The 41,441-nt window shown below is 55.1% G+C and carries 52 protein-coding genes; 27 read left to right on the forward strand and 25 right to left on the reverse strand.

The annotated features are described in order from the left end of the window. Window positions 1-63: 63 nt before the first annotated feature. Genes K5K89_RS28320 through K5K89_RS28330 form a run of 3 tightly spaced genes read left to right on the forward strand, consistent with a single transcriptional unit; the run spans window position 64 to window position 2,426 of the window. Entirely contained in the window at window positions 64-636 is a 573-nt protein-coding gene (locus tag K5K89_RS28320; protein WP_222541775.1) for a helix-turn-helix domain-containing protein, read from the forward strand. A 1-nt stretch (window position 637) separates the two neighbouring features. Continuing rightward, window positions 638-1,147, forward strand: a complete 510-nt coding sequence (locus K5K89_RS28325) for a hypothetical protein (protein ID WP_222541776.1) — start codon at window positions 638-640, stop codon at window positions 1,145-1,147. Between the two features lie 10 nt (window positions 1,148-1,157). Continuing rightward, window positions 1,158-2,426: a DUF1173 family protein gene (locus tag K5K89_RS28330; RefSeq protein WP_222541777.1), complete on the forward strand. Its 1,269-nt coding sequence runs from the start codon at window positions 1,158-1,160 to the stop codon at window positions 2,424-2,426. 631 nt (window positions 2,427-3,057) lie between these two features. Here K5K89_RS28330 and K5K89_RS28335 read toward each other — a convergent pair. From K5K89_RS28335 to K5K89_RS28350, 4 genes are all read right to left on the reverse strand, one after another. Beyond that, window positions 3,058-4,341, reverse strand: coding sequence for a Y-family DNA polymerase (locus K5K89_RS28335; protein ID WP_222541778.1), 1,284 nt, complete (start codon window positions 4,339-4,341; stop codon window positions 3,058-3,060). Continuing rightward, a complete protein-coding gene (locus K5K89_RS28340; RefSeq protein WP_222541779.1) occupies window positions 4,331-4,759 on the reverse strand; it encodes a LexA family protein in 429 nt (142 codons plus the stop codon). Before K5K89_RS28340 ends, K5K89_RS28335 begins: the two co-directional genes overlap by 11 nt. Before the next feature lie 590 nt (window positions 4,760-5,349). Continuing rightward, on the reverse strand, window positions 5,350-5,646 hold the full coding sequence (locus K5K89_RS28345; RefSeq protein ID WP_011475354.1) for an addiction module antidote protein: 297 nt from the start codon (window positions 5,644-5,646) through the stop codon (window positions 5,350-5,352). Then, window positions 5,643-5,945 (reverse strand): type II toxin-antitoxin system RelE/ParE family toxin, encoded by a 303-nt coding sequence (locus tag K5K89_RS28350; RefSeq protein WP_011475355.1) that lies wholly within the window; start codon window positions 5,943-5,945, stop codon window positions 5,643-5,645. The genes K5K89_RS28345 and K5K89_RS28350 overlap by 4 nt, the downstream gene beginning before the upstream one ends. Window positions 5,946-6,154: 209 nt before the next feature. Here K5K89_RS28350 and K5K89_RS28355 point away from each other — a divergent pair, with 209 nt between their 5' ends. The 15 genes from K5K89_RS28355 (at window position 6,155) to K5K89_RS28425 (ending at window position 14,486) form a co-directional block, all read left to right on the forward strand. After that, the gene (locus tag K5K89_RS28355; RefSeq protein WP_219022106.1) at window positions 6,155-6,373 is read left to right on the forward strand and encodes a hypothetical protein; all 219 of its coding nucleotides are present in this window, start codon (window positions 6,155-6,157) and stop codon (window positions 6,371-6,373) included. 63 nt (window positions 6,374-6,436) lie between these two features. Continuing rightward, window positions 6,437-6,598, forward strand: coding sequence for a hypothetical protein (locus tag K5K89_RS28360; protein ID WP_169882213.1), 162 nt, complete (start codon window positions 6,437-6,439; stop codon window positions 6,596-6,598). Window positions 6,599-6,792: 194 nt separating this feature from the next. Then, complete coding sequence (locus K5K89_RS28365) at window positions 6,793-7,089, forward strand: hypothetical protein (RefSeq protein ID WP_222541780.1); 297 nt, start codon at window positions 6,793-6,795, stop codon at window positions 7,087-7,089. 5 nt (window positions 7,090-7,094) lie between these two features. Then, the gene (locus K5K89_RS28370; RefSeq protein WP_222541781.1) at window positions 7,095-7,388 is read left to right on the forward strand and encodes a hypothetical protein; all 294 of its coding nucleotides are present in this window, start codon (window positions 7,095-7,097) and stop codon (window positions 7,386-7,388) included. Between the two features lie 121 nt (window positions 7,389-7,509). Beyond that, a complete protein-coding gene (locus K5K89_RS28375; RefSeq protein WP_110973482.1) occupies window positions 7,510-7,752 on the forward strand; it encodes a hypothetical protein in 243 nt (80 codons plus the stop codon). Window positions 7,753-7,803: 51 nt separating this feature from the next. Continuing rightward, window positions 7,804-9,486: a DNA cytosine methyltransferase gene (locus K5K89_RS28380; RefSeq protein ID WP_222541782.1), complete on the forward strand. Its 1,683-nt coding sequence runs from the start codon at window positions 7,804-7,806 to the stop codon at window positions 9,484-9,486. A gap of 81 nt (window positions 9,487-9,567) precedes the next feature. Beyond that, on the forward strand, window positions 9,568-9,786 hold the full coding sequence (locus K5K89_RS28385) for a hypothetical protein (protein WP_110973480.1): 219 nt from the start codon (window positions 9,568-9,570) through the stop codon (window positions 9,784-9,786). A gap of 11 nt (window positions 9,787-9,797) precedes the next feature. Further along, window positions 9,798-10,217: a hypothetical protein gene (locus tag K5K89_RS28390; RefSeq protein ID WP_222541783.1), complete on the forward strand. Its 420-nt coding sequence runs from the start codon at window positions 9,798-9,800 to the stop codon at window positions 10,215-10,217. Window positions 10,218-10,856: 639 nt separating this feature from the next. After that, on the forward strand, window positions 10,857-11,285 hold the full coding sequence (locus tag K5K89_RS28395) for a hypothetical protein (protein WP_222541784.1): 429 nt from the start codon (window positions 10,857-10,859) through the stop codon (window positions 11,283-11,285). A 50-nt stretch (window positions 11,286-11,335) separates the two neighbouring features. Then, complete coding sequence (locus K5K89_RS28400; protein ID WP_257603926.1) at window positions 11,336-11,845, forward strand: single-stranded DNA-binding protein; 510 nt, start codon at window positions 11,336-11,338, stop codon at window positions 11,843-11,845. 194 nt (window positions 11,846-12,039) lie between these two features. After that, a complete protein-coding gene (locus K5K89_RS28405; RefSeq protein WP_219022099.1) occupies window positions 12,040-12,867 on the forward strand; it encodes a DUF932 domain-containing protein in 828 nt (275 codons plus the stop codon). Window positions 12,868-12,921: 54 nt separating this feature from the next. After that, window positions 12,922-13,344 carry a hypothetical protein gene (locus tag K5K89_RS28410; protein ID WP_222541785.1) on the forward strand — a complete coding sequence of 141 codons (423 nt, stop codon included), beginning with the start codon at window positions 12,922-12,924 and terminating at the stop codon, window positions 13,342-13,344. A 23-nt stretch (window positions 13,345-13,367) separates the two neighbouring features. Then, window positions 13,368-13,697 (forward strand): TrfB-related DNA-binding protein, encoded by a 330-nt coding sequence (locus tag K5K89_RS28415; RefSeq protein WP_222541786.1) that lies wholly within the window; start codon window positions 13,368-13,370, stop codon window positions 13,695-13,697. Beyond that, entirely contained in the window at window positions 13,690-13,962 is a 273-nt protein-coding gene (locus tag K5K89_RS28420) for a hypothetical protein (protein ID WP_222541787.1), read from the forward strand. The genes K5K89_RS28415 and K5K89_RS28420 overlap by 8 nt, the downstream gene beginning before the upstream one ends. 254 nt (window positions 13,963-14,216) lie before the next feature. Continuing rightward, window positions 14,217-14,486: an antirestriction protein ArdR gene (locus K5K89_RS28425; RefSeq protein WP_219022095.1), complete on the forward strand. Its 270-nt coding sequence runs from the start codon at window positions 14,217-14,219 to the stop codon at window positions 14,484-14,486. Window positions 14,487-15,220: 734 nt separating this feature from the next. Here the strand turns inward: K5K89_RS28425 and K5K89_RS28430 are convergent. From K5K89_RS28430 to K5K89_RS28445, 4 genes are all read right to left on the reverse strand, one after another. Next, window positions 15,221-16,024 carry a SprT-like domain-containing protein gene (locus tag K5K89_RS28430; RefSeq protein ID WP_219022094.1) on the reverse strand — a complete coding sequence of 268 codons (804 nt, stop codon included), beginning with the start codon at window positions 16,022-16,024 and terminating at the stop codon, window positions 15,221-15,223. 138 nt (window positions 16,025-16,162) lie between these two features. After that, a complete protein-coding gene (locus tag K5K89_RS28435) occupies window positions 16,163-16,549 on the reverse strand; it encodes a hypothetical protein (RefSeq protein ID WP_019694541.1) in 387 nt (128 codons plus the stop codon). 3 nt (window positions 16,550-16,552) lie between these two features. Next, the gene (gene stbB / locus K5K89_RS28440; protein ID WP_011475366.1) at window positions 16,553-17,272 is read right to left on the reverse strand and encodes a StbB family protein; all 720 of its coding nucleotides are present in this window, start codon (window positions 17,270-17,272) and stop codon (window positions 16,553-16,555) included. After that, window positions 17,269-17,724, reverse strand: coding sequence for a hypothetical protein (locus K5K89_RS28445; RefSeq protein WP_222541788.1), 456 nt, complete (start codon window positions 17,722-17,724; stop codon window positions 17,269-17,271). The genes stbB and K5K89_RS28445 overlap by 4 nt, the downstream gene beginning before the upstream one ends. Window positions 17,725-18,152: 428 nt before the next feature. On the opposite strand from K5K89_RS28445, the gene K5K89_RS28450 reads away from it, so the two are divergent. The 4 genes from K5K89_RS28450 (at window position 18,153) to K5K89_RS28465 (ending at window position 23,866) form a co-directional block, all read left to right on the forward strand. Continuing rightward, window positions 18,153-18,545 carry a hypothetical protein gene (locus K5K89_RS28450; RefSeq protein WP_261401117.1) on the forward strand — a complete coding sequence of 131 codons (393 nt, stop codon included), beginning with the start codon at window positions 18,153-18,155 and terminating at the stop codon, window positions 18,543-18,545. Next, complete coding sequence (locus K5K89_RS28455) at window positions 18,538-20,094, forward strand: type IV secretion system DNA-binding domain-containing protein (protein WP_169882229.1); 1,557 nt, start codon at window positions 18,538-18,540, stop codon at window positions 20,092-20,094. The genes K5K89_RS28450 and K5K89_RS28455 overlap by 8 nt, the downstream gene beginning before the upstream one ends. A 10-nt stretch (window positions 20,095-20,104) precedes the next feature. Further along, window positions 20,105-23,041 carry a MobF family relaxase gene (gene mobF / locus K5K89_RS28460; protein ID WP_222541789.1) on the forward strand — a complete coding sequence of 979 codons (2,937 nt, stop codon included), beginning with the start codon at window positions 20,105-20,107 and terminating at the stop codon, window positions 23,039-23,041. Between the two features lie 75 nt (window positions 23,042-23,116). Beyond that, complete coding sequence (locus K5K89_RS28465; RefSeq protein WP_261401115.1) at window positions 23,117-23,866, forward strand: hypothetical protein; 750 nt, start codon at window positions 23,117-23,119, stop codon at window positions 23,864-23,866. Between the two features lie 322 nt (window positions 23,867-24,188). On the opposite strand, the gene K5K89_RS28470 is transcribed toward K5K89_RS28465, so the two are convergent. The 17 genes from K5K89_RS28470 to K5K89_RS29110 are packed head-to-tail and all read right to left on the reverse strand — an operon-like array spanning window position 24,189 to window position 36,926. Continuing rightward, a complete protein-coding gene (locus K5K89_RS28470; RefSeq protein ID WP_222541765.1) occupies window positions 24,189-24,839 on the reverse strand; it encodes a hypothetical protein in 651 nt (216 codons plus the stop codon). A gap of 47 nt (window positions 24,840-24,886) precedes the next feature. Continuing rightward, complete coding sequence (locus K5K89_RS28475) at window positions 24,887-25,369, reverse strand: hypothetical protein (RefSeq protein ID WP_222541766.1); 483 nt, start codon at window positions 25,367-25,369, stop codon at window positions 24,887-24,889. A 14-nt stretch (window positions 25,370-25,383) separates the two neighbouring features. Beyond that, window positions 25,384-25,989, reverse strand: a complete 606-nt coding sequence (locus K5K89_RS28480; RefSeq protein ID WP_222541767.1) for a phospholipase D family protein — start codon at window positions 25,987-25,989, stop codon at window positions 25,384-25,386. After that, window positions 25,979-26,308 carry a TrbM/KikA/MpfK family conjugal transfer protein gene (locus tag K5K89_RS28485; protein ID WP_219022087.1) on the reverse strand — a complete coding sequence of 110 codons (330 nt, stop codon included), beginning with the start codon at window positions 26,306-26,308 and terminating at the stop codon, window positions 25,979-25,981. The genes K5K89_RS28480 and K5K89_RS28485 overlap by 11 nt, the downstream gene beginning before the upstream one ends. Window positions 26,309-26,337: 29 nt before the next feature. Continuing rightward, window positions 26,338-27,240, reverse strand: a complete 903-nt coding sequence (locus K5K89_RS28490) for a lytic transglycosylase domain-containing protein (RefSeq protein WP_222541768.1) — start codon at window positions 27,238-27,240, stop codon at window positions 26,338-26,340. Continuing rightward, window positions 27,224-28,252, reverse strand: coding sequence for a P-type DNA transfer ATPase VirB11 (gene virB11, locus K5K89_RS28495; protein WP_219022085.1), 1,029 nt, complete (start codon window positions 28,250-28,252; stop codon window positions 27,224-27,226). Before virB11 ends, K5K89_RS28490 begins: the two co-directional genes overlap by 17 nt. Before the next feature lie 9 nt (window positions 28,253-28,261). After that, the gene (locus tag K5K89_RS28500) at window positions 28,262-29,545 is read right to left on the reverse strand and encodes a TrbI/VirB10 family protein (RefSeq protein WP_222541769.1); all 1,284 of its coding nucleotides are present in this window, start codon (window positions 29,543-29,545) and stop codon (window positions 28,262-28,264) included. A gap of 2 nt (window positions 29,546-29,547) precedes the next feature. Then, the gene (locus K5K89_RS28505) at window positions 29,548-30,339 is read right to left on the reverse strand and encodes a TrbG/VirB9 family P-type conjugative transfer protein (RefSeq protein ID WP_219022083.1); all 792 of its coding nucleotides are present in this window, start codon (window positions 30,337-30,339) and stop codon (window positions 29,548-29,550) included. 25 nt (window positions 30,340-30,364) lie between these two features. Continuing rightward, the gene (locus K5K89_RS28510; protein ID WP_219022082.1) at window positions 30,365-31,030 is read right to left on the reverse strand and encodes a type IV secretion system protein; all 666 of its coding nucleotides are present in this window, start codon (window positions 31,028-31,030) and stop codon (window positions 30,365-30,367) included. 3 nt (window positions 31,031-31,033) lie between these two features. Further along, window positions 31,034-31,897 (reverse strand): type IV secretion system protein, encoded by an 864-nt coding sequence (locus K5K89_RS28515; RefSeq protein ID WP_222541770.1) that lies wholly within the window; start codon window positions 31,895-31,897, stop codon window positions 31,034-31,036. Continuing rightward, complete coding sequence (locus tag K5K89_RS28520; protein WP_219022080.1) at window positions 31,885-32,289, reverse strand: hypothetical protein; 405 nt, start codon at window positions 32,287-32,289, stop codon at window positions 31,885-31,887. The genes K5K89_RS28515 and K5K89_RS28520 overlap by 13 nt, the downstream gene beginning before the upstream one ends. After that, on the reverse strand, window positions 32,282-32,494 hold the full coding sequence (locus K5K89_RS28525) for a hypothetical protein (protein ID WP_219022079.1): 213 nt from the start codon (window positions 32,492-32,494) through the stop codon (window positions 32,282-32,284). The genes K5K89_RS28520 and K5K89_RS28525 overlap by 8 nt, the downstream gene beginning before the upstream one ends. A 27-nt stretch (window positions 32,495-32,521) precedes the next feature. Further along, window positions 32,522-33,205, reverse strand: coding sequence for a type IV secretion system protein (locus tag K5K89_RS28530; protein ID WP_222541771.1), 684 nt, complete (start codon window positions 33,203-33,205; stop codon window positions 32,522-32,524). After that, the gene (locus tag K5K89_RS28535) at window positions 33,205-35,889 is read right to left on the reverse strand and encodes a type VI secretion protein (protein WP_257603924.1); all 2,685 of its coding nucleotides are present in this window, start codon (window positions 35,887-35,889) and stop codon (window positions 33,205-33,207) included. The genes K5K89_RS28530 and K5K89_RS28535 overlap by 1 nt, the downstream gene beginning before the upstream one ends. Continuing rightward, entirely contained in the window at window positions 35,876-36,169 is a 294-nt protein-coding gene (locus K5K89_RS28540) for a VirB3 family type IV secretion system protein (RefSeq protein ID WP_110973314.1), read from the reverse strand. The genes K5K89_RS28535 and K5K89_RS28540 overlap by 14 nt, the downstream gene beginning before the upstream one ends. 3 nt (window positions 36,170-36,172) lie before the next feature. Further along, window positions 36,173-36,634: a TrbC/VirB2 family protein gene (locus tag K5K89_RS28545; RefSeq protein WP_219022077.1), complete on the reverse strand. Its 462-nt coding sequence runs from the start codon at window positions 36,632-36,634 to the stop codon at window positions 36,173-36,175. Window positions 36,635-36,650: 16 nt separating this feature from the next. After that, the gene (locus tag K5K89_RS29110; RefSeq protein ID WP_110973316.1) at window positions 36,651-36,926 is read right to left on the reverse strand and encodes a MobD protein; all 276 of its coding nucleotides are present in this window, start codon (window positions 36,924-36,926) and stop codon (window positions 36,651-36,653) included. 646 nt (window positions 36,927-37,572) lie between these two features. On the opposite strand from K5K89_RS29110, the gene K5K89_RS28550 reads away from it, so the two are divergent. From K5K89_RS28550 to K5K89_RS28570, 5 genes are all read left to right on the forward strand, one after another. After that, entirely contained in the window at window positions 37,573-38,346 is a 774-nt protein-coding gene (locus K5K89_RS28550) for a ParA family protein (RefSeq protein ID WP_261401116.1), read from the forward strand. A 10-nt stretch (window positions 38,347-38,356) separates the two neighbouring features. Beyond that, window positions 38,357-39,274 (forward strand): ParB/RepB/Spo0J family partition protein, encoded by a 918-nt coding sequence (locus K5K89_RS28555; RefSeq protein WP_222541772.1) that lies wholly within the window; start codon window positions 38,357-38,359, stop codon window positions 39,272-39,274. Further along, window positions 39,271-39,621, forward strand: a complete 351-nt coding sequence (locus tag K5K89_RS28560; protein WP_222541773.1) for a TrfB-related DNA-binding protein — start codon at window positions 39,271-39,273, stop codon at window positions 39,619-39,621. Before K5K89_RS28555 ends, K5K89_RS28560 begins: the two co-directional genes overlap by 4 nt. Continuing rightward, window positions 39,618-40,118, forward strand: a complete 501-nt coding sequence (locus K5K89_RS28565) for a hypothetical protein (RefSeq protein ID WP_222541774.1) — start codon at window positions 39,618-39,620, stop codon at window positions 40,116-40,118. The genes K5K89_RS28560 and K5K89_RS28565 overlap by 4 nt, the downstream gene beginning before the upstream one ends. Before the next feature lie 283 nt (window positions 40,119-40,401). Next, window positions 40,402-41,031 carry a recombinase family protein gene (locus tag K5K89_RS28570; protein WP_219022072.1) on the forward strand — a complete coding sequence of 210 codons (630 nt, stop codon included), beginning with the start codon at window positions 40,402-40,404 and terminating at the stop codon, window positions 41,029-41,031. Window positions 41,032-41,441 lie beyond the last annotated feature (410 nt).

Raw genomic sequence — 41,441 nt, forward strand, 5'->3', positions numbered from 1 at the left:
TTGTTCGATATCTTCCAAATTTGCACGATATCTAACACGCTAACACAGCTTGCCGGAGGCACGATGATTGATGACGAAGGGGAAGTCCGCGCACTGGTCCAACCGACACAACGCGGCACATGGGTTCAGACCGAACGAGCTGGGCACGAAGCATGGGCGGCTCTCATCGCTCAAGCGCCGAGGGCCGGGCAATTGATGCACATCATTGTTCAGCATATGGATAAGTCCGGTGCATTGATCGTCAGCCAGTCGACTTTGGCCAAGATGATGGACACGTCCATTGCGACCACGAAGCGGGCGATCAGCGTCCTGGCCAAGCACAACTGGATTCAGACCATCAGTGTAGGTGGCCAACGCGGCGGAACACTTGCCTATGTGGTGAATAGCCGGATCGCATGGGCAGACAAGCGCGAAAATCTGCAGTACGCCCGCTTCAATGCGCGAGTGCTTATATCGTCAGAGGACCAGGCAGATCTTGGCAGCGACAATCTCAAGCAACTGCCGACCATGAACGATGGGGAAATCCAATTGCCATCCGGCCCAGGTATGGCACCACCGGCGCAGAACTCATTAGACGGTGTAGATCTGCCTGATATGCCTTCGATTCCGCACAGCAGCGAAAAGAAGGAACCCTGAAATGACGAAACCCGCAGCACGGCAATGCTTGCGGGTTTCTAGGTTTTTTGCGAAGGAGCAAAAATCCACGCGCCAATCATACACCGTGGCCGTGGGTATTTACAGAGCGCGCCGATCTGGCGTCAGCAACCACACGGAGATCCAACCAATGTCTTCAAGCTATGTACGGGCTCAGATCCGGCACGTGGAAGAAGTTGTACAAAGCGACGGGCCTGATGACTATTTCACAGGCCCTGACCATGACGTCTATGAGGTTCTGGTCGAACACGGCCCAGCGGCCGCATTTCTGGATTGGTTTCAGCAGGAAGATCCCTACGACCTTTGCCGGATCGGCGACACCGCGCAGTTTATCGATTTGGGAAGCGCCAAATCCCCGCACGATGGTGCTGTCATTGACTTCACATTCGACGAGTTTTTCCCTCGCTGGCTGGAAGCTGTCGCGGACGTGGCTAAAGCGCATTTAGCGCGCATGGCCAGCACCGCTATCGACGCGCTCCACGACGATCCGTAGGAGTCATCTTATGTCTGATCAACGATACGCCGTGACCATCGTTCACGGCGATTCAGTCAAGCACTACAGCGAACAGTTCCAGACTCAGGCCAGCTTTGCAGCACCATGGAAAGCGGTGCTGCAGAAAGCGCACAAGCAAGCCACTGTCAGTTGTCAGTGTCCAGGCACCGGTTGTCGTTTGCTTGCTGTACGGCATATGTCGGACAGCGATTCATTCCACCTCTCACGTTATCCCCGCACCGGCGCCGAACACGCCTTGGATTGCATCTACTACTCGCCAGATCCTGATAAGTCTGGTCTTGGTTCGTACAGTAAAGGCGTTGTTGAGGAAACGTCCGAGGGGGATCTTAAGATCAAGCTCACGCTCTCGCTGCGCAAGAAAGAGCCTGCAGACACTGGGCAGCCTCCCGAAGCCACCGGCAGCAGCTCGGCCAGCAGCAAAGCGACCAAACCAGCAATGACCCTGCTCGGCCTGTTGCATCTGCTCTGGAACGAAGCCGGGCTCAACACTTGGTCGCCTGGTATGGCTGGAAAGCGCGGGTTGGGCCTCGTACATAGCAGATTGCAAGACGCTGCAGATCGAATGCTTGCGTCCAGAATGCGGATCGGCGATGCGCTTGTCATTGCGGCTGGCTCGAAGGGTTTTCAATCCGAGGCCAACGAGCGGAAGGTCAAGAGCGCAATCAAGAACAACCGTCGCTTATTGGTGATCGCACCGCTTGCAGCTCATACCGAGGACCGGGAAAAAACCGCAGCTCGCTACCTGACCATAACCGGCTTCAATGGCGTACCTCGCATGTTCCTCGATGACGAGATCTGGTCGACCGTTGCTCGGCGATTCAAGCGTGAGCTGTCGGCCTGGAGGCAAGGACGGCGGGTTATAGCGATTGTTCAGACCGATCAACCCACGGAACCGGGTAAAGCACAGGCGCTCAATGTCGCGTTGATGGTGGTCAGTGACGAGTGGATCCCGGTGGAATCCTCGTATGAAGCTGTGATCGAGGCCAGGTTGCGGGAGGAATCGCGCAGGTTCGTCAAACCCTTACGATTCGACTCAAGCGAGGACCAGGTATTCCCGGACTTCTGGCTGATGGACGCGAGTGCCGGCACTGAGTATCCGATGGAGGTTTATGGCCGTGCTGATCCCAAGTATCTGGCGCGAAAAGAGGTAAAGGCTGATTACTACCGGGCGCACTACGGGTCCAGGTGGTGGGCTTGGGACGCAAGCTCAGACCCACAAGGCAAAGCAATTCCACCGTTCCCATCGGTTCGGACGTGATACTCATTTCTCGCACGCGAGAATTCTGGTGTGCTTAAACGAAAAAACCGCCCTAGCGAGCTAGGGCGGCTGTTCGTCACCAGACTATCCCTTACAGCAGATCGTCGTGATGATCACGAATGAACTCCCAAGCGGATTTGAGCATGCTCAAAGTACGCAAGGTTGCCCAAACGTGGCTCAAAATATTTAGCGTGCGCTTCATATTTCATGGCCTCCGTGTTGGCTGGCCATCCTTCCAACGCCTGTGCTGGCACTCAGCGTTTTAGGTACGAGTGACTGTATCTAGTGGAAGTACGACCGAGGGTTGGCCCTCCCATAACATCCACCAGCACGGCTTTCTCAGGGCCGTGTAGGGAGGGGTGGTACAGCGAAATCTTTACGTCCAGCCCCTTCCACTTGATACTAATCGCACGTAAGCGCGGGCATCATACCGCATCTTTTCAGCTTTGGAATGGCATCATGCCAGCGTGATCGACAGTGACGTAGGATGAGACGTAGTGATTGACATATATGTCAACTCTTTCTACTATCGTCCTCAGTGACTGTATCTAGTGGAACCGCTGGCCAGGTCTCTCAACCAGACCAGCAAAAAAGACCGCCCCTCTCAGGCGGTTTTTTTTTTGCCTGCGATTCAGCACTTCACTGTCCACATCTGATCCCAACTGGTCATGTAGCTAGGGCTCAGCAGTGCCCTACGCATGCCCCAGTCCGGCGACAGCGGCATGGCTGCAGTGCGTAAGCAGTCATGCCCCCAACGCTTGTTGATCTTGTCCATAACGTTCATCAGGGCATCAGTGCGAGCCGGTTGGCTGGTCGCGAACAGATCCTGCGTGTACTCCCCCCGCTTCCTCAAATCCATCAGCATTACCTCTGCCTTGCTGTAGGCAAAGCCCGGTCTGTAGATGCCTTCCAACGCACGCAGCGCGTGCCTTGTCAGCACCCGCACATCATCGGTTGGATAATCAGGAATGATTGTGGCCGCATTGGCGTACTTGGGGCCGTCACCATGAAATGATGTCTGAATGCCAATGCGCAGCCCACCACATAACGAGCGCTGCTTGCGAAGCTTCTCAGCGGCCTTGTGAATGTAGGTAGCCAGCGCTTGGCCAAGTCCCTCGATGGTGTGGACACGCTGACCAAACATCTTGCTTGAGCAAATGGTTTGCTTGTCCGGTGGACATTGTTCCAGCTCAATGCAGGACTCGCCACGCAACTCCCTGATCGTTCGTTCCAGGACGACTGAATATTTGCGGCCCATCGTCCGAGGCTCCGCATGGGAAAGCTGCCAAGCGGTAGTGATTCCCTCGATGGCCAGGTTATCGCGCATACGTCTGCCAATACCCCAAACTTCCTCGACCGGCATACGGCGCAATAACCACTCGACAGCCTCTGGCCGTCGCAGATCGACTACGCCTCCGGTCTTGTCTCGCCAAATCTTTGATGCGTGTTGCGCGGCTTTGGCCAGCGTTTTTGTGTGACCGATCCCCACACCAACCGGCAGCGCTACCCACTGCAGCACACGGGCCTGAATTGCTCGGCCCACGTCGACCAATGGCTCGCGCTGGTCTTCTAGTCGTATGAAGGATTCGTCAATCGAATACTGCTCCACGGAACTGACCAAAGACGCTGTAGCCATGGCCATTCTGTGCGACAACTCGCCATAAAGCGTGTAGTTGCTGCTGAACACGGCAACACCGTTCTGCTCCAAGAATTTGCGAATCTTGAAATAGGGTTCGCCCATTTTTATACCCAAAGCCTTGGCCTCGTTTGTGCGCGCAACAATCGCACCGTCGCTGTTCGAAAGGACAACGACAGGCCGCTGCCTCAGCTCAGGCCGAAAAATTCGTTCGCAGCTGCAGTAGAACGAGTTTGCGTCGACCAGGCCGAAGACAGGACGCCGCTTTTCAAAGCTCATGAGGCGACAAACTCCAGGTCACAACGCCGAATACTTCCACTGTGCTGTATTCGTCGGGGGTGACGGACTTGTATGCCGGGTTTGCTGATTCGAGTGTCCAGCCAGCAGCTGACTTGGCGAGGCGCTTTACCAACGGTTGGTTGTCGACATACGCCATCACAATGTGTCCGGAACACGCCGTCACTGTTCGGTCGATGATCAACCGCGTTCCGGTGAAAATTCCAGCGTCGCGCATGCTCTCGCCTTCGACTTTCACGATCCAGATATGCGGCGCTCGAATGTTCAACAGTTCGTCGAGCGATATGGGCGGTTCGTAATAATCAGCCGCTGGGCTGGGAAATCCACCGGCAGCGGAGCAGGACAACAATTGAAGCGGGATGCCAGATCCCAAGAGTGGCTGGATTGCTACGACTTTCATAAATCACCGGAATACTGTTTGCATGTACAGTAATCCAGCCTTTACGCGACAGCCAGCGGGAAGTGATGGAAGGAACGGCAACCTGCAGGCGTGCCCCCTTCGGGGGGCGGCTCTCGTAAACCAAGCCCTGGCCAAAAGCGCGCCAGGTCTTGGCCCTTCGGGCTTCGATCCTCACGTCTCCGGCCTGCGGCCTGCGCGCTCCGCTTGCCGGTCCTTCCGCATCACCAGGTAGGCTCATCAGCATCGGTAGGTAGCGGATCGCCCCAATGGCCTATCCGCCGCCCGGCCTTGCCTGCAAGGGGCTTTCGCGGCATATCCTTGTCGCTTCGCGCCTGCGGTATTCCACGACCCCTTGCACGCGGCCCGGCTCTGGATAGTCCGGGCTTACCGCGACCTACCGACGCTGACGAGCAGACCCACCACCGGCAGCGCGCTCCAGTCCCCAAAGGCTTGATGCAGCCTGCGGCTGCTGCTTTGAAAAGCGTTTATTTCCCGCTCCCAAACCTCGGCATCCAAGCAGCACCGGCAGAGCGGCGTTGGCAAGGGGTTCGAAAAAAACCCGCACAATGGCGGGCCTGATTTGCGGACGTTTAGCCGTGGGCTACGTCGACGTGCTGTTTTGCCGTCATGTCCAGGCCAACCGCACGCATCACGCCGATCATGGTTTTCAGCGTTGGGTTGCCGTTTTTCAGTTGGTAGAGGTGTGCGCGTGTGACGCCAGCCTCTTTTGCAATCGCGGTCATACCTTTGGCGCGAGCTACCACGCTCAGCGCCTGCGCGATAAATGAGGCATCACCAGATTCGAAAGCATCAGCCATAAAGATGGCGATAGATTCCGCGTCAGTGAGTAATTCCGCTGGATCGTATTCGTAAATTGGTTCTTTCATTCGTCTTCACTCCACTGGCTTGCCAGAGTTTTTGCGGTTTCTATATCCCGCGCCTGACTGCTTTTATCCCCACCGCAGAGCAATAGGACCAGCTGATCGCCGCGCTGCTGGAAATACACCCGGTAGCCGGGGCCATGATGAATACGCAACTCACTGACGCCTTGACCGACTGGCTGCACGTCACCAAGCAAGCCGTGGGCTACGCGCAACACCCGCGCCGCGATAATCAGTTTGGCCTTCTTGTCACGCAGTTTGCGTTCCCAAGTCATGTAAGTGGCGGTTTGGATAATCGTTTTCATGTGTATAAGTGTATTATATATATGACACATGGTCAAGCTGATTGGTACATTCTCGCATGCGAGAAAGTAAATAAATAGTCCTATCGAATGATACTAACAGTTGACTCAATTTCTGTTTGTTGAGATAATTTCTCCGTCGAAGCAATCCCGCTTCGGCAGCTTGGAACCAGCGGCGGCAACCGCCCAAGCGAATTGCGAAGGAGAATGAAATGGCTGTTCATCGTGTTATTTGGGAAATGGACGTTGATGTTACTGGCGGCCCCAGAGAGGCAGTGGAAGCGGTTGCGAAACGCTATTTCGCTAAGCATGTCGCGAATGGTGAGCCAGGTAGCGCATGCGTGTTCACTGTCATCGATCCGAAGGGTAAGCGCGCGTTGGTCGACCTGGCACCGAGTCTCAGTGATCTCGAAGGCGACGACACTGAGTAATCAACATTCAGCGCGCCCGGTGCAGGTAAGCACCGGGCAACCCCGACAGATGAGGTGATAACGATGACCCTGGACGAAGCTCTCGAAGAAGACAACGTGGTAAGCCGCGACGAAGCAAAAGCCGAGTGCGAGAAACATTCCCTCGCCTTCGCGGATCTTGTAGACGAGCTGGGCGATCACTCGGAGTACAAGTCCCGAGACGTAATGCATTGGCTGGGTTACTGATCCATGACCACTACCAAACCGGCTGGGCTCACTGAAATTTCGTTGACCCTCGCAATCGAGACTCGGGACGCGCTTCGCGCCCAAGGCGTCAAATGCCAGTTGCGCTTTGTGAGCGGCGATCTTTGGCACGTGCTGTTGGCAGGCACGGACTACTAATTCGGGAAGCCCGGTTCGCCGGGCATTCGGGTGTAAACATGATTCAGACACCACGCCAAGAACGCATGTTGTTCGGCGATGAGGCGGACGCTCACGCATTCTGGAAGGACAAAGAGTGGAAGACCTTCGCGGTTGATTTAATCGCGCACACCGGCAGGAAACAGAAGGTCATCCACACGATGTACGTTCGTGCGCGCACAGGCGCAGATGCTGCACAATGTGCGAAAGATAATGACTGGACTCGCAAACCTAAGCCGCGCTACGTCGCTCGCCTTGCTGGCCCACGCGAGCTGGGCTGCACTCCATCACCTAAATCGATCAATGTTCAAGGATGATTACCATGAAAACCAATCCAAACACCCCGACACCAAAACCGATCCGCGAAAATAAATCTGATGGCATGTTCATAGCGTCAATGGTTGGGTGCGGGGCGCTCTTTTTCATCTTTTTGGGCGGTATCGGCTCCGTGGTTAATGAATATGTACTTGCCAGCGAACAGGAATGGCTGGGTACTGCAACTGCTCTTGCATTGGCAATCGGCATTGCTGGGGGGTTCCTCAGCTCGTTCATTGTTGCCGACTACCTGTCCAACAAAGAAGATAAAGAAAAATCAATTTCTAGTAAAAACGGATGATACTAATAGTTGACCCTGAATCGCTCTTTTGAGATAATGAATTTGTCGAGGCAATACCGCCTCGGCAGCTTGGGACAAAGCGGCGGCAACCGCTCCAAGTCACTCGAAGGAGATTCAAACAATGACTACCGAAACCCACCTGTTTTATTTCAGCGATGCGAAAACCCTTCGCGAGTACAGCGGTTTTACCGTTGAGCCTTCCCACCAAGCCCGTCCTGGGCAAATTCCTTCCACCGTCACCCTCTACATGGTTGTTGCGCAGCGCTCCGGCATTGGCCAGCGCGAAGTTCTCGCAGAGTTCCCGTTGGAATTGCACGCCGAAATCTTCCGCGACATGGCCGAAGCGACTGCCTCAGCCATCTGACCTCAGCAAGCCCGGACCTCACGGTCCGGGCACCAGTGACGGAATGCGATCATGCCTATCAGGTACGTACTCAAGCACTTTCATTTCTGCTGCGGTCTTGGCGGCGGCGCAAAGGGTTTCAACAAGAACAAAGAGGTAGTCGGCAAGCTGCAGGCCGAATGGCGTTGCGTCGGTGGTGTCGACGTGGACGCCGGAGCGCTCAAGGATTTTGAGCGCTTGGCCGGTGTACCAGGTACTCAGATGGATCTGTTCACCCGCGAGCAGTACATCGCGTTTCACGGTAAGCAACCGCCTGCGGATTGGCGGGAGGCTACGCCGGATGACATTCGCCGCGCCGCTGGCAACCAAGATCCTGACGTTGTGTTCATCAGCAGCCCATGCAAAGGCGCGTCGGGCTTATTGTCCGAAGCATTGAGCCTCACCCCCAAATATCAGGCACTCAACGAGCTGACGCTGCGTTGTGTGTGGCTTATGTGCGAAGCGTGGCAACACAACCCAGTCAGCTTGATCGTGTTCGAAAACGTACCGCGTCTGGCCAGCCGTGGCCGACACTTGCTTGACCAGATCGGGCAGATTCTTGAGTTCTTCGGCTACGCCGTATCGGAGACGACCCACGACTGCGGCGAACTGGGCGGACTGGCCCAATCTCGCAAACGGTTCTTGCTGGTCGCCCGCCACGTCGAGAAGGTTCCACCGTTCCTGTACGAGCCGGAAAAGAAGTCGCTGCAATCCGTTGGTGCCGTCCTCGGCCGCATGCCGATGCCAGGTGACATCGAGCGCGCAGGCCCAATGCACCGCGTGCCGTCACTGCAATGGAAAACGTGGGTGCGACTCGCCCTTGTCGAAGCGGGCAAGGATTGGCGCAGCCTCGATCAACTGGCGATCCATGACGGCTATCTGCGGGACTTTGTAATCGTGCCAGAGGCGTTCTCAGGCTACTTGGGTGTAAACGCCTGGAATAAAGCCGTAGGCACCGTGGCGGGCCAATCAGGACCTACCAACGGGGCATTCTCTGTCGCAGATCCGCGCAGCCCCATAGACGCGCCTCAATATCATCAATATGGCGTGCGCAAGTGGGAGGACACCAGCGGCGCAATCATTGGGGTCAAGTCACCAGGTCAAGGCACGTTCAGCGTTGCGGATCCGCGTGGCGCAGCTGGTGGCCACGGCAAGTACAACGTTACCCGTTGGGACGGATCAGCCCGAACAGTGATTGCGGGCAGCACAACAGGGCAGGGGGCCTTTGCGGTACAGGATCCCCGCTCCGGCCTGCGCCGCGTAAAAGGTGATGCGTACCTCACTGGCGGACATTACGGCGTCGTCCCGTGGGACAGCACTGCAGGCGCTGTCTCCGCCAGTGCGCGATTGGACAATGGCCGTTGGAGTGTCGCTGATCCTCGAATGCCGGCAGCGAATGAACGCCTGACGTGTGTGATCAGAAGCCTTGACGGCACCTGGCACCGGCCTTTCACCACACTGGAAATGGCTGCACTGCAAAGCCTCGTTGATCCCGAGGAAATGCTAGAGCTGGACGGGTTGAGCGATCAGGCATGGCGGGAACGAATCGGTAACGCGGTTCCGCCGAATGCCGCCGAGGCGATTGCCGGTGTGATGGCTCAAACCATTTTGCTGGCCAAGCAAGGCGAAACCTTTTTGCTCAGCCACATGCCCGTATGGGTCCGGCCCGTGGCCGTTGGCCTGTCGTTGGCCAACCACCTCGATAACGCAGCATAAATCTGCGCCCCTGACGGGGCGCATCCCTCCCGGATCAAGCGGCGGCAACCGCCCCGGGATTTCAGCGAAGGAGATCCACAAATGCACTTTCGTGACCTCACTCAAAGCAAAGCCGAACGTTCTTGCCATGCACTGCAATCCGCTGCGCGGCTGGCAGAACTGCACAAGAAGTGGTATTCAGCCGCGGAACTTTACGAAGCCGCCGCCTCGATCTGGCCGGGCAACGGCCTGACCTACATGCGACGTGCGGAACAATGCCGTTCGCTGATCGATTCCGCACGCGATGAAATGGACCTCTGAGGAACGAAGTCATGGACACCACCAATGCAATGCGCACGCCCGAATACCTTGACGTGTTGATGTGGCTTGAGACCGCCTCAGAGGATCTGATTACCGGTGCTTACTGGGCAGCAACTGGCTCTGTGAAACAGGATCTGCGCATCGGGATTCAAAGCCTGATGGATTCAGATCGGCCAGCTCTGGCCAACTATTTCCCCGAGCTGGTTATCAATCCAATAAAGCTGGATGAACTCTCTGTGCTATTCCCTGAGTGCATCCAGCCATTGAAGACATTGGAAGAATCTCTATCGGTGCGAGACAGAGACAGAAGGAGCCCACCCAAAGGGTATTGGGCTGTTTCTGCCGTCATCCAAGAACTGAAAACCGAAGGAAAACTGTCGCCCAGTCAGAGCGTGCTACTCGCCGCCGAGCTGGCTACTTTCCGAACCTAACCCCTCTCATGCGTGCCCCCTTCGGGGGGCGGCTCTCGTGAACCAAGCCCTGGCCAAAAGCGCGCCAGGTCTTGGCCCTTCGGGCTTCGATCCTCACGTCTCCGGCCTGCGGCCTGCGCGCTCCGCTTGCCGGTCCTTCCGCATCACCAGGTAGGCTCATCAGCATCGGTAGGTAGCGGATCGCCCCAATGGCCTATCCGCCGCCCGGCCTTGCCTGCAAGGGGCTTTCGCGGCATATCCTTGTCGCTTCGCGCCTGCGGTATTCCACGACCCCTTGCACGCGGCCCGGCTCTGGATAGTCCGGGCTTACCGCGACCTACCGACGCTGACGAGCAGACCCACCACCGGCAGCGCGCTCCAGTCCCCAAAGGCTTGATGCAGCCTGCGGCTGCTGCTTTGAAAAGCGTTTATTTCCCGCTCCCAAACCTCGGCATCCAAGCAGCACCGGCAGAGCGGCGTTGGCAAGGGATTTCGGTAAATTCTCGCATGCGAGAACCCCGACAGATGGTCAGTTTAGATTTTACCAATAGTTGACTTTGGGTAGTGGATTTGCGATAATTTCTACGTCGAAGCAATACCGCTAAGACAGCCTGGAATCAGCGGCGGCAACCGCCCAGGCAAATCGCGAAGGAGCTTTCAATGAACACTCATACCCAGTTTCAAGCCACCGCCCCGATCTTTCACAACTGGCTGACCGCTGATGACTTCCTGGCTTTTGCCAAAGGTATTTCTAAGCCGGTGACTTCCAATATCGACTGCATGAAAGCCAAGGTCGACGCATTTTTTGCAGACGCCTGCAAACGTGCCCCGACATATGAAACAGTCGTTCATAACTTTTTCTGCGCAGATGTTGAACGCGAGTTCGGAACCAACGAGGAATCGCCTGAGTACGCCGAGGTTTTCGTTTATGCCCGTGAGGAATACGAATACCAATCCCCGAGTGAAAGGGCCGCCCAGCGAGCGCAAGACGCGGAGGATGGCTATTGCCAACATGGCCTTGATGAAATGACCTGCCCATGCGGTTGCTTCGAAGGCGACGAAACCTATATCGATTACGACAATCACTAAAACCACCCCACAGCCCCGGCACGCCGGGGCATCTAAAAGGAGTTTCCATCATGGCCCGTGGCGTAAACAAAGTGATTCTGGTCGGGACTTGCGGTCAAGATCCCGAGGTTCGTTATCTCCCCAACGGTAACGCCGTTACCAATCTGAGCTTGGCCACCAGTGAGCAATGGACCGATAAGCAAACCGGGCAGAAGGTCGAAAAAACCGAATGGCACCGGGTATCCCTGTTCGGCAAGGTGGCCGAGATTGCCGGCGAGTATCTGCGCAAAGGTTCACAGGTCTACATCGAAGGCAAGCTGCAAACCCGCGAATGGGAGAAGGACGGTATCAAGCGTTACACGACAGAAATTGTCGTAGACATGCAAGGCACCATGCAGCTGCTGGGGGGCAGACCGCAGAACCAGGACGGCACCAACCAGGCGCCAAGGCCGCAGCAACAGCGGCGACCACAACAATCGGCCCCACAACAAGCGGCGCCGCAACCGCTGCCCGCATATGACCCCATGGATGACGACATCCCGTTCATGGACCCCTATCGTTTTTCTTGCTTGCTGCAGTAGACCTGACGGTCTGCGCAACCAAAGCCCGGCCCAGCGCCGGGCTTTTTATTATCAAAATAAGTAAAATTAGATTGTACTAACAGTTGACCGAGAAACGATCTTTTGCGATAATTTCTACGTCGAAGCAATACCGCTAAGACAGCCTGGAACCAGCGGCGGCAACCGCCCAGGCAAATCGCGAAGGAGATTCAAAAATGCGTCTATCCAGCAACTTCCGCAACCCTTGCATGGTTCGCAGCAACGTCCCACTGACCAATGATGAGATCGCCCGCGTTGCGCCTTCCATCTTCGCAGTCGAAGCGCACGACAGCCGCTCCGATCGCTACCGCTACATCCCAACCGTCGACGTGCTCACCGCACTGCGCAGCGAAGGGTTCGAACCCTTCATGGCCTGCCAAACCCGCGTTCGCAACTCCGACAAGATCCAGCACACCAAACACATGATCCGTCTGCGCCATGCGTCGAACATCATGGACAAGGAGGCGAACGAAATCATCCTGCTGAACAGCCACGATGGCACCAGCAGTTACCAGATGATGGGCGGTTGCTTCCGCTTTGTGTGTGCCAACGGCCTTGTACTGGGCGAAGCCGCGATGGATCAGAAAGTCCGTCACAGTGGCCGCCAAGACGTGATCGGCGAAGTCATCGAGGGGGCTTACGAAGTGCTGAATCAGTTCGCACTGATCGAGGATCAGCGCGAAACCATGAAACAAATCCAGATCCGTCCCGAGCTGCAACACGCCTTCGCCGAGGCTGCTTTGGCGTACCGCTACGACCCAGCCGAAGGCCCGGCGCCGGTGACAGCTAGCCAGTTACTGCGTCCACGTCGCGCCGAGGATCGGGCCGATGATCTCTGGACCACCTTCAACCGAGTACAGGAAAACACCATCAAGGGAGGGCTTACAGGCCGCAACAAGCAAGGTCGCCGCACCACTACCCGCGCCGTCTCCGGCATTGACCAGGACGTGAAATTGAATCGCGCCCTTTGGGTACTGGCTCAGCACATTCGCCAAGCCGCCTAACAAGTCCAGGCCGGGCGCTACACGCCCGGCCTACCTCGCAAGGAGATAGCCGCCATGTCGAAAGTTTTCTTTGTACCAGGTCAAACCACAATCATTGACTATGCCCGCGAGATTGGTCCCAACATGTGGGCCGCACGCTGCAGCTGGCTAATGTTGCCGGAGATTCGCGTGCGTCACCCCGGCGCAGTGCTGGACGATCAAACCGCTTTCCTGCAGGCGCAGGAATCGAGCAACGGCACCAAGCCTGCGCGCATCACTGAGGCGCGCTTTGATTTTGCGGTCAGTCATGGCCAGGTGCTGGACTACTTCGCCGATGAAACCGGCGATTCATTCATACTGCAGGCCCCCGAGGTCGGTGATTTGGTGCGCGTGTATGCCCGTTGTTTCGGTCATTGCTGGTCGTTCCTGTGTTTGCCGATCATCACCCATAGCGAGATCCGTTCTCGGATCTGCACAGCGGTGGCCTCGAATCATTGACCACTGAAAAACGGAGTTACTACATGCAGCCGATTTACACCGCCGAGGACTGGAAACGAATATCGCCGGTATTCGCCTCGCGCCGCTTGGCGGTCTCTACGGTAGAGATCGCCAAGGCCATCTTGGTTGATGGCCAGCGACCGCAAGACGTGGCCAACGCTAGAGACATGTCGAAACAGACCGTTCATGCGGCGGTAAAGCGGGTGCGGGCCATCCTGGACGAACACGGGGCAAGCGAGCTAGTTCCCGTTATGGTTTGGTTGCCACCCGAGCTGGCCGCGCAAGTCATAGAGATGGCCAAGCCCTATATGGACGCCAAACCGGCACCGAAAAAGGGTGGCAAGGATGCATAAGACCGACTTCAAATCATGGCTCAAAGACAACGGTATGGCACTGCCGGTGCTGTTTGAAGATGACCCAGTGGCCTACACGTTCGCGCCAATGACAGTCACCCTCACGCCGGATCTGCTGCACCAGCTCGACCGCGTGCGCCTGTTGCAAGACGCCGCCGATGATCACAACTGCCCTGATCGCCAAGCGCTGGAAAGCGAGATCGAACAGGCGCACCGCTTTGTGAGCTGGACGCTACAAGGTATCGTTTTCCCCGAATCAAAGTGAATGGAACTCACCAATGAAAACAGCCACAACGCGACGCCAGAAAATCCTATTTGTTGGGCTGGTGATCTTTTTAGTTACCGGATGGATTCAACAAAAATACGCTAAGCACCGCGCCCAAGCTGACTATGAAAATCACTGTGCGGAGATTGCGAAAAACCCGGCAAGGGTGCCATGCCTAACCCCGACGCCGCCCGACATTCCATTGCCTGCACAGGGTTAGAGTCTCCCACTGATCTCGGTCAAGAGAGGTGCATATGCAACACTCAATCGCTGAACTTCGAAAAATCGCCAGTGAATGGCGGCAAAACAACCAGGAACACACTGGGGGGATCGTGTGCATTTGGGAGCGCTCAGCCTACTGTTGGAAAAACGAGCTGCGCGATCCGAACCATGAAAGACCAGGTGTGTACGCGGTTTTAGAAGATGGCCAAGTGTTCATTGCCGAAGGTGGTAATTATCAGAACGGAGCCGAACAGTGGGCAGAGGTTGCCCCAGCAGCAAACAAGAATCTCGCCCAACGTTAGCCCCTAATTTCCCTTCCTGTGCGTGCCCCCTTCGGGGGGCGGCTGTCGTGAACCAAGCCCTGGCCAAAAGCGCGCCAGGTCTTGGCCCTTCGGGCTTCCATCCTCACGCCTCCGGCCTTCGGCCTGCGCGCTCCGCTTGCGTTGTAACGTACGGCACAGGGTTTTACCTTGGCCGACCTCCCGGTCGGATTTGAAACCATCCGGCCTTGCGGCCGGGCGCTGCAGCAACTCACGTCTGAGATCTGCGCACGACTCAGGAAATCGTCCTGCAGTTGCCCACCGCCCGGGCAAACAGCACGCCCGGCCCGTGGACAACTGCACCGCTCGCTCTGGCCTTTGTTGGGCCTCGCTCGCTGGACGATTTTTCAAGCGTGAGCTCCTGCAGCGCAAAAGCGGCCTTCGGCGACCAAGAGCTGCGCCCTTGGATCCGCAGACAAGACCACCGGCCAGTTGGCCGGTCGCCGCTGGGCTCACGTCCGAGATCTGCACACGACTCAGGAAATCGCCCTGCAGTTACCCACCGCCCAGGCATAAAGCGCGCCTGGTCCGTGGATAACTGCACCGCTCGCTTTGGGCCTTTGTTGGGCCCCGCTCGCTGGACGATTTTTCATGCGTGAGCCCACCGGCGAAAGAGCTGCCTTCGGCGACCAAGAGCTGCGCCCTTGGATCCGCAGCCATAAAGTCGCCTGACCGGCAGCGGCCAGACGCGAATACCTGACGTTCATCCTGAACCGTCAGGTATTTGCGACCGGCTCAACTGAGGGCTGATCTGCAGGTACTTCGACCAGCTCTTTCGCATCAACGAACAGCACTTTGCAATCGACGCATTGCACGCGACCGCTCAAACCAGGCTTACCCCACAAATTCAAATGGCAGCTCGGGCATGTGTATTTGCGCTTGTTCTTCGGATCCTCGGGGTTAGTGGCAGGAGTCAGCAACCCCGCCGAGGTTAGCGCCAGTATGTCTATCGTCGGATCAGCCACAGGCTGTTCGACGGGTTTTCCATCAGGCCCATAAAGCTGGGTCGCTGACATGGCCACCCGTTGGGTAACCACGTCAATCCAAGAAAGCATGCCGCCCTGTTCAATCAGTTCCTGGCATGCAACAGCGAATGGCCCACCATCAATGATGTAGTGCGTCATCTGCTGGCCGCATTGCTTACCACCTGGCTCACCTGTATCGGACGGCATCAGTCCGATGGACTTCATTTTGTTGGCCCACTCGCGGTTGTGGTAGCCGCTTCGTGATCGCGTGCCGAAGTGGTCTTGCCACTGATGAACCTGTTCATGTGCGAGTGTGGAAAGCGTCTGATCGATCCGACGATGCGCGAAGTAGGCGCAATTGAGCGCAATCTCATCGCTTTTTCCCGCGCCGTTCCGGCGCAGGAAACGCGACGGCGAGAAATACCCAAACGTATTGGCTTTTCGTTGCAGGGTGAAGATGCAGCCGGGCAGCTGCCCGTCAAACAACCTCTCATTGAACCAGTCGTAGGCCCCTTCAATTTCTTCGTAAAGCTGCTGACTTGGCGTAGCGGACATAGGGACTCCTTTCTCGCATGCGAGAAAAACCCCACAACCTGATTACCAGCGGCGGGGCGGGTGTAATTCTTGGGAAAGCATATCCTGTATCGTACGATACAGGATACACCCCAAAAAAAGGGGGCCGTGCCCCCTCGATCAACCGAATAGCCTGAGCTGCTGGCCTACAACCATGAGAAGTGCGCCGATAACCACACCGGCACCGATGAGCATTGCGCAAAATCCCACGGCGCGGCGCTGCGCTTGCGCCGTGATCAGATTGGCCGAACTCCGGTTAATCTCGTTACCAATCCTTGCGACCGCTTCGCGTCCGGCAAGGATCAGGGCATTGCGCTCCTTTTCCATCATGGATTCGAAGTTCATCTGCGACTGGAGCAGAGCCTTACCCGAGCCATCGCGCACCGCCTCGGAGATCTTCGCCGCCAACTCGCCGTCGACCTGTTCCAGGCGCCGGACGAGCGCGTCGAAATCTTCCATCATCTGCCCGACCATCGCTTCACGCGCTGTCGTAGCGTCCTTGGCCATCGCTTACTTCCCCTTTCCAAACAGCGTGGCGTACACCTGATCGAGGTTTTGCCAGGCCGACTTTGCCAGGCGCTGCACAGAGATCATCCGTTTGGCCTGTTCCTTTGCGGCATCGTCTTGCGCGGCTCGCAGTTGCTCGCGGTAATCCGTGGTGTCCTGCACCACAGCGGCGATGCTGGTTTTCAAGGCCCGGAGCCGTTCGAACACTTCGTTCGAGTAAATCACCGCATCACGCTTGAGCGTGAATTTCTTCTCCAGTTCGTGGAAACCCATCAGCGCTGCGAAGGTGTGCGGCAAGTCGTCCGCGTCGTCGATCTCGACCTTGTTGAAGACCACCAGAATTCGGCTGCGCGGAACGCCCAGCGCGGCCAGCGTCTTGATCGTGTTGATCGTGTCCGCTTGCTGTTTTTTCTCGGAGACCGTAGGTACCAGGAAGTAATCGAATTCTTCGTGCGAGCCTGCAAACTGGCCCATGTACTTGAAAAAATCTTCGACGTTGGATGCTCCAACGTCTACCACGGCGTTGTCTTCCGTCATGAGAATTTCCGACAACTCGCCGAACTGGCGACCCTTGAGCCGCTCGATCTCGGCGGCATCATCCGATGCGCCGGCATTGATCGTTTCTACTGCGAAACGTACGCCGCCCATGCGTGGCGACAGCAGCGAATCGGACAAGGTTGTCTTGCCGGTGTTACCGCTGAAATTGACTACTGCGATTTTCATTTTGGCGTCCTTTTTCGACGGCCTGCATTCTCATACATGGCCAGATCTGAGGCGTTCTGATCATCCCCAGGATTCATAATCTTGCTCAGCTCATTCGGCCCCAACGGGGCCGTTTGGCTGACCTTCGAATCTGCATCTGTATCGTACGATACACCTCCATCATTTTCTGGTGCCTCACGCTCAATCACTGGTTGCATGCTTGGCACTGGGCTTGTCGTTTTGGTCTGTGTCGCCGGGTTCTGTCGTTGCGCTTTACGATACCTGTACAGGTAACTTTTCAGCGTCTCCATGCTCAATTCGATCCCCTGTTGTTTCAACACATCAAGGATCACTTGGCGACGTACACCCGCACTCAGTTGTTGCTCAATCAATGGCATCACCTGGCGTATTTTCGCTGCCTTTGACTCAGGCCCTACCGCCATCAGTGCATTGGTTAGATCTTTGTCGGCCATTTTGCACCCTATCTGCACCCCTATTGCACTCTATGTGCATCTTACTCGCCCCCTACCTGTAGTCAAGTTGCACTCTTCCTGCTCTCTCTTAGCACCCTTCCTGCACCCTTTCTGCATACCATCTGTGCTACCCCCCTACGGCCTACGGCCTGACTAGTGGATACGCCCTTAACAAGAGCTTCAACTTTTCCCCTTAACAGGGTCAAAGTCTCAATACACAACACGCACCCCCCTTGCGGGAGGTGACAGCCGCGCTGTGCGCGGCTTGCAGAGCAAAAGCCTGTTTTTGATGCGCTATACATATGTATTACAAAAGTACCATTTGGACCAGCAAAATCAAGCTTTTTATGTATTACATTTGCTATACGGCTATTCGGCAGTTATCGTTAGCCTGAATATGTCCCATTTTTGGCTCAGAGAGGACCACCGTGGCGAAGACACTTCCAATACGTTTAAACGACGACCAAGAGGCTCGCCTTGAGCAAGCGGCAGCGTTGGCAGGCTACAAACACCTGTCCACCTACGTGCGTGACAAGGCTCTGGCCAACGAAAAATCGGGGGGCCGACAGACCGATTTAGACAGCTGGGCAGATCAGCAACGCATGCTTGGTTTGCTCGAAAACGTCAGCCAGGCTCAGGCGCAAAATCGCACCCTTTTGACCATTGCTGTCTACTTGCTGCGCCAAGGTTTACAGCAAGGAAAGGTCAACCAATTGCGTGCCGAACTCAGCCATCTGGCCGATGCCGATCAGCTGATCAGTACGCTGTTGCCAGAGCTGGCCAGCGATATCGAACGTCTATCAGGAGAGGACAATGCATAAAAGAGAAGTCGATTCTGCAGTGATGACAGCGGGTTTCGGTTTGCCGATCGCTGGATGGGCAGCAGGCGTTTATTTGGCACAGATGCCGTTGACGCCATTCCCTGCAGCGTTCAAGGAAACGCTTCACAACGGCTGGCACAACCCGATTGTACTGGGGGCCACAATTGCCACATCAGCGGTCGCCGCTTCGCTGGTTTATTACCTGTACGAATATTGTGACGATGGGTTCCGGGGCGAGCAGTACCAGGAATTTTTGCGGGGCTCGGAGATAAAAAACTGGCATACCGTCAAGGCAAAGGTGCGCCGCCGTAACGAGAAGACGAATCGCGAGAGGAAAAAACGAGGGTTGGCCAAGTCTGAGCCGATCATGATTGGCAAGCTGCCTATGCCTCTGCACCTTGAAGATCGAAACACGATGATCTGCGCGTCTATCGGTGCCGGTAAGTCGGTGACCATGGAAGGCATGATCGCCTCGGCATTGAAGCGTGGTGATCGCATGGCCGTTGTCGACCCAAACGGCACGTTCTATTCGAAATTCAGTTTCAAAGGCGATTACATTCTCAACCCATTCGACGCCCGCTCCGCTGGCTGGACCATCTTCAACGAGATCCGTGGCATCCATGACTTCAACCGGATGGCCAAGTCGATAATCCCGCCCCAGGTCGATCCGAGTGACGAGCAATGGTGCGCGTACGCTCGCGACGTATTGTCCGACACCATGCGCAAGCTGAAAGAAACCAACAACCCGAACCAAGACACGCTGGTGAATTTGTTGGTGCGGGAGGATGGCGACACCATCCGCGCCTTCCTGGCCAACACGGACTCCGAGGGCTACTTCCGCGACAACGCAGAGAAGGCAATCGCCAGCATCCAGTTCATGATGAACAAATACATTCGTCCGCTGCGCTACATGAGCAAGGGCGATTTTTCCATCTACCAATGGGTGAACGATCCGAATGCCGGCAATCTGTTCATCACTTGGCGGGAGGACATGCGGGACACCATGAAACCACTGGTGGCCACGTGGATTGACACCATCTGTGCAACGATCCTCAGCTCAGAGCCGATGACAGGCAAACGGCTATGGCTGTTCCTCGACGAGCTGCAGTCCCTCGGCAAACTGGAAAGCTTCGTTCCTGCGGCGACCAAAGGGCGGAAACATGGTCTGCGTATGGTCGGCAGCCTGCAGGATTGGTCGCAACTCAACGCCAGTTATGGCCGTGACGATGCGGAAACGCTGCTTTCGTGCTTCCGAAATTACGTCATTCTTGCTGCAGCGAACGCCAAGAACGCAGGCATGGCCAGCGAAATCCTCGGCTCTCACGATGTGAAGCGTTGGCGGAAATCCTACACCGCGGGCAAGTTGACCAGGACCGAGGAAGTCACGCGGGATGAGCCGGTGGTTCAGGCTTCTGAAATCTCCAACCTTCCAGATCTGGTCGCCTACGTGAAATTCGGTGAAGACTTCCCGATCACCAAGGTAAAGACGCCGTACATTGATTACAAAGAGCGCGCCCAGGCAATCATGATCACCGGTCAAGCCGCGTAACGAGGTAGCCATGTTCAATGTTACCTCTATCAAGGGGAGCAACCAGTACGCTGCAGCTGGCTACTACACAGCTGCAGACGACTACTACGCAAAAGAGTCCCCCGGCGAGTGGCAGGGAATCGGCGCCGAGCTTCTAGGACTTGAGGGTCCAATTGACCAAAAGGAGCTGGCCAAGCTTTTCGACGGCAAGCTACCGAACGGCGAGGTGATGCCCAAGACCTTTGATAAGGAGACAGGTAATCGCCGGATGGGCTTGGATTTGACCTTCTCAGCTCCAAAATCTGTCTCGATGCAGGCCCTGATCGCCGGTGACAAGGACGTGGTAGCGGCGCACGACCGCGCAGTGACCAAAGCGATGGAGCATGTCGAGAAACTGGCGCAGGCCCGCCGAAAGGAACATGGCAAGTCCATGCTCGAACGAACGGGCAATCTGATCATCGGTAAATTTCGGCATGAACTCAGCCGCGCCAAAGATCCTCAGTTGCACACCCATGCCGTAGTCATGAACGCGACACAGCGTGCGGACGGTAAATGGCGAGCAATACACAACGACGATATTTTCAAGATCCAACCGCAGATCGACGCCATGTACAAGGGCGAGCTTGCCAAGGAACTGCGCGAGCTGGGCTATGAAATCCGGGTGTTGGACAAAGACGGGAATTTCGAGCTGGCCCATATTTCGAGGGACCAGATCGAGGCGTTTTCGAGTCGGGCCAAGGTGATCGAGGAAGCGCTGGCCAAGGACGGCAAAACACGGAGCAACGCCACGGCCTTGGAAAAGCAGATCATTGCGATGGCCACCAGGCCACGCAAAGACGAGCGCGACCGTCATCTGGTCAAGGAATACTGGGTCACCAAGGCGAGAGATCTAGGTATCGAGTTCGGCGGCCGCAGTCAGCTTGATAACCGCGAGTACGGTAGGCGCTCAGAGAGCATCCATGCAGAACACAACCTGCCGGAAGGCATCACCGCTGGCCAAGCAGTGGTGCAATACGCCATAAACCACTTGACCGAACGTGAGCAGGTTGTCGGCGAGTCTGATCTGCGCACAGCTGCACTACGGCGCGCTGTTGGCTTGGCATCGCCATCCGAAGTCGACGATGAAATCAAGCGTCTGGTGAAACAGGGAACGCTTATCGAATCTCCACCAACCTACACGATGGCCACAGGTAAGGATGGGACGGCGCTGTCACCTGCTGGGTGGCGCGCATTGCTGAAAGAACAAAAGGGCTGGACTGACAAGGAAGCCCAGCAGTACGTCAAGATGGCGATCACCCGTGGCTCTTTGGTTGAAGCTGAAAAACGGTACACCACTCAACGGGCGTTGAAACGAGAAAAGGCGATCCTCGCTATCGAGCGCAGCGGACGTGGCCAAGTCGCGCCGCTGTTGAGCAAGGAGCAGGTAGCAAAAGCACTTGAGGGCTCAACACTATCTGCAGGCCAGTACCAGGCCGTGGAAGTGATCGTCAGTACGAGCAACCGATTTGTTGGCATCCAGGGCGACGCAGGCACCGGCAAAACTTACTCAGTTGATCGCGCTGTTAAGTTGATCGAGTCAGTCAACAACGCCATGACCGAGCGGACTACAACGACCGATGCGGTTTTCCGTGTCGTTGCCTTGGCACCCTACGGCAACCAAGTAACCGCACTGAAAAACGAAGGGTTGGACGCTCACACACTCGCCAGCTTTTTCCATACCAAAGACAAGAAGCTGGACGAGCGGACAATCGTCGTACTCGATGAGGCAGGTGTAGTCGGCGCACGCCAGATGGAGCAGCTGATGCGAATCATCGAGCAGTCCGGCGCCCGACTGGTCCAGCTGGGCGACACCAAACAAACGGAAGCTATCGAGGCTGGCAAACCATTCGCCCAGTTGCAGCAAAACGGTATGCAAACTGCGCGGATCAAGGAAATTCAGCGACAGAAGAACCAGGAACTAAAAATTGCTGTTCAGCATGCGGCTGATGGCAACCCGGGAAAGTCACTTGAGCATGTCAATCATGTCGAAGAATTCCGGGATCCTGGCCAACGACACCAAGCCATCGTTCGTGACTACATGTCGTTGACGCCGCAAGAACGTAAAGAAGTATTGATCGTCGCCGGTACGAACAAGGACCGCAAACAGATCAACGCAATGACAAGGGAGTCGCTTGGACTCGTAGGCAACGGAAAAGAGCTGCCTACGCTCAACCGCGTCGACACCACACAAGCCGAACGCCGGTACGCTCCAAGCTACAAAAAGGGAATGATCGTACAGCCCGAGAAGGATTACATAAGGGCTGGCCTGTCCCGAGGGGAGCTGTACACCGTTGACCAGGCCCTGCCCGGAAATGTGCTGGTGGTGAAGGACAAGAACGGAAACCGCGTTGAATTTAATCCTCGGAAGTTGACCAAACTCAGCGTCTACAACCTTGAGAAGCCGGAATTTTCCGTTGGCGATCTGGTGCGGATTACCCGTAATGATCAGAAACTGGATCTCACCAACGGCGACCGAATGCGGGTGGTTGGGAACGCCAATGGCGTCATCGAGTTGGCATCCCTCAAGGAGAAAGACGGTACGCCAGAACGAGTAGTGGCTCTCCCAACTAACCGGCCATTGCATCTAGAGCATGCCTATTCCGCTACCGTCCACAGCGCCCAAGGTCTCACAAATGATCGAGTGATGATCTCCATCAACACGAAAAGCCGGACGACCTCCCAAAACCTTTGGTACGTGGCCATCAGTCGGGCAAGGCATGAAGCGCGCATCTATACGGACTCAATAGCCGGATTGCCTGCCGCCATTGCAAACCGTTACGACAAAACCACAGCCCTCTCATTACAGCAGGCGCGTGAGCGTCAGCGTAACGAGTCGATCAAGCCGCGCACGGTGTTGGACGGCAAGGAGCTGGAACGGAAACAGCGTTCCGCACTGAATGGAGCGAGCGCAGGAAAGTCAGGCATCTAGATGATTTTTTGAATTGTGTTGAGAATATGGGTTCCGGTATTGCCGGAACCTTTCGCATTTAGATGACAGGATTTTATGGCTGATTGGAAGAATATAGGCCAGGCAAGGTGGTATGACTGCAAGCTGGGGACCATGAGAGACGAGGACTTGGCTCAGCTTGTCGGTACGAAAAAAAACGTAATTCGTTACCGGCGTCAGCTATTCGATATCGAAGCTTGGAATGTAAGAATGGCCATCGAGCCCTACCGGCATTTGTTGGGCATAGAATCAACTCGAACTGTAGCGCGCCTTTGCGGGGTTTCTGCCTACAGCGTTGATCAATACCGCAAATCTTTAGGGGTCAAGGCCAAGCCGGGCCCGCCCTCACTCCCAAAGCCAAAGCGTTTCCCGGTCAATCATCCGTTGCGTCCCTACAAGCCACTCTTGGGCATCGTGCATGACCAGGACGTGGCGGATCTCGCAGGCGTTTCAAAAACAACGGTTCGAAACTGGCGAGAAGCGTTGGGGCGTCCCCCTGCCAAACCATTACCCAAGGAGCCAGCAACGCCCCGGCTAAAAAACTATGTCGGTCCGTGGCTCGGTTACGAATCTCTGTTCGGATCGATGTCGACAGCGAAGATCAGCCGCGCCGTGGGCGTGCCCTTCGCCGTTGTAGAACAGCGGCAGAAGTTTCTAGGGGCGACTCCCTATCAGAGGGTTTCAAAACTGGTTCGGTACCAACATTTGATCGGACTGATCCCAATTGGCCTGTTAGCGAAACTCGCCGGCGTTTCCATCAGTCGCGCCAGTGAATTCCGAAACAAGGTGTTGGCCGAGAAAAACTAGGATCGCCGCTGGCAGCCAGGGGTGCCCCCTGGACGGCAGAACAAAGCAACACCAAGGGCGCGGCCCTTGTCAACGCGCTGGGGTCGCCCAGGCCTCGGGTGCGCGGGGTGGTGAAGCTACCCCACACACCCCGGCGCAGACTGGGGGTCACTGCGCACCGTCTAGCAGAATACGCCTGCGGCGGTCCTGCGGACGCGGAACCCACCTTCGGCGGGGCCCCCGCCATTCCACTTGACCGCGCTTCGTTCTGACAGCATGGCGCACCATCACATTTATCGCAGGCAGCAAAAAGGGGGCAACGCCCCCTTTTCAACACCTTTGTTCAGCCTCGACCCATTCCGCCAAATCCCTTGGGCTGGTGCGAAGGCACCTTTTGTTCATGCTGCAGCTGACGATCTTTGACGATGCCCACACCGGCGAAAGGGTAACGAATAGACAAGTCTTTGCCAGGGTGAACAAGGCCGGACTTTGCACTGCTCAGCGCGGAGCGATCATGAGCAATGTGCGTGACGCGATCACCATTTACGATCTGCTGTATGACTTGATTCTCTTTGAACCCAACCACCTTGCCATCGTAGGTTTTGCCAGCAACAGCGCGCTCGTACGCAGGCATATCCATCGGTTTCGACTTGGCAAGTTCTGGTTCTGCAGGCTTACCAGCTGCAGCACCGGAATGCTCCTTTTTGCTCAGCTCAAGAGCGCCTTTGAACGACGCTTTGAAATCTGCCGCACCAGGTGCGTTGTCAAACGGCAAATCCTTGTATGGCTTACCTTCGTGAACGCCAGTACCCGCGTACAATTTCGCACGCTCACCGGGCTCCTGAATCATTACCATCGGCGTCTTGGCCATGTCGGCCTTGAACCAAGCTTCGCCTGCAGCTTTGGGATCAGTGAAAACCTGATGCTCTCTACGTCCGTCGCTGCCTTCTTGATTGATTTTGTAGGTGGTTTGAGTAACGTCTTCTCTGGCCATGTTCAAATCCTCGTTTCTATCCTAGATCTGTATCAACAGTAAGCGGTTTAGACCCGCCCTATTCCTGCTGCACCTTTGGGCAAATGTTCTGGTGTTCGCCGTCCATCCAGCTCCATGGCTGGCTTCGCTATGCCGACACTTTCAGAGACGTATCGAATGCTCACTGACCTGTCACTGGTGAACACACTGGCTTCCGCGCTGTTTAGCGCGGTTCGTTTGTGTTCAATCAAAACATCGTAACCATTGACCTGCGCAGCTTGATAAAAAGACTGTGAGTCGCGGTGAACGATTGGGCCATCGTAGGCCCTGCCAATGTCCGGCTGAATAGCCGGACCGTACTTTTGAAACAGTTCGAAGGAGGGCTCACTACTGCGCTTGTGTTCGGTCGCCCAGTCTTCGGCATTCCGTGGCGATGCGTTCATATGCTCTGCCACGTTCTCACCAGGTCGCTTGCCTCCAGTCAGCTGATAAGCACCACGTTCAGCCTGTTGCGTTCGATCCTTGTCCATTGGGTTTTCGTCTTTTTCCATTGGTAGACCCTCGCTCAATACTGCGGTTTGAAGGCTTTGCCCTGATCCCAACGGCTTTGCCAGTGGTTCAGGTATTGCTCAGCGAGATCGGCATCATTCCAAACCACCAATGCGTTCTCGCTGTTGCTTTTGGCGGCGGCAGCGGAGTAGTTGAAGCTTCCGGTTTCTACCGCTTTGCCATCCACTACGATGAACTTGTCATGATGAATCGCGTAAGTGCTGATCGTGCGCGTCGGTATGCCAGCACGTACCAGAAGTGACAGCGCGTGTTTCCCAGCCCGCGAGCCGTTGCCCTGCAGGTTGCCTTCGTAATCAGCAACCACCGCCACATCGACCCCGCGCTGTTTCGCTGTGATCAATGCTTTCGCTACATCAGGACTGGTGAACACGTAGGCCGAAAGCCTGATCGAGCTGGAGGCTGAATCGATGGTTCGCAGTACCAGGTCTCGGGCAGATCCTTCCGGAGAAAACCCCACCTCGATGCGACGAGCACCGTCAACCTCGACCGCCGCCGCTGACGGCTGGGCGTCCGTGGACTGGTCCGCCCAGGCAATTGGAGACACCAAACCAAAGAACGCGGAGAAGGCAAAAATGCGGACGGCGTGGAACTTAGAAACCATTCTGCGAGCCTCCCCACTGATCGTTTGCTTTTTTGGCCCCGGCCTGATCATCAACACATTGCGCCACGAAATCACCACGGGCAGCTGCAGTGCGTGAAGGGCTGAAATGCCCGTGCTTGAATTTCACAATGCTGAAATAGCGCTTGAGATATTTGTCGCAATCACCATCGCGGGTCATGCCAAGCAGACAAAGAGTTGCCCCACAAGCATCCGTATCGCTGTTTTCCCCATACGAAAAGTCAGTAGGGGGTTGCGCGCCTGCTTGGGCAACACCGGCAAACGCCAAAGTCGCCAGAAAAGCTAAAACTTGTTTGCGCATTGGGATCTCCTTTTCTCGCATGCGAGAAATCAATTAATTATCTGTACGAACGATGGGGTGGCTTGCTGCTGTACGGGCATTGCCGCTGGCTCAGCATTGGCAGTCGGCGCGTCGAAGGCTGTGAACTGCCGTTTTTCCTCGGGCGCATCGCCGGTATCCAGCTGGACCTGAATCTGCGGCTTTTGCTGCGGTTGGGGCTGTGCCTGTGCTACCGCCTGACCATTTGCATCCGTGAAGGTCAGCCACGGGCCTGCAGGCTGCTCAGAGGCTCCCTGAGCGCGCTTACGCGCTTTCGATGGGGATTTAGTGCTAGCGACTACAGGAATGGCTTGCGCGGCTTCCTGGACGTCGAACGCGGGCACAATCGGATCTTCTGCCGTTGGGTTACTTGCACGGTCGACCACTTTTTCGACATAGGACATTTCCCCAGGATGGTCTGGTTTAAAACCGCGCAGTTCGTTGCCGCTGTAATACATCGACGTTGCTTTCAACAACGCTTCCTGCTTCGTGCTGCTGGTCTTGAGGGCCTGACTGTAATACTCGATCAGCAAATTGCTGATCGCCTGCAGGTTGCGGCATGGCTCGAAAACGTCCTGATAGCTCAGGCCCCGGGCGCGCATATTCGTGACAAGCAGCTGGCCCAAGCCCATCGCGTAACGATGGCCATCGCGCTCAAGCTGTTCAGCCGTCGCAACGGCTTCACTCAGGGACTGGGGTTGACGCTCAAGTCGAGTACCAACCACACCAATGGCGTAGGGGTTGAAAGAAGATTCATTGCCTATCAGCGCTTTGAGCGTTGACGCGTGAACGTTCGGAGCGCACTTGGCTGCGAGTTCGGAGAAACGTTTAGGCTGTGATTCTTCGGCGGCAACGTGGCCAACAAGACAGGCCGATGCGAGGATGGCCAGCGCGAATTTAGGCAGCTTTTGCATATTGCACCTCCGTGATGTAACGACGGCCATCAAAGCCGTATTCCCACTGGATCACTACGTCGATCAAGTGACGTGAGAATTCCACAAGTTGGTTTTTGGTCATTTCGGAGCCGCCACGCGATGCCATCGACGCAAGCCGGTCAAACATCATGTCGGGGCTGTCAGAGTGGATAGTGCTGAATGAACCGCTATGGCCAGTGTTCAGCAACTCAAGGTAGGGGTAAGCCTCAGCACCGCGAAGCTCGCCCATGATCGCCCGGTCAGGGGTAAGACGAAGAATCGACTCAAGGTGATCGAACGGCGTGACCCGCGCTTTGCCTTGGCCACCACGGGAATAGAGCAAATGAACCACGTTCTCGCTCTTGAGACGGATCTCGCGGGTATCTTCGATAGTGATGATGCGTTCGTTCGGGTCTACATGATCCAGAAGCATGTTGAGCCAGGTGCTTTTGCCCGCGTTTGTTCCCGCCGAAATCATGATGTTTTTGTGCGCCTTGACGCACCCAATGAAAAACTCAGGCCAGCGTTTTGCGCGGAACAATTCAATCAGGTGATCGTCGCTGTACTGATCAGGTGTGCGCGGGTCGTTGATTCGGTCAAACGCACCAGATTCAATGTATTTATCCATCGTCATCTGAATGCGTCCGGGTTTCCGAATACACACGATGCCGCCGACATGCTGTTCGACAGCAGGTGCTAGCACGCACTGGACCCGATAGTCGCCACGTTCCGAGTCCGCTACGTTGTCGCTCATGTCCATAGGAATCCGACCGGACAAAATCGGCGTATAGGCGTTGATCTCTTGCTCTGTATGAGCCGCGATCAACTCGGCAAGCGACTTGATCAGAGGCAGCGTGACGCCATCAACGGCGACCGGTCGCATGAACCGGCTACCGCGATATGCAGCCCATACGTTACCTGGACCGTTGATAGCAATCTCTGACACGGCTGGGTCATCCAGCAGGAAATCAAAGCTGCGTAGCTTTTGGCGGAACGAAGCAATCTCAGACATGGAAAAACCTCAGTTAATGAATTTCACGCCGCCGTTGTCAGCCTCTTTGGCTTCCTCGGCGAACTGTTCGGTGAAGTCCAAATCACGCTGCAGGTAGATCACCACGCGTGAGCCATGAGGAACGGTGACTGTCGGTTGAATGTTTGCGTACCGGCTAAGAATGGTTTGCGAGGACTCAGCAGCAGCCTCTTGCACTTGAGTGCGGTACTGAGACGCCGAGTTGTCTTGATCGCCCGAAGAAACGCCGGAGTTGGAAGCCCCCGCGCCGATGATCGAGACGGCAGCTGCAACACCGAAGATTTGCGCCCAGTGATTGTCGACGACACCACCCTGCCCAGCGGAACCCAGCTGATCAGATCCAGCGCTATCCAATGGAATTTCCATCGCTCGGCGACCTGCCAGCTTCGGCATACGCAACCAGTTCCAAACGGTGAACAGGCGCTCTTGACCAGGTGCCAGACTGGCGTTGTAGCTGCCGCACACCGAAGACCCCCAAGGAATCAATACGCGGCGACCCTCAGCTGCATAAACGTCCTGCGCGACGCTCACGCAGATCTGGCCAGGCAATTGACTCTGCGCACGCGGCTGCAGAGTCGCTTCGATAACGGCCCCCTGCAGAACCTTGAACTGCAGGTTTTCCATAGCGCGGGCTTTGGCCACCGGTACACCGCTGGAATAGGTCGACGAGGCGAAATTCTCGTTGGCATTGCGGGAGACACGCCCGGAATTACCCGAGTTACCACCCAGCAACGACCCACCGGCTGGTTGTTGAGCTGGATCTTGATCGTCACGGCCTTGCGCAAAACCATCGTCCTTTGCAGTAGCAAAGATCGCGGAGCGTTGACGCGCAGCGAGCATCTTTTTGCGCGCTATTTCTTCTTGCAATTCGATTGCTTGGCGCTGACGTTCCGCTTCGCTCAACCCCTCCTGCTTGGCCTGACGCTCAGCAGTCGTACGAGGTGTGTCAGCTGCAGCACCCGGCTCGCCATCGTTGCTCACTGGCTTGACCTTCGCCGCTTCGCGCTTAGGTGTTGGGTCTTGGACCTTACGGCGCTCAGCCGCGACAATCTCATCGTTTTTTGCAGGGGCAGCAGGCTCGCCACTGTCATGCTTGAGCCAGTAGACAAAACCACACGCCACAACCGCTGCGGCAATCATGAGAACGCCGCTGCGCTTTCCACCAGAGCCAGCCTTTAGCATCGAGTTCGATTGCGACTCGTTCCATTCGGCCATTTCTTCTTCGCGGGTTTTATCCGCTGGCTGATCAGTTGGTTTGATAGGTTCCTTCGCCATGGTTATGCCCCTCCCCCATCACGCGCACCCCGAGTAACCGTGCGCTTGTACGGATTCGCCAGGTTTTCAACACAGATATAGGAATTGCCGCTGCGCACCACGAACATGCTGGCCAGACGCTGAACGACCCAGTACTCGCCTTCGCGGCGTGCATTGACCATCGCCTCGGTCCCATCAGGCAGAACACGGTAAAACTGCGGCAGATCCGCGCCTTTTTTCATCAGAAACTTGGTGAACTGACCGTCATCCATAACGCCCTGCAGGCCGATGGCATCTTTGTCACCCGAATAGCCGTAGTTGATGTTCGGGGAGGTCGGAGTACCGGTGCTGGTGACTGGACCAGCAGCGGAAGCCGCAGGGGTTTCCGCTGCATCGTTATACGAGGTGACACGGCTGGTTGGATAAACGAATCTGATCAAGTACGACTGGCTTGTTTTCGCCTTCGTACTGTTGAGCTGAAAGTAATACGTCCGCTTGGATGTAATCACCGTCATGTTTGTGTCTGCATTGTCTTCCACCGGCTTCAAGAACACCCGGTTACGGAATGGCATGCTCTGCCAGGATATCGTGTCACCAAGTGCAACGACTTTGACCATTTCATCCGCTTCGAACTCAATGGATGTTTGATATCCGTATGTTCCAACCAGCTCGTAAACTTGGTTCGGATCATAGGGCACTTGTTTGACCCGGTTGTCGGAGGACATAGCCCTCGGCAATTTTGCAGCTTGTGCGTTAAATGCACACAAAGCCAAACTCAGGGCAATAGCTGTCGGTAGAACGAACTGTTTTTTCATGATTAGTTTCCTTGTGGGGAATGAATTACTGGCGGCTCAGCTCTTCACTCTTACGGTATAAAGTTGCCAAAGTGCCAAACGGGTTTTCCCAACGATCACCCAAAGCTCTAGGGATCATCGTGTGTGCAACCTTTATCGTTGCCAGGTAGGAAGTCACCCTTGGCTCTTTGTCACCCCACTTGTGATTGGTTGAAAGGAACATCACCTGATACTCATCGCCAATCTTGTTCATGCGCTTGGGTTGGGCTTCGATCCAGTCATTTTCCCCAAGCGATGCGTATGGATTGCGCGCGTTATCGGGGCTGATCTCCTGCTCATATTCGACAGCGACATTGCGGGTCATGTACGTGTGGCAGGTATCGGACAGCTGTTGCTTGCGCCGAGGGTCAAAGGTGTTACAAGCACGAATGAAATCAAACAGGACGCCTTCGATGATGGCCTGCTCTTTATCGACGTTTTCCGCCGTAACCGTGCGCTGCTTGAGCACTTCACCATCGGCGCCGATCACAGTCACCACATTGACGAAGGTTTTGGTTTCAGCCAGGAACGCAATGGCAATGGCCGAACCAACCAGGGCGAGCGCAAACGCTCCATTCAGAAAGTAACTACGGTTACGTTCTTGTTTTACCCTCTTGTGTTCGAGTTGACGCTGACGGCGCGCAATCTCATCTTTCTTTAATGTCTTGTCCATTGTTTATTTCCCCAACCCTATGGTGCGCAATGCCATCATTGCCATTGACGATCCACCTACCGTTGCGCTTGTCGCAAGCGCAGCGGCCCATCCACGAACTTGCAATAAGCAGATGATCAATACGCCCTCAACGATGATTAGAGTTCCCCATTGTTGAGCCGTGATCAACGCCGCATCCGAAATGGTGGCTGTGTTTGCAACTTCATCAATAGCTTCGCCGAAAATCTGATAACCGAAGCGTACAATTGCGATGGACAATATATAGATCAGTGAGAAGTTCAGCATTTTGCTAAACCAGCTCATTGTCCATTGACGCGTCTGCTCGAAGAATATGAACCCGATCAGCACTGGCAAGATGCACATAATGATTGCTGCACCAAACTTGGCGATCAGCATATTCAGGATTGCTGCGATAAACAGAACGCAGTTCACTGCAAACAACCCGGAACCCATAATGATCATGCCGAACTGACGCCAGCTTACGTTCATCAGTGTGCTTGCAACCTGACCGACGTTCACATAAAGAGCGTCAAGCATGGAAGTGCTATCAACACCTCGGCTCATGATCTGCGCTGCAATGGTTTCCGTCCAAGTACCCCAAATCTGATAGAGCGCCGAACCACCTGTTGACCAATTAAGCGTCAGGAAGACCATAAACGTGAGCATTGCCCGTTTAACGATGTCCCACGGCGCAACGGAGATTTTGCCGTTATAGGTCTGAATACCCAGGACTGCCCAGTAAGCAACGGCGAGGGTCCAGACCAGAGGCTCTACCAAGCCAGCGAGATTAGGGAAGACCTCGGCGACAAAGCTAGTCGTCACCTCATCGGTCGACCCAATCAGGCCCTTGAGGGTTAGGTCCGCCATGGATTCGATGCCCCGTACACAGACTTGAAGTGCGTGATGACCTCAGTAGAACGGAAGTCATCAGCACCAAGTGTCACGCCCGTTTCGGCTTTGATCTCTTTCGACGTTTTGTCGATGCAGCCAGCGATCAAGCCCCCTTTGTACGATGGGTTCTTCATGTAGATCTCGGCGAAGCATGTCCCCGGAAACCACTTAGCCACATCAGCCTTTGTGGCTTTCAACAACGGGTTGCCAGAGGACGTTTCGATCCGTACTGGAGCATCGCCATTGGAATCCGCAGGAGTCTCACTACCGAACTGAAAGGTGGTGGTGTTGACGTAGATGATGCTCCCCACGACAAACCCGGCGACCAGCACGCATACGGTATTGGTGACGGTGAAGAACTTAGGCATTGCGGGCCTCCTTGGCCTGAATAACGAAAGGCTTGAATTCACAGGCGCATGGCGACTTGTCGATTTTGCCGGTGTTGGTTACACAGCCCGATGCGGCAGACACGATGACGAGCAGCAGCATGAACTTGCCGAACCGGTAGAACAGCCACAGTGGCCCCCAGGCCGGTACGGTGAGGATCTTGAGAATCAGCCAAAGAGTTTTCATGTGATCTCCTTTTCTCGCACGCGAGAATTAGTCTTTTTTCCAACGGAAGAACTGTTCGTTCTGCGACGTTGCTTGGTTTTCCTGATTGGCCAGGTTCGCCTGCAGGTTCATGTTCAATGCCTGCAGCTTTGACTGGGCAGACGTGAGCATGCCGTTCTCAGTGGCAATCCGGTTTTGCAGGTCGGCAGCATCCTTGGAGTTCGTGGTGCTATCCACTTGCATGGAGAGCGTGGTCAGGTTGTTCAGGTGAACCTGTACCTCGCTGTACAGCGCCTCACCGGCAGACATTGCAGCAACAACAGAGTTGGAACTGAGCTGGTAGCCACGTGCGCGGTTGCTGTCAGGATTAGCAAACAGCTCTTGTGGCAGGGTGTTGACCAGCTCCTCGTAATACGACTGCTTACTGCCGTAGGCACCAGAGTTCTGACGCGAAACTACTTCTTGCCAGGAACCGGGCACCACCGATGCAGAGTTGATCGAATCGCTCAGACCGATAGCACCACGGCCATACGAACCCCGCATGTTGTTCAAAATCCCGGTTTGAGCTTCGTACTGATCTTTCAGCGTCTTGTACTGCTGCTCCAGCTTCGCCAGGTTCTGCGCGAGAGCGGCCCATGTTCCTGCGTCACCGGTTGGCACGCCTGTTGCGCCTGCCTGACCGGAAATCGCCATGGTTACGGCAATGGCCAAACTGAGTTTTTTGATAGTCATCATCGAATCGCCTTCAAGTTGTGGGTGTTATTGGCCTTGGCCTCTGCCATGAAAACTGGCACCCAGACCTCGGGGTCATTGGTGCCCAGGCGCTCGATGATCGAGTACATCAAGGCCACACCAACATCGTTTGAAGACAGGACCGGAATGAAATCGGACAGGTCTTCGTCAGGGTTATCGGAGGACAGGTCGAAGCACGCTCGAATAGATTCCTGACCGCGACGAATGAGGAATTTGCGGTCCTTTGGATTCAGCTCGCGCAACCACTTCTTTTCTTCTTCCGTCAGGTTCTTGTGGTCTTCGTCTTTCACCGAGTCGCTGGCCAGGTAGATCTTGGTTACGGTCTGCTTATCGATGGAGTCGGTTTCACTGTGGAAGTATTTCGCGTCAGGAGTGATGAAGATCAAAATCCCGTTTTTACGGCGGATCTGCATGATGAAATTGTCAATTCGATTGCGCCAAAAATCGTTTTTCACCAGGTTCTGCCCTTCATCCAAAACCAGAATGAAGGGTCTGCCATTCATGGCCTGCTCAATGCAGTGCAATGGGTAGCTCATCACTACCGGCAGTTCCGGGCGTGCTTCGCCGCCTTTCATCAGCTCCGACATTTCAAAGCAGTAGTGCCGGGACTTACTGAGATCGAAAGTATCTGTTTCGTTATCAAATACGCCGGCGTTTGCACCTTCGATGCCTTTGGCCCCGTGCCAGATGGCCATGATGTCGGCTAATGCACCGTGCCCGTAGGTCCACACGACATTGCGCAACCGGCGATTCTCGTAGGGCAGCTCGTAGTTCTCGTTTACTGCATCCTTGAACCGCTTGATATCGTCGGCCTCAGTGGGAGTGCTTGCGTAGCATTCACGCATCTGGATCTGCAGATCGATGAGGTAAGCACGATTCTCAGCAGTGTCAGGCAATTTGAAGGGGTTCCAACCCATGCTGTTATGTGGGGAAAGGATCGAATGGACCCCGCCCATGGCCATCATGAAAACGGTTGCCCCGTAGCGCATATCGAACCAGTACACCACCGGCAAAGCTTTATCCGCTTCGCTGACGGCTTCAGTGATCAATGCCGTTTTACCGGCACCGGTGCCTGCAGCCACGCCAGTGTGGCCAGCGACCATCCCTTCCAATTCACGGTGGAAGTTGAAGTTGTATTGAGAGCCACTTTCCGTTTCGAAAGCAGTGATCGCAGGCCCCCAAAGGTTGCCGTCACGACGTCCGCGAGCAAAGTTGTGCAACGATGCGAAGCCCGCAAAGTTGGTTGACTTGATCTTTCCCCGGCGACCGATAAGAGCTTCTTGTTGACCAGGTAGCTGCGACCAGAAAAACGTCTCAAGGGCCAACCACTCACGGACCGACTTGACGTTCAGGTCGACAAAGCAGCCTTCGATCAAACCAACTGCATCATCCAGTCGCTTCACATTCGCTTTGCGACTCTCAGGACTGGTGTTTGCGTCTGATGGAACGTGGATGAAAATGGTCAGGTGATGTTTGCCGTTGACCGTATCGCCACGGCGTAAAGCACGGATACCCTCGGCCAGTTCCTTGGCATCGTCTTCCGAGATCTTGTGTGGATCCGCAACCTTGAGTCGGCGAGTTTCATCCATCATTGCCGACTCAGCTTCAATACGGTTTTCGAAGAAAAACGATTGAGTGATGATGAATTCAACTGGCTGTTGAAGGAATTTGTTCATCATGCGCGACGGTGTACGACGCGGCCATTCGGCCATGCTCAACATGGAGCCGATGCGTGCTGACGTACTGCCTCGAATCTCGCACATATTTGCCAGGATCCGGAAATTCAGCCGGGCATAGGGCAAAACCTCCTTGATTTTCAGCTCAGTGACCGGGATTTTCCGGAACTCAAGATTGATCAAGTAGTTGAAGAAGCTGCTCAGCTCGCAGTATTCCTCGCCCAGGTAATCGTAAACGGCTTCTGCGTCATATTCAGCGTGATCGCCGAGCTGGACTTTGAAGTCCTCCCATTTCCACTGAAAGCGGGCCACCGCTTGGTACGCAGCTTCGCGATCAACCGTACCGTTGGTTGCAGACGGATGACGCTGAATGCGCAGACGAGTCGCGCCGTAATCGGACAACCCCCGCAGTACAAGGTTTGCGGCCTTGTAGAGCGAGTCGGCCATTGCTTCGTGCGTTTCACCTGCTTCATCCGCAGCTGAATTACCCGTGACCAGCGCAATTGCCCGATCCATGAGGCCTGGCACGCCGGAGCGAAAGCGATTCCGAACCAACGAGATATAGATCTCGTTGACGTAGAAACCTCTGTTTTCATAGCGCTTGCGCAACCGTGCATTGAAATACTTGGAGAACCAAGTACCGCCCTGCCCTTCGGGAAAGTCGATCACCTTACGGCGGATGACATGAACGTAAATGGCAAAATCGCTGCTTGCCACTGTGCGCAGCACGGTATTGCGGCGTTCTTCGAACAGCTTGATTTGCGTGCTAGTGAGCGAGTCGAACATCAGGCCATCAATTTTGATGACCTGCACAAGCGAATCCTCGCCGGTGATGACGGTTTGATCGTCATAATGCACGTCATACGGCACCATCTCGCTGACCACCAACTCATCGAGATCCTGATCGGACCCTTCTGGATGTTGGACACCAAGCGAAAGATCCATATTTCGCACTAGCTTGTTAAAAGCTTTATCAACGAGGCGCATAACTTCTGTATCCCCACAATTTGCGTAGCCGTGACGCTCTCAACTTGAATGCCGCTCTAAGCACACCAAATAAGTAAACGTCTTTGCTACATATCCAGTAAGCAGCGGCAAAAAGTAGTGGCATGATTGCCAGCACGTAAAGAGAGCGAAGTAGCAGTGCTGCCAACACTGGGGTGATAAGGCTGATCAAAATACTCGATAAGGTAAACGGCCCCACCATTGATGGCCGGGCCATCGCCACAACGAGCACTTCACCTTCATCAGGATCTTGCTCGGCCATGGGTTACCTCAAGCTTGATTGAGCGCCTTCTTTGATCGTGTCGACAAAGTTCGGTGCGAAGAACACAAGGAAGATACCGAATACCGCCCAGCCGAACTGGCCCCACGACATACGCCCGGACTTGGCCTGGAACCCGCAGAACGCGATAGCCGCGATACCCAGGTAGTAGCCTACGTCGAAGATAAGAAAGGACACAAAGTCCTTGGCCATGCTCTTCAACCCACTGAAATCTAATGCCGCGTTGGCGAATTCAGGGATCAGGGCAAGGGAGACAATCGACCCCAGCGTAGCGAGCTTGGTGGCTTTGGCCACCCAGTCATTACGCATCATCACTTTATGCGAAGGGGTCTTTTGCGAGAGAACGCTTTGGAGGGTTTTTGAAGCCTTGGCCTTTAGCCAAGTACGCCATGTGTCTTTGTTCAGTCCTTCTACGTTGCGTCCAACTTTGGAAGTTTGGGTTTGCATACCATTGCCTCTTTAATCATGACGGGGGACCCCCGTACATTACTGTTATTACTCTAAAAGGATTGTTAGGGCAGGTTTCCTTTATGAAGTCGATAGCAGTATCGGCATTCTTGAATAACCTGGTTTTCCCTAACGCGGTTACAACGTTGTAAACCTGTCCCGTCGAAGGACTTTCAATAATTAATACCCACTTTCGTCCGTCGCTTTCGATTCGTTCCTCAAGAACGACTCGGTAATCCGGCTGTGCGACGGCGAAAACCGCCAGCTCTCTTTTGTCTAGGCTCTGCATCATTTCCCCTGGGCAACCGTTGACTAGATACAGGGGCGATACTGGAGTCCCACAAGGTTTTGATCTAGATCCCACCTCTCATTTCTTCCCTCTTTGGAGTTTTATTCCATGAAATGCTTGTTTCGTGACACAGAATAGGACTTTCATTTCACGAAATCAAGCTTTCATTGTGAAAAACTTGGATCCATGTCGCAAAAAAACGAAAGGTCTAGCCCCAGGCATCCGCCCGGAAACGGTTCAGCAACTATAAGTGTTTGATAGGTAGACGAATTTCCATATCACGTCATCGGCTGGAGCAGGGCGCACGGCCCTGCAATGAGCGGTAGTGGCACCAAGACAGTGCTTCACGCGCTAATGACAACGTAAAAAAGATTTTGTTACAGCGGGGGGACGAACGGTCGTGAGGCGCGGGCTAGAGGGGTCGGGCAACGGACAGGAGCCGCCCTGATCCGCCACCCTTGGTCAGCGGCAATAGAAACGCAAGGAAACAGCCCCGCTCTATAGACCTTCTGACCCAGCGCCGATTTTAGCAGGCCGCCGTTTTCTCGCATGCGAGAAAATTTATAGTAAACCCCAATTTGGTGTTGACCGTAGTGTTTACCCATGAAACGATGTACCTACACAAATCAGCGCTCACCGGAGAACAATCATGGCGATGAAGGTCACTACCGTGGCGAACCAAAAAGGCGGGGTCGGCAAAACGACTATCGAAGTTCATCTTGTCAGCCTAGCTGCCGAGCAAGGTAAACGCGTGCTTGTCGTAGACCTCGATGAAGGCGATCTCTCGCAGTTCTACCCCCCTGCAGAAGACGGCGACAATACAACCTATCTCGAATCCAGCATGTTGTTCACCGATGGATACAAGGGCTTATATCCTCGCCAGGTCGCTCCAAACATCTGGCTTATTCAGGCCGACGTTCCGTTGCTCGATGTTGACGACATGGATCTCAGCATCGTGACTAATCTGAAAGGGGCGCTGGATTATTTCGCCGCTGACTTTGACCTTTGCATGATCGATACCCCGCCAAACCTGCAGCGCCGAATGATTGCCGCTCTTGCAGCCTCTGATGCAGTCGTAGCACCGTTCAATATCAGCGCCTTCACCCTCGCTCGGATGCCCAAGCTTCTGTCCACAATCGAAGCTGTCCGTGAGCAATACAACCCCGACTTACAGTTCCTCGGGTTTCTCCCCAACCAGATCAACAGCCGGTCAAGCGAAGAACTTGAGCTGCTGCCCAGCCTTCGTGACGACTACGGCGATGCCATGTTTCCGGTGCATATCGTTCACCGGCCATGCATCAACAAAGCACTCGCAAACGGAAATCCTGTCTGGTGGAAAGCCAAGTCAGGCAGCCAGCGTGCAGCAGGCCAAGAAATGAAATCTGCCTGTGCCGCTGTTCTCGAAAAGGTCTGGTCAAACTGAGGTATATGCCATGACAAAGACTAATTCATTTGGCAGGGTCGCCGCCGCGACTGCCAAGAAGCTTTCGGACTTTCAGAAGAAACCGGCACTCAACGATGGTGAAGTCATCATCGGGGTAAGCACCGGCGAAATACAGTGCATCAAGCAGATCAGAAACCGTAATAACCCAGGCTTCACCAAGGAATCGCTTGAGGAACTGGGCGACGACATTCAGCAGAATGGCCAGATCGAGCCAGCAATTCTCAGGCCTCACCCTAACCCCGAATCGGGGTTCAAGTACCTGATGGTCGCTGGAGAGCGCCGGTATTTGGCATGTGAAATCAAGGGCATTCTACTCAAGGCGGTCGTGCGTGAACTCACCGACGCACAGGCCAAGCGGATCCAGCGTTCGGAGAACGTACACAGCGAAAACCTTACGCAGCTAGATATTGCACTCGCTCTCAAGGCTGACAAGGAAGAACTGGGCACGCTGCAGGCCGTGGCTGACGAATGGAATAAAAGCTTGAACTGGGTAGCCGAGCGCATCGCTTACCTGGAGAACGTCACCAGTGACGGCGCAAGCCGTGACGCTGTAACGAAGGGCATCACCGCGGACATATCAACCGTCAATGACCTGGCCCGCCTTGACCGTTTGGATAATGAGGTTGCTGCTGACCTGCTACAGCGCGCAGACGCCAATCCAGATATGAACCTGCGCACCGAAGTGCGAACAGCACTACGCACAACCAAAGCCCTGCGCGTTCACGGCGGAGCTAAGCCAAAACCTGCAGGCCCTGCCCTTCTCGATGATGAACTCGACAAGCTGCGCGAGGCGAATACCGTCCTGTCCGCACAGGTTGAAACCCTGCAATCCGAAATCGAATATCTCAAAGCCGAGCTGGACAAAGCCCGAACCGCCCAGGCCGAGAACTGGAAAGCGCCGGAATGAGTAGCCGAGTTGCTGACCAGGACCTACGGATCCCGCCCGATGAATTCGAGCGGATCCGTTCAACGTCAAAGATGCATGCGCGCAACCTCGATGTGGCTTATGAGCTGCTGGTCGAAGGCAAGGGCCTTGTAGCCGTTGCAAATGCTCATGGGCTCACCAAGCAACGGGCACTTGCCATCCGCGACAAAATTTATTCGGCCTACCTGATGAAGACCCCCGAAGGCTGGAAGTGCGCGCAGATCTGCGCACCCACCGACATGATCGATCGCTTCGTCAAGGAAGCAGATGCAGAGCGTTTGCTCTATTGGCAAACGCACTCAAATACCAAGAAGGAATTCGACAAATGATGAAAGCCCTTTTCGCTGCCCTGCTTGCACTGAGTATTCAGCAGGCCCAGGCCCAAGCCGAAAATGAACCGTCATTCATGGAGATTTACCCAGGTTACGAACATAACCTGATAGGTGATGGTTCAACTTGGGAGGTGACCGTCGCAACGGTTTACAAGAACAAGAGCGGTAAGTTCGTCACTAAGCCTGCATTCACTCTCAAAACAACATCTGGAAAGTGTTCGTTTGGACGTGAACAGGTACTCGATATGAAGGGAAACTTCCAGGTCAAGGTTGCCGATCAATTCTGTGTCGGCACTGAACGGGGCAACAAAACTAAAGAAATCTATTTGGGGGGTTGGATGACCGCGCCGTATCCAGAGGACGCAGCGGACTGGCCTACGCAAGACGAAGCGCACTTCGTCTACGGAGAGCAGTTCAACGTACGCGTGGACAGGACCGCAACAACTTTCAAAACCCGTGCCGGGGTCTTTGAGTACAGCGTTCGAAAGCTTTAGACCTTTAAATTCCCAACCGACTGACCTGCCCTCTGTATCGTACGGCACAGGGGGCAAGGCCCTAAACTAGTCGTTACTCTCCCCCACTACCTCAGTGTCTGATTGAAAAAGCGAGTAATCAATGTGATGGGTCGCCCTACAATGAGTGATCAGACTGTCATATTTGGGTATATCTCAAGTAAGACGCGGCGGCGCTCACGATCTGCACGAACGATTCAATTTAAGTGACAGCCTTTCTGATACACTTTGATGAACACACCCAAAATGATACAGAGAGGTTTCCATGTTTGTACGTGCTTACCTCCGAGCCTCTACCGAGGATCAGGACGCCAGTCGTGCCCGTGATCAACTGGAAGAATTTGTTGCAAGCCACGGAAAGGTTATCGCTGCCAGTTACATGGAGAACATCAGCGGCACGCTCGCTGATCGTCCAGAGCTTCAACGCCTTCTGAATGATGCGCGCCGGGGTGACGTAATTCTGGTTGAGGCTATTGACCGGCTGTCTCGTATGAATGACCAGGACTGGCGCGCACTGAGAACCGCGATTGACAGCAGAGGGCTGCGAATCGTAGCCGTCGACCTGCCGACTAGTTACCAGGGCCTCACTTTGCCATCTGGTGACGAGTTCACTGATCGAATGTTGGCCGCGATCAATTCAATGATGACGGATATGATGGCGGCAATCGCCCGGAAGGATTATCTGCAGCGTCGGCACCGGCAGTCGCAAGGCATCACCAAAGCCAAAGCCGCAGGGGTCTACAAGGGCAGACCGGCAGATCTGGAACTACGAAAGCGTGTTAGTGAGCTTTTGGCCGCTGGCCTTGGAATCCGAGCAATCGCCCGGCATGCTGCTTGTTCAACAACGACCGTGATGCGTATCCGTGACGAACTGGGCGAAGGTTTATCCAGTTGAGCCGGTTGGGAATGAATGACTAGCGAAGGCGTAGCCGTAGTCTGTCATTCGTTCACGACTGGCCGCCGCCGGCAGGCGACCTTGGGTCCCTAACAGCCACTGCATGAGTTGGAGTGGTTAGAGATCATAAGAACCAGGAGATAGAAGCCCTTGAATTACGGGGCTTCCAGAGCATTGCCTAGCTCACTACTTGAGCGAACCTCAGTTCACCTACTTTGCACCACCATCGCTCATTATCCATGAGCTACCCCCCGCTCACTATCTGTGAGCTACGTTAGCTCACCAGATGAGCTACCCCCCCCCATGAGCTACCCCTCGCTCATCCTTGAACGATATCCCTCATTTTGTGAGAGATAACGTGCATGGATGCACTACCTATCGCTCACGCCATGAGCTAAGATAGACCAACC

The sequence above is a fragment of the Pseudomonas sp. DR208 genome (genome assembly GCF_019823005.1).
Lineage (GTDB): Bacteria > Pseudomonadota > Gammaproteobacteria > Pseudomonadales > Pseudomonadaceae > Aquipseudomonas > Aquipseudomonas extremorientalis.

Coding starts and splice junctions, on each gene's coding strand:
- K5K89_RS28565 (WP_222541774.1), top strand. CDS start 39,618: ATGATGAAAGCCCTTTTCGCTGCCCTGCTTGCACTGAGTATTCAGCAG.
- K5K89_RS28560 (WP_222541773.1), top strand. CDS start 39,271: ATGAGTAGCCGAGTTGCTGACCAGGACCTACGGATCCCGCCCGATGAA.
- K5K89_RS28325 (WP_222541776.1), top strand. CDS start 638: ATGACGAAACCCGCAGCACGGCAATGCTTGCGGGTTTCTAGGTTTTTT.
- K5K89_RS28570 (WP_219022072.1), top strand. CDS start 40,402: ATGTTTGTACGTGCTTACCTCCGAGCCTCTACCGAGGATCAGGACGCC.
- K5K89_RS28480 (WP_222541767.1), bottom strand. CDS start 25,989: ATGGTTTCTAAGTTCCACGCCGTCCGCATTTTTGCCTTCTCCGCGTTC.
- K5K89_RS28415 (WP_222541786.1), top strand. CDS start 13,368: ATGCAGCCGATTTACACCGCCGAGGACTGGAAACGAATATCGCCGGTA.
- K5K89_RS28465 (WP_261401115.1), top strand. CDS start 23,117: ATGGCTGATTGGAAGAATATAGGCCAGGCAAGGTGGTATGACTGCAAG.
- K5K89_RS28345 (WP_011475354.1), bottom strand. CDS start 5,646: ATGAAAGAACCAATTTACGAATACGATCCAGCGGAATTACTCACTGAC.
- K5K89_RS28430 (WP_219022094.1), bottom strand. CDS start 16,024: ATGTCCGCTACGCCAAGTCAGCAGCTTTACGAAGAAATTGAAGGGGCC.
- mobF (WP_222541789.1), top strand. CDS start 20,105: ATGTTCAATGTTACCTCTATCAAGGGGAGCAACCAGTACGCTGCAGCT.
- virB11 (WP_219022085.1), bottom strand. CDS start 28,252: ATGTCTGAGATTGCTTCGTTCCGCCAAAAGCTACGCAGCTTTGATTTC.
- K5K89_RS28520 (WP_219022080.1), bottom strand. CDS start 32,289: ATGCCTAAGTTCTTCACCGTCACCAATACCGTATGCGTGCTGGTCGCC.
- K5K89_RS28545 (WP_219022077.1), bottom strand. CDS start 36,634: ATGCAAACCCAAACTTCCAAAGTTGGACGCAACGTAGAAGGACTGAAC.
- stbB (WP_011475366.1), bottom strand. CDS start 17,272: ATGAAAATCGCAGTAGTCAATTTCAGCGGTAACACCGGCAAGACAACC.
- K5K89_RS28515 (WP_222541770.1), bottom strand. CDS start 31,897: ATGGCGGACCTAACCCTCAAGGGCCTGATTGGGTCGACCGATGAGGTG.
- K5K89_RS28410 (WP_222541785.1), top strand. CDS start 12,922: ATGTCGAAAGTTTTCTTTGTACCAGGTCAAACCACAATCATTGACTAT.
- K5K89_RS28455 (WP_169882229.1), top strand. CDS start 18,538: ATGCATAAAAGAGAAGTCGATTCTGCAGTGATGACAGCGGGTTTCGGT.
- K5K89_RS28340 (WP_222541779.1), bottom strand. CDS start 4,759: ATGAAAGTCGTAGCAATCCAGCCACTCTTGGGATCTGGCATCCCGCTT.
- K5K89_RS28330 (WP_222541777.1), top strand. CDS start 1,158: ATGTCTGATCAACGATACGCCGTGACCATCGTTCACGGCGATTCAGTC.
- K5K89_RS28385 (WP_110973480.1), top strand. CDS start 9,568: ATGCACTTTCGTGACCTCACTCAAAGCAAAGCCGAACGTTCTTGCCAT.
- K5K89_RS28530 (WP_222541771.1), bottom strand. CDS start 33,205: ATGACTATCAAAAAACTCAGTTTGGCCATTGCCGTAACCATGGCGATT.
- K5K89_RS28505 (WP_219022083.1), bottom strand. CDS start 30,339: ATGAAAAAACAGTTCGTTCTACCGACAGCTATTGCCCTGAGTTTGGCT.
- K5K89_RS28360 (WP_169882213.1), top strand. CDS start 6,437: ATGACCCTGGACGAAGCTCTCGAAGAAGACAACGTGGTAAGCCGCGAC.
- K5K89_RS28525 (WP_219022079.1), bottom strand. CDS start 32,494: ATGAAAACTCTTTGGCTGATTCTCAAGATCCTCACCGTACCGGCCTGG.
- K5K89_RS28500 (WP_222541769.1), bottom strand. CDS start 29,545: ATGGCGAAGGAACCTATCAAACCAACTGATCAGCCAGCGGATAAAACC.
- K5K89_RS28425 (WP_219022095.1), top strand. CDS start 14,217: ATGCAACACTCAATCGCTGAACTTCGAAAAATCGCCAGTGAATGGCGG.
- K5K89_RS28510 (WP_219022082.1), bottom strand. CDS start 31,030: ATGGACAAGACATTAAAGAAAGATGAGATTGCGCGCCGTCAGCGTCAA.
- K5K89_RS29110 (WP_110973316.1), bottom strand. CDS start 36,926: ATGATGCAGAGCCTAGACAAAAGAGAGCTGGCGGTTTTCGCCGTCGCA.
- K5K89_RS28540 (WP_110973314.1), bottom strand. CDS start 36,169: ATGGCCGAGCAAGATCCTGATGAAGGTGAAGTGCTCGTTGTGGCGATG.
- K5K89_RS28350 (WP_011475355.1), bottom strand. CDS start 5,945: ATGAAAACGATTATCCAAACCGCCACTTACATGACTTGGGAACGCAAA.
- K5K89_RS28550 (WP_261401116.1), top strand. CDS start 37,573: ATGGCGATGAAGGTCACTACCGTGGCGAACCAAAAAGGCGGGGTCGGC.
- K5K89_RS28370 (WP_222541781.1), top strand. CDS start 7,095: ATGAAAACCAATCCAAACACCCCGACACCAAAACCGATCCGCGAAAAT.
- K5K89_RS28335 (WP_222541778.1), bottom strand. CDS start 4,341: ATGAGCTTTGAAAAGCGGCGTCCTGTCTTCGGCCTGGTCGACGCAAAC.
- K5K89_RS28445 (WP_222541788.1), bottom strand. CDS start 17,724: ATGGCCGACAAAGATCTAACCAATGCACTGATGGCGGTAGGGCCTGAG.
- K5K89_RS28555 (WP_222541772.1), top strand. CDS start 38,357: ATGACAAAGACTAATTCATTTGGCAGGGTCGCCGCCGCGACTGCCAAG.
- K5K89_RS28420 (WP_222541787.1), top strand. CDS start 13,690: ATGCATAAGACCGACTTCAAATCATGGCTCAAAGACAACGGTATGGCA.
- K5K89_RS28475 (WP_222541766.1), bottom strand. CDS start 25,369: ATGGAAAAAGACGAAAACCCAATGGACAAGGATCGAACGCAACAGGCT.
- K5K89_RS28490 (WP_222541768.1), bottom strand. CDS start 27,240: ATGCAAAAGCTGCCTAAATTCGCGCTGGCCATCCTCGCATCGGCCTGT.
- K5K89_RS28390 (WP_222541783.1), top strand. CDS start 9,798: ATGGACACCACCAATGCAATGCGCACGCCCGAATACCTTGACGTGTTG.
- K5K89_RS28405 (WP_219022099.1), top strand. CDS start 12,040: ATGCGTCTATCCAGCAACTTCCGCAACCCTTGCATGGTTCGCAGCAAC.
- K5K89_RS28485 (WP_219022087.1), bottom strand. CDS start 26,308: ATGCGCAAACAAGTTTTAGCTTTTCTGGCGACTTTGGCGTTTGCCGGT.
- K5K89_RS28320 (WP_222541775.1), top strand. CDS start 64: ATGATTGATGACGAAGGGGAAGTCCGCGCACTGGTCCAACCGACACAA.
- K5K89_RS28380 (WP_222541782.1), top strand. CDS start 7,804: ATGCCTATCAGGTACGTACTCAAGCACTTTCATTTCTGCTGCGGTCTT.
- K5K89_RS28375 (WP_110973482.1), top strand. CDS start 7,510: ATGACTACCGAAACCCACCTGTTTTATTTCAGCGATGCGAAAACCCTT.
- K5K89_RS28535 (WP_257603924.1), bottom strand. CDS start 35,889: ATGCGCCTCGTTGATAAAGCTTTTAACAAGCTAGTGCGAAATATGGAT.
- K5K89_RS28400 (WP_257603926.1), top strand. CDS start 11,336: ATGGCCCGTGGCGTAAACAAAGTGATTCTGGTCGGGACTTGCGGTCAA.
- K5K89_RS28395 (WP_222541784.1), top strand. CDS start 10,857: ATGAACACTCATACCCAGTTTCAAGCCACCGCCCCGATCTTTCACAAC.
- K5K89_RS28365 (WP_222541780.1), top strand. CDS start 6,793: ATGATTCAGACACCACGCCAAGAACGCATGTTGTTCGGCGATGAGGCG.
- K5K89_RS28470 (WP_222541765.1), bottom strand. CDS start 24,839: ATGGCCAGAGAAGACGTTACTCAAACCACCTACAAAATCAATCAAGAA.
- K5K89_RS28355 (WP_219022106.1), top strand. CDS start 6,155: ATGGCTGTTCATCGTGTTATTTGGGAAATGGACGTTGATGTTACTGGC.
- K5K89_RS28435 (WP_019694541.1), bottom strand. CDS start 16,549: ATGGCCAAGGACGCTACGACAGCGCGTGAAGCGATGGTCGGGCAGATG.